Below are 56,720 nucleotides of genomic sequence, written 5' to 3' on the forward strand. Positions count from 1 at the left end.
GCAGCGCCATGATCCGCAGGTCCGTCAGGAAGTGGCACGGCTTGCGCTGTCTGCGCTCGGTTCGGTCACGCTCGATACGCTGGGCGGCGATCCTGATTTCCCGGTCTTTCTCCCGACAATCGGGCAAGTGCTTGGTGTCGGCCAGCCCAATGCCGATACGATCTATCGCGCGGCACGAATTTCCTCCGATGGAATTTACCGCCTCACTGGAACTCGAGGCTCTCTGAACCAAGCGGTGATCGGACAGGTCGTTCCGCGCAATGCGGAAACCGGCAGCGGCCGCGCGCATCTCGATATAAATGCGCTCTCGGTTGATGAGAACGACCGCTTCGAAGTCATGATCAGCCCGGACCGCCCTGCCGACTGGAGCGGCGAATGGTGGGAACTGCGCCCCGCAGCCAACCGGTTGCTGTTGCGTCTGGTAAGCTACGACTGGGCGAATGAAGTTTCGCCAACACTCGCCCTCGAGCGCCTCGATATTCCGATGCGTCGCTCACGCGTTTCCGCCGAAGTGCTGGAACAGCGCCTACGCGCCATGCCGCACGCGATGGGCATTCTCGGACCTATGTTCGTTGACCACGTGGAGGAACTACGGAGCGAAGGTTTCGTCCATCGCTTCAAGAGTTTCGACATCACTTCTGCGGGCGGGCTCGAAGGCCAGTTCTATTACGAGACGGTCTACGAGCTGGGTGATGATGAGGCGCTGATAATAGAGACCGATATCCCCGAAATCTGCCCCTATCGCTCGCTGATCCTGACCAATGAGATCTACGAGACGACAGATTGGTACAACAATCATTCCAGCCTGAATGGTCACCAGTCCGCGCCAGACAGCGACGGTCGCTGGCGCGTCGTCGTGAGTGCGCGCGATCCCGGTGTGCGCAACTGGCTCGATACGGCCGGCTATCCCACCGGGATGATCCAAGGGCGGTGGACGCACTGTAGCGATACGCCGATCCCCTCAATCACAAAGGTGGCGTTCGACGCCATCGCCGAACATCTTCCGGAAGATGTTGCCCGCGTCACTCCGGAAGAGAGGGATGATATCTTGCGCGCTCGCCGGCAAGCCATGATGCAGCGGCCGCATTGGTAATTTCTAGGAGAAGAGCGAATGAGCGCCGAACACCTTGCCCGTACCTATTATCGCAATATCAACGCCAAGGACCTCGAAGGCGTGCTGGCCCTGTTTTCGGACAACGCCACCTTCAACCTTCCCGACGGACGGGTCGTGGTCGGCAAGGATAACTTGCGCGATATGTACACCCATGTCTTTGCGCAGGGCGGCCCACAGCCCAGGCCCGTGAATATCGTGGCCACCGATACCGATGCGGCCGTGCAGGTCGAAGTGACGCTTTCCGATGGCACGACGCTTCACATGGCGAGCTTTTTCGCGATGGATTCTGCCGATACCTTTGATGCGGTTTCTGTCTACCAGCGGGGTCGCTGACCTCACTTCAACAATCGGGGACAAACGCGATGGACCAGATCGAAAGAGGATTGCGACGCGAACTGGCAGCCGCCTATCGCCTTGTCGCGCTGCTCGGCTGGGACGATCACGTTGCCACGCACCTGTCGGCCCGCCTCCAAGATGGCTCGTTCCTGATCGTGCCTTTTGGACTGATGTTCGCCGAAGTGACCGCCGGAAACCTCTTGCGCGTGGCAATGGATGGCACGGTTATTTCACCTGTTGAAGGGCCTCTCAATGCTGCAGGATTCAACATCCACGCCGGACTTTACGAAGCGCGCGCTGATGCCGCATCGATTATGCATTTGCACACGCACGACGGGGTGGCCGTCTCTGCCCTGAAGGACGGTCTGTTGCCACTGAGCCAGACTTCAATGCTGGTTCTGCCCGATGTCGCCTATCACTCCTTCGAAGGCATCGCGGACCGCGTGCAGGAGCGCGAAAGCCTTGCGCGGGATATAGGCGACAAGAACCTGCTGATCCTGCGCAACCACGGTACGCTGGCGATGGGCGCAACCATCGCCGACGCCTTCTATCGCCTCTACACGCTCGAATGGAGTTGCATCACGCAAATGCGCGCGCTTGCGGGCGGACGCGAATTGCAGATGCCCGATCCTGCTGCCGCAGCGTCAGTCGGAAATGCGCTCGACTGGACGCACCCGGATCGCTTCTCGGTGAGGGCGTTCTGGCCCGCCATGCTGCGCAAGGCCGAGCGCGCATGTCCGGACTTTGACGACCTTTCGAACTAGGAATTACCGCTCGGTCAGTTCCTGTGCCGCGCGGTCCATCCGGGCAAGCAGCACCTCGCAGGCATCCTGAAGCGCAGTCATGGCGACATCGCCGGGGTCGGCAAGCTTGGCCGAGAGGCGCACGTCCTTTTCGAGCAAATCGCGCAGGTCGCGCACGCTTTCGGGTGTCTGACCTTCGCGCAGGCCCATCATGCTCGGCACCACTTGCAACGCGAAACTTTGCGCCGACCCGCGTTGTAGTGCCTCGCGCAATTGCTCCCGGTCGAAATCGAGTTGCACGCCAAGGTCGAGGATGGAGGCCGACAACCCATAATTGGCAATACAGGCGAGGTTATTGAGCAATTTGCCGGTCAAGCCGCGCCCCACCGGACCAAGATGCGATGTCGTTCCGAGAGCATCGAGCCAGGGTTGCGCGCTCGCAACAACGTCATCGTCCCCGCCGACAAACAGCGATAGCTTGCCTTCCAGCGCATAGTGAAGCCCACCCGATACGCCCACATCGATCACGCTGACGCCGTGAGAAGCCGCTTCGTCAGCAAGCGTTACCGCCAGTTCGGGCGTGACGGTGGAAGTGATGATGAAAATCCCGCCTTCTCCCTGCGCGGCGAAGATCGTTCCATCGGCAGTAAGGTCGCGCAATTGTTCATCGGTGCGCACGCAAATGCCCACGATATCCTTGCCGCGCGCTGCCTCGACCGGATCAGGCTCGCGCTCGGCACCTTCCTCGTCGAATGTCTCGAGAGTGGGAGGATAGATATCGCAGCCGGTTACCTTGAAGCCTTGCATTGCCAGCCGGCGCGCGATCGGCATTCCCATCTGGCCGAGGCCGATAAATCCGACAGTGGTATCCGACATTTCCGGTGAACTCCCAATTGCAGATTGCAAAACACTTTAGCGGTCAAAAGTGGTGCTTCAATGCAAGGCAAACCCGCCAACGCCCGATATCGGTCCGGCGTTGTCCGTGTACAGAGACTTTATTCGCGCCTTCGCTCGGCTATGCTGGATGCTGCAAATCATCGGGCATATTCGGCAATGGACTTCACGTGGACCCCAGAGGAGGAAGCTTTTCGCGAACGCTTGCGGAGCTTTCTTGCACAGACCCTGCCCGAAGATTGGGAGCGATTTTCGCAGCATGGGCCCGCCTCGCCTGCGCTGACTGAATATGCCGCGACGTTTTGCGGAAAGCTGGCCGAAGACAATCTCCTGACACCGCATTGGCCCACCGACATCGGCGGACAGGGTCTCGACCCGTGGCACCAGACGATCCTTGCCGAGGAAATGTGGATCGCGGGCGAACCGCGCGGCGGGCAATATATGAACGTCAATTGGATCGGCCCCACGCTGATCAAATATGGCAGTCCGCAGCAGCAGGAACGCTATTTGCCACCGATCGCAGAGGGGCGGGCCCTGTGGTGCCAAGGGTTCTCCGAACCGGGTTCCGGCTCCGACCTCGCCTCTTTGCGCACCAAGGCAGAGCGCGACGGCGAAGACTATGTGGTAAATGGCCAAAAGATCTGGACCAGCTATGCCGGACTTGCCGACACCTGTTTCCTGCTCGCGCGCACCAGCGAAGACCGCAAGCGGGGCATCTCCATATTCCTCGTGCCAATGGATACGCCCGGCATCACAGTGCGCCAGATCCCTTCGATCATAGGTGAAGGTGATATTCACGAGGTCTTCTTCGACGACATGCGCATTCCCGCCAGCGCACGGCTGGGCGAGGAGGGGCAGGCCTGGGAGATCGTCGCATATTCGTTGCGTAACGAGCGGCTCGGCATTCCGCGCTATTCACTGGCACGCGCAGCCCTCGACCGGGCGGTGATGATCCTGAAGGACCAGGGCGAGTTCGGGCGCGACGCCGTACGGATCGAGGCAGCAGAGGCCGCGGCATTGTGCGAAGCGGCTCGGCTCGCCAGCTATGCCATCGTCAGTCGGCGCACGGCTGGAGAAGTGATCGGGCAGGAAAGCAGTTCGGCACGGTTCGCCACGGTCATGTGCGAACGGCGGGTAGCAGAGTTTGTCGCCGAGCATTTACCTGAAGCACTGGCCGATGCGCACCCCTATCTGAAGATGCACCACCAGCGCGCTATCGTGGCCGGTATTGCGGCGGGATCGGCAGAAATCCAGCTCAATATCATCGCCAGCGACGTGCTGGAATTGCCGCGGGAACCCAGACAATGAGCGAGGCGCGTTGATGGATCTTTCGCTTAACGAAGACCAACGTGCCATTCTCGATGCGCTCGACGGGCTTTGCCGCCCGTATCAGGATGCGCCGCTGCACGATGCTCCGTTGACAGCGATTAGCGAGAAGCTCGATGCCGAGATCGCCGAAGCAGGATTTCTCGACGTGGCAGCTGATCCTGATCTCGGAACGGTCAGCGCGGCGGTTATTGTCGAGCGACTAGCGCGCCTGCCCTATGCCACCGAAGCAGCGGCAAGCGCTTTTTTCCGGCCCTTACTCGGAGAAGTTGAAGGCCCGATCTGTATCGTCGACAGAGCGCGCACGCCGCGAATGCTGCGTTACCTCGTCCCCGGTGCCACTGTGTTGGTGGTTGAGGACTCGCGCGTATCGGTGTTCACCGCGTCGCAGGACCAGCTGCGCGCTGAGCCCGACGCGCTTCTTGGCTATCCGGTGGCAAGCTTGCTCGAAATCCCTGACGAGCGGCAGGTTTGCGATATTGCCCCGATCGAGGCGCGCACGCGCTGGCAGGCGGCGATTGCGGCAGAAACTGCGGGGCTGCTCGCGGCGGCGCTCGCCTCGACAGTCAGCCATGTCAGCGAACGCGAGCAGTTCGGGCGCAAGCTGGCGACATTCCAGGCCTTGCGGCACCGGCTGGCAGAGGCGCAGGTTCTAACCAACGGCACCTACTGGTTGTCGATGAAGGCAGCGGCCACGCTCGACCCTGCCGATGCGGCCATGGCCGCGAGCTATGCGCAGGAAGCAGCGCGCAGTTGCAGCTATGACTTTCACCAGTTTCTTGGCGCAATGGGCATGACGCTGGAGCACCCGCTCCACATGTGGACCTATCGCCTTAAAGCGCTGGTAGGCGAACTTGGCGGGCGCAAGGCCAATGCGGCGCGCGCGGCAGACGCGCTGTGGGGAGCAGCGAGCTAGCTCTTTTCGTTCCCAAAGGCAGGCCTTGGCAGCGAGCCAAGGCACAGCACGCTCACCGCCATGCAGCCGATCGAAATCCAGAAGAACTGGTCGTAATTTCCGGTTCGATCGAATGTGTTGGCGGCAAACAGTGGACCGGTTGCAGTGCCGATCGATAGCGCCACCAGCAGCCCGCCATAAAGCGCGCCAAAGGCTTTCAGCCCGAAATGGCGCGTGGCGAGATAGACGATCACGTCCACCTCCGCGCCCACGGTAAGCCCGATCAGTGCGGCAGACAGGAAGGCCGCGTCAGTGCCGAGGTAGAGAAAGCTGAAGCACGCCATGATCGGCAAGCAGAAGATTGCCGCGCCGACATAGTTGGCAGGCAGCCTGTCGAGCAGGAAGCCGGTGCCAAGGCGACCGAATATCGCAAAGATTCCGATCCAGAATGCCAGCGCGCCAGCCTGTGTCGCTTCCATCCCGCTATCTGTCTGGATGGCGATGAAGTTCACTACCAGCGCCAACGCCACGAAAGTGAACAGCACGCTGGCGATAAGCAGCCGGACATAGATCGAGCTTTTCAGCCCTTCGACAAAGCCAAGCCCCTCAGCATAGCCGGGCGCGGCAGCGGCGGCGACTTCCTCGCCCTCATGCACATGCGCCTTCACATCGCGCGCGCCGCGGAAGAACAGCATGATCACAGGCAACGCGATGGCGGCCCAGATTGCAGCCTGCAGCATCATTGCTGTCTGCCAGCCATGCGCGGCAATCAGTTCGGTACCGAGCCATGGAAACAAGGCCTGCGCCACAGATGCACCGCATAGCGTGATTGCGAAAGCGAGCCCGCGCGACGCCTCGAATCTGGTAGCTACAGCGGCGGTCCAAATTGTCGCCTGTACGGGCAAGGTGGCAAAGGCGAGCACGGTCCACAGCAGATACCAGCGCCACTCATCCGCTGTGCTGGCGAAGCCGATCAACGCGAAGGCTGCGCAAAGCAATGCTACCCCGGCAATCCCGATGGGACGCGGCCCCACCCGGTCGACCAGCATCCCGATCGGCACGGCGAATAGTCCCGAAATCAGGGTGGCTATCGTGATGCCAAAGGTGACGGTCGAGCGCTGCCAGCCAAACCCTTCGCTGACTGGCACGACATAGGGGCTGAGGCCGTAGATATGGATGACGCTGGTCGCATAGCCGAGCGCCGCCGCAATCGGCAGCGTCCAGAATTTGCGCCATTCGGTACCCGCGGTTGCTGCGGTCATTTCCTGCTCCCCTCAGTCCCGTTTCAGCTCTCTTCGGCTTCTTTCAGGATTTGTGTCGTATGCTCACCCAAATGCGGCGTCGGCCCAGCGACCTTGCCCGGCGTTTGCGAGAACCATGTCGGAACACCGGGATACCGAATTACGCCGACATCGCTATCCACCTCCTCGAAAAAGCCGATGGCATTGAGGTGCGCATCGTCGAAAAGATCATCGGTCGCTTTCACCCGCGCGCAGGGTATTTGCAATGGCGTGAGGAAATCGAGCCAATCCTGCGTGGTCCGTCCTGCGAATGTCTCTCCAAGCAGACCATAGATCCGGTCGATATGCTTCGCCCGCTTCTTGAGGGTATCGAATTCCTCGCTTTGCCATTCGGGCCGAAGCGCCCCCATGAAAGCATTCCAGTGCTTGTCGTTATAGACCAGCGCCGCGATGTACCCGTCCTTGGTCTTGTAAGGCCGACGGTTCTTCGAGACGGCGCGATGGTAGTGTGCCGGGCCGAGCGGTGGGTCGAATAATTTGCCGCTGGCGTGCTCCACCAGCATGAAGCTGCTCATCGCCTCGAACATCCCGACTTCGACTTCCTGCCCTTCTCCTGTCTGTGCACGGTGAAACAGGGCAGCGAGGGTGGCGTAGAGCGCGTGCAATCCGGCGATCTTGTCTGCCATGATTGTTGCGGCAAAGCCGGGCTCGCCATTCATCAGGCCCTGAACATGCGGTATGCCGCATTCGGCCTGGATCGTATCGTCATAGGCGGGCTTGTCGCCATCTGGTCCGCGGCGCGAATAGCCATAGCAATTTGTGTAGACGATATCGGACTTGATCGCCTTGACCGCATCATAGCTGAAGCCGAGCTTGTCCATCGCCTTTCCGCGCATCGAATGGATGAATACATCGGCGCCGGCGATCAATTTGCGCAGCGCCTTGCAATGTGCCTCGCTGCGCAAGTCCAGCTCCACGCTTTTTTTGCCGCGGTTCACATTGGTGAACACTCCGCCGAGATCTTCCGTAGGGCCAGCGTTGATAAAGCGCGTCGCATCTCCGCCGGGTTGCTCCACCTTGATCACTTCCGCGCCGAGATCGGCCATGATCTGCGTGGCGTATGGCCCGAACACCATTGCGGTCAGGTCGACCACCCGGATGCCGGCGAGCGGCCCTGTGTGCTGTTGTGCATCTGTCATTGCAATGCCGCGCTATCGCATGGCCGAGCATGTGCCAATGCATCAGCCAACTTCGCTGTGCCGATATCGCGCGGGCGGGCAATTCCCCTTTGCCGGGCGAAACCCTATGCAGTCCGACATGGACTTTGCACTTTCTCCCGACCAGCAGGAAATCCGCGACGCGGTGCTGCGGATTGCTGCCGGTTTTTCCGGCGATTACTGGCTCGAGCGTGATGAAGACGGGCAATTCCCGGTAGAATTCCATCGCGCAATGGCCGAAGCCGGGTGGCTGGGCATCGCGATGCCCGAAAGCGTTGGCGGCGCGGGGCTTGGCATTACGGAAGCCGCCTTGATGATGCAGGCGGTCGCCGAAAGCGGTGGCGGCATGGCGGCGGCGTCCAGCATTCACGGGCCGGTTTTCAGCTTGGAACCGGTTGCGCGCTTCGGCAATGAAGAACAGCAACAGCGGATGATTCCGCCGATCCTGTCCGGCGAGGAGAAGATGTGCTTCGCGGTGACGGAGCCTAATGTCGGCCTCGATACGACCAAGCTGAAAACCCGTGCTACGCGGGTCGACGGGGGATACCGTGTTGATGGCGAGAAGGTCTGGATTACCAACGCCCATGTTGCGGATCGGATCATGCTGCTGGCGCGCACGACGCCGCTGGAAGATGTCGAGAAGAAAACTCACGGCCTCTCGCTCTTCTTCACCAAGCTCGACCGTGAAAAGGTCGAAACGCGTCTGATCCCCAAGATGGGCCGCAAGGCCGTTGGCTCCAATACCTTGTTCCTCAACGATTTCTTCATCCCAGAGGAAGACCGGATCGGAGCCGAGGGCGATGGCTTCAAGATCATTCTTCAGGGCCTCAACCCCGAACGCATCCTGCTTGCCGCGGAAGCTGTCGGCATTGGCCGCGCGGCGCTGACCAAGGCGGCGACCTATGCGAAGGAGCGTGTGGTTTTCGGGCGACCTATCGGCCAGAACCAGTCGATCGCGCACCCTCTGGCCAAGTGCTGGATGGAACTGGAGGCGGCGAACCTCATGGTGATGAAGGCAGCCAGCGTTTTCGATGCTGGCGGAGATTGCGGCGCAGACGCCAATGCCGCAAAATACCTCGCCGCCGAAGCGGGCTTTTCCGCCTGCGAGGCAGCGGTGATGACGCATGGCGGAATGGGCTACGCCAAGGAATATCATGTCGAGCGCTACATGCGCGAGGTCATGATCCCGCGCATCGCCCCTGTCAGCCCGCAGATGATCCTGAATTACATCGCAGAACGCGTGCTGGAATTGCCCAAGTCCTATTAGGGAATATTGGAGGGACGCTTGTTCACCAGCGGACGGATGTAAGATACGTCCTCGCGCGAACGCGACCCCCTGCCATTATCGTCGATCCCCGGAACGTCACCGAACGGTAGCGGCAGGGCAGGGGGCATGGATGACCATTCGATGGCATTGGTCCGCATTGCGATCCTCCACGCACCGCCACGCTTCTCAAGCCGGTCGACATAACGTCCGCCCGCCAGCATCACCGTCTCGTCCGTATTGCGGGCTACAAAGAGGTAATAGGTCTCACAATGCGCGGTATGGCCGACGATTTCGCATGTGTGGTTGAGCAGGTCGTGCTGGGTTAGCACCTGCATCTGGCTGTGCATGGCGAATGACCAGTCAGCCAGCTCGGCAGGACTGCCCACGAATGGCCCTGCGGCGATTTCGGCATCTTCATGAAAAGCTGAAAGGAAGATGTCGCGATCAAGGCGATCAAGTCCGCGGCTGAAGCGGGTCAGGCAATCAAGGATGTCCTGCCGGTCGATCAGCTGCTGGATGCGCTGGTCATCCATTGGCGGACCTTTCTTCATGCGCCCACTTGAAGCTTTCTCCCAAGTGGTCGGCCATGCCGCTGGGGTAGGGTGGGAAAGTCCATTGCTCGGCAGGGTCGCGGATTTCGTCGATCCGTGCAGCGATGTCCTCTACAGACCATTCCGGCTGGAACACGCCCTTGGTTTCGGTCGTGAATGCGCGCGCCATGCGTCCGGCTGCAGCAATCAGGTGCTCGCCTGTCAGTTCACAACTTTCGTGACAAAGCCAGGCCACCATCGGAGCGACAAGTTCGGGATCCATTGGCGGGTAGGCGCTGGTATCAAGGCCATCGGCCATGCGCGTGACTGCGGCAGGGACGATAGTATTCGACCGGATGCCATGCTCGCCGCCTTCCAGCGCGATCACGTTGTTGAGCCCCATCAGCCCAGCCTTGGACATGCCATAGTTGACCGTAGTCTGGCTGCCGTAGAGGCCACTGCACGATGATGTCATGACCAAGCGGCCATATTTGGCTTCAATCATGTGCGGCATGGCGGCGCGGGCCAGGTAGAAGCCGGCGCGCAGATGGACGTCGATAACGGCGTTGAAATCCTCGTCGCTCAATTCGGCAATCGTTCCGTAGCGCACGTTGCCGGCGTTGTGGACGAGGATGTCGATCTGGCCCCATTTGTCGAGCGCGCATTGGATGATCGCTTTTGCCCCTTCGGGTGTCGCCACGCTTTCGGTGCAAGGTACCGCCTCGCCGCCCCCAGCCACGATCTCGTCCACCACTTCCTGCGCCGGATTGGAAACGATCTCGTCCCCGCGTTGCGCACTGCCATTGTCGTTGACTACGACCTTGCAACCGCGCGCGGCCAGCAGGAGGGCATAGGAGCGGCCAAGGCCCCGTCCTGCTCCGGTTATGACGGCAACACGTCCGTCGTATCTGAGTTCGCTCATGAATGTCTCCCTAGACCGGCTGCCAGATCGGCGACCCGCGCGATTCACGCAGGCTGGGGATTTCCCTGCCGTCTATATCCCTGATGTCGTAATCCTTGGCGACTTCAGCGGTGATGAAAGTACCGCCGCTGCGCTGCATGACGTCCGGATCGGCTGCCATCGCGGCGATCACCATGCCGGGAAATTCCGGAGAGCAGCCGTTTTCGGGCTTGGTCGCCGACCGACCCGAAAGGCCGGGAATCTGGGCAAGGTTGCGGTTTGCCCGTTCGGTGAAGGTCAATCCCTGCCACAGCGACATCGAAGCGACATTGTGAGGCTTCAGTTCGATGGCCATATCGCGCGCCATGCGGTCCACCGCGGTTTTCGCAGTCCCGAAAATAGTGCCGTAGGTATAGGTCACGCCAACATAACCCGATATGGCAACGATCAGGCCCGACCCTTGCGGTACCATGATCTGCGCAGCGTGCCAGGCGGCTACAAAATTGGATTTCACTCCGACGTCAACCATCTGCCAGTTCGACAGCGGTTTCTCCCAGAAGCCTCCCGCATCTGTCAGGTCGTCTGGAATGGCGAAAGCGTTGTTGACGAGCACATCGAGACGGCCCTGTTCGCGACGAACCTGATCGAACAGCGCGGCCACAGCATCATCATCATTATGATCGACTGCCACGGCAATGCCCTTGCCGCCGCGTGCATCGCACTCGGCAGCGGTCTGGCCAACAGTCCCGGGCAGGTCGTGGTCGCCTTCGTTGACCGTTCGACCGGTTACGTAAACTGTGGCACCTTCCGCCGCGAGCGCGACCGCCATGCCCTTGCCGATCCCGCGGCTGGCGCCTGTTACGACGGCAACCTTTCCGTCAAGCAATCCCATCCAAACTTCTCCGTTTCTGCCATAGAGGCTAGGCGTCGCTGTTGCGCCAAAGCAAGCATACGATGAGGCAGGGGGCATGCTTTCGCCGGGGCGATCATCTGGGCGCGCAAGCTTGAGGTCGTTGGACCTTTCCAGCACATTGCAATTCGACGCATGGCATTCCGCCAAACACGTCCGCAGGTGCGAGCGATGATCGAAATGAGCAAAACCATCGACAAGACGCAAGATCTTGAAAATCCGGTAGTAATTCCGCCGGAAGCTTATATTTCCCGCGATTATGCGGAGGCAGAGCAGGACCGGCTATTTCGCAAGGTCTGGCTGCAGGCAGGCCGGCTGGAGGATCTGCGCGAGGTCGGCGACTTCATCACCTACAATATCGGGCCAGATTCGGTCATCATCGTGAAATCGGGTGAAGGGGAGCTATCCGCCTATCACAATGTCTGCCCGCATCGTGGACGCCGGCTGGTCGATACGCCCGAAGGCAAGCGCAATGCGCGCGGAACGCGCAAGAACTTCATTTGCGGCTATCACGGCTGGACTTTCGGGCTTGATGGCGAAAACACATACATCGAGCATGAAGAAGACTGGCAAGGCTCGCTGTGCGCGGGGCGCGCCGATCTCGGCAAGGTGCACGTCGATACATGGGGCGGCTGGATCTGGATCAACCTTGATCCTGACTGCAAGCCATTGCGAGAGTATCTGGGCGTCATTCCCGAAATGCTCGACCCATACCAGCTGGAGAACATGCGGCCGCGCTGGCGGAAATGGATCATCTTCGATTGCAACTGGAAGGTGGCGATGGAAGCCTTCGCAGAAACCTACCACGTTTCCAGCACGCATCCCGAATTCAACGCCTTCGGCCAGTTCCGCGGCTGGGCGCGCAACCACGGTCTGCACACCAATATCGGCTACGAAGCGCCCAAGGGGATGGAAGAGGATTCGGGCAAGATGCGGGTCGGCTCCGGTGCAGATCCGCGCCTGACGACGGCGGAAATGCAGAACTTCACATGGGAGAATGCCAATACCAATACCACGGCCAAACTGGTCGAGGTGGCAAATCGCCTGAAGGATGAGTTGCCCGAGGGTACGCCAGCCGCCGAGGTGTCGGCCCATTGGATCAAGACCGCACGAGAAGAAGATGCGGCGCGCGGCGTGAACTGGCCGAACGTCGCGCCCGAGCACACCGCAAAAGCGGGCACTGCGTGGCAGGTCTTTCCCAACTTCCAGATCGGCCAGGCGGTGCAGAACATGCTTTGCTATCATGCGCGGCCCTTTGGAAACGACCCGGACAAGTGCTATTTCGAGGCGGCAGTCTACGAACTCTATCCCGAAGGCGAAGCGCCCGAAACAGAGTGGGAATATACCAAGCCGCACGAATGGCCGCCGGTGCTGCAGCAGGATTTTGCGAACATGGCGGCGGTTCAGCAGGGCATGAAGAACGCCGGCTTCCGTGGTGCTCAGGTCAATCCATACATGGAACGCGCCGTGGCGAGCCTGCACCTGAACCTGTCACGATACATGGGCACCGGAGCCCCGCGGCCGCGGAATTAGCTCAGTGGCCAGCGAGGAATTGCAGCAAACCATCGCTCACTTGAAGGACCGGCAGGATATTCTCGACTGCATCATGCGCGAGGCAAGGGGTCGCGACAGGCATGATCTCGAGCTGACGCGCAGTTGCTATTGGAACGAAGGTTACGACGAACACGGCCCCATTATCACCGCCGCACCCGACTATCCCGAACGCGCCAATGCCGGGCACGCGGCCCATTTTTCCGCGACCAGTCATAACATCACCAGCCACACTTGCGAGATCGATGGTAATACCGCCCATTGCGAAAGCTACGTGGTTGGCGGCCTGCTGACGAAGGACGAGCATGGCTGCGTTATCGCAATGGGGCGCTACATCGACAGGCTGGAGAAGCGGGGCGGCGAATGGCGCATCCTCCACCGCCGCTGCACCGTCGATATGGCGATGGACGGCGGTACCGAGTGGTTGCACAGCCCAGCGGTCAACGGGTTTCTCAAATCGGTCTGGGGAAAGGAAGATCGATCGTATCAACGCCCCGTCAGCGTGGGTAAGGACGGTATCCGCTGGGGCGACGCCTGACCTAACGCACTATGATTTTATAGTTCTCGCGCGGCGCGACCTTGTGCGTATCGCGCGCCGATGAGGGAATCTTGCCATTGGCATCGGTGAAACCGTAACGCGTGGCCATTTCTGCCCCGATCACCGCCTGACCGGAAAGCTGCTTTAGCTCTGGATCGTTGAACAGCGCCCAGATTGCATGGCCAGTGAAATCGGGTGTTTCCAATGCGTCTGCGAGATGACCGTATTTTACGGGATCCGCTTCGATCATGCCCAGCAGTCGCTCGGTCGCCAGCGCGCCCATCCAGATCGAGACTGCGCTGACGCCGGTTCCATCAAGATCGACCGCCATGTCGGCTGCAAGCTTGTCCAGTCCTGCCTTATGCGCGCCATAGGCCGGCCCGAGGCAGTAATGCACCGCGCCCGGCGCAGAAGTGAAGGCAATCAGCCCGCTTCCCTGCCGGACCATGATTTGCGCGGCGTGCCAGCTCGCTTCGTAGCTGCTCTTGACCCCGACATCGATCATTCGTCCGAGTGAAATCGGTTTCTCCCAGAATGTCCCCGGCTCGGTCAGCGCATCCTGGATGGCGCAGGCATTGTTGACGAGGATATCAAGCCGCCCCTCATCGTGTTCGATCTGCGCAAAGAGCGCTGCCACCGCTTCGCCATCGCCGTGATCGCACTGCACCGCAATCCCGCGCCCGCCTGCCGCGGTCACTTCGTCCGCCGTGGCCTGAATAGTCCCATTCTTCGTTTCCGAGCGGGAGATTGATCGCCCGGTCACATAGACCTTGCAGCCATGCGAGCCGAGCGCGCGAGCAATTCCGCGTCCGGCACCGCGGCTTGCGCCGGTGACCAGAGCGACAGGTGCGTCTGTGCTCACCGGACTAGCCAGCGCTTGCCCAGGGTTCCTCGCCTTCAAGCTTGGTGCGCAGCATCATGCGGCCGGAGCTAGGGTCGAATGCCTCGGCCCGGTGCATCGTTCCGGTGTTGTCCCAAATCACCAGGTCACCCGGCTCCCATTCGTGGCTGTAGGTAAACTCCGGCCCGGTCGCCCAATCGCGCAGGCCATGCAGAATGGCCGCGCTTTCCATCGGCGTCTTGCCTTTGACCGCGACCGCCGTGTTGCCGAGTACCAGTGATTTGCGGCCCGATTTGTGTTCCCACACCAGCGGCAGCTCGGCCTCGCCGATACGCTGATAATTTTCGAGCAGCGCAAGACTGGGTTCGGGCGTGTGATAGAACAGCGATGCCCACGGACCATGGATGACGGTGAGCCCGTCGATCTCCGCCTTTCGCTCGTCAGGCAGGGCATCATAAGCTGTGTAGGTATTGGAAAAGCCGGTGTTTCCCGTGCCCTTGGGCGAAGGAACTTTGCAGGTCAGCAACGAGGCAAGGATCGGGACATCGTTACGCGTCCCGTCGATATGCCAGTAGAGAGAGCCCTTGAGATATTCGGCCGAACTGGGGTTTTCTTTCACATCAAGCGTGATCTTGGTGACGCCTTCGCGATCGCCTTCCTGTGCGAACCTCCCCATGGTTTTGGTGAAGGCGACCTGTTCTTCCTCGGTGAAATTGATCTGCGGAAATACCAGCACGCCGCGCTGTTCCATCAGGTCTCGCAAGGCATCTCCCAGTTCGCCCGACAGAAGTTCGTCCTTGGTGTTCAGAACCCGGCTGCCGATCTGCGGCTTGATATCTTCGGCACGCAGTTCGATCTTTGCTGAGGTTGCCATCTTCAATTCTCCCATGCTTCTACGCCCTGCAGGATCGTGCGATGCATCATGCGACCCGAAGCAGGGTCGTATGGCGTCGCGCGATGAAGCGAGGTGCGGTTATCCCAAATGATCGTATCGCCCACCGTCCATTTGTGCACGTAGCTGAACGGTTCGCTGGTGGCGTGTTCGCGCAGCGAGTGCAGGATCCGGTGGCTTTCCTTCGGATCCAAGCCCTTGATGTAATGTGCTGTATTACCCAGCACCATCGACTTGCGGCCCGAATTGTGGGTGCAGACAAGCGGCAGTTCCGCCTCTCCGTGCGACTGCCAGTTATCGAGCTGTTCAACAGTCGGTTCAGGCGTGTGATAAAGTTGCGAGCGCCACAGCGAGTGGACCACGCGCAAATCATCGATCTCTGCCTTGGTCTTGCCGTCCAGCGCTTCGTAGGAGGTCGCAGTGTTCGCAAAAGCAGTATCGCCGCCTTCATCCGACAACTTGACCGCAGTGAGCATGGACGCGCGTATCGGCAATTGGTGCATTGTTCCGTCAATGTGCCAGTAGAGTGACCCCTTGAGATACTCCGCGACACGCGCGTTCACGCCCTCGTCCAGCGAGACCTTGAACACTTCCGATCCCTGGATTTCCGTGACGCTGCCGCCAAGCAGGTCGGTGAAACGAAGCTGTTCTTCGTCGGTGAAATTGACTTGCGGGAAAACCAGGACAGCACGCTGCTCCAGCAGGGCATTGATCTCGTCCGAAAGCTCACCCGAAAGCAGTTCGTCCTTCGTGTTCAGAATGCGGGTGCCGATCCCGGGCTTGATCGCTTCTTGTCGCAACTGGATTTTCGTTTCGACGGTCATTTTGCTGTCTTCTTCGTTACCTTGCCCTGCCGATTTCGCATTCGCGTCGCCAAGCTACAAGGCGAGGGCGCAGATATCGCTGCGGCGTATTGTCTAAGCGTAGGGGACAGCACACAGTCGCCAATTCGAATGCACAAAAGGCAGCCCGCAAGATGTCACTCAGAATTGAACCCATCTCACCCGAAATCGGTGCAAATATCTTCGTCGCGCCCGACGTCGTGCTCGACGAAGGCATACCTGAGCAACTGCTTGATGCATTGGAAAAATACAGCGTGCTGGTACTGCCCGAAAACGGCATGGACGATACGACGTTTACTGCCATGGCCAAGGCGATGGGGCCGGCACACGATCTTGGTGTGACGGCGGAAGAAGGATCGGAGGAAACGGAGGCAGGGGTCTACCGGGTCGCGCTCGACAAGGACGATCAGACACAGCTCGATTTCGTTCGCGGCAATGATTGGTGGCACATGGACGGCACTGTCTACGACACGCCGGGAAAGGCCACGCTGCTCAAGTGCGAAAGCCCGCCCAAGAGTGGCGGCGACACGGGCTTTGCCAAGCTCGATGCTGCCTGGAACGCGCTTCCGAAGGACAAGCGGGAGAAACTGGAAGGGCTGACCGTGCGCCATGCATTCCGCGCAGTTGGCAAGCTGCTTTACGGAGATGTCACCGAGGAACAGGTCGCCATGTGGGACAACTTCTTCCCTCCAACCGAACACCCACTTGTCTGGCACCGCACGAGCGGCGAGACCTCGCTCCTCATCGGCTCAACGGCCTACGACATCCCCGGAATGGCTGATGCCGAGGCGCGGGCCTTGCTTGATGAGCTGTACGACTTCGTTACGCAGGATCGCTTCACCTACAGGCACCAGTGGAAGAAGGGCGATGTGGTGATCTTTCACAATCCGGCCCTGCTCCACCGGTCGTTTCCATACGACAAGGAAGCTGGCCGGTTGATGCATCGCACCACCATCGCAGGCACGGAGGCTATCGCCTGACGTCGTGCCTAGGCTGACCCCATGTAGCGGCCGCCATTGGTGCTGATCGTCTGACCGGTGACATAGCTTGAATCGTCGCTGGCGAGAAACAGGCAAGCACCCGCTATCTCTTCCGGACGACCGATACGCTTCATCGGCAGTGTCTGAGCATAGGCCTCGATGTCAATCGGAGCGGCACGCAGCGCTGGCGTATCGACCACGCCTGGCGGCACCATGTTGAAGGTCACGCCGCTCGCCGCATATTCCAGCGCAAGTGCCTTGGTCATACCCATCACGCCGCCCTTGGATGCGACGTAATGGACCTGCGCGAAGCTGCCGCCCTGGATAGAGGACGAAGTGATATTCACCACGCGGCCCCAACCGGCTTCGAGCATGGCGGGCAGGAATTCGCGAATGCAGAAGAACTGGCCCTTGGTGTTCACATCCTGGACCTTGTCCCACTGTTCCTCGGTGATCTCGAAAAACGGCACAAAGGGTGCAATACCCGCGTTGTTGACGAGGATATGCGGCTCGCCATAGGCCTCGCGAATTTCGGCTGCCCCTTTGGCAATGGCATCGCGGCTGGACACGTCGACGATCGAGCCGAGCGCCTCACCGCCATCGGCCTTGATCATCTCGACCGTTTCGGCAACGCCATCGGCATTCAAATCCCAAACGCCGACCTTTGCGCCTTCCTTGGCGTAGCGTTGAGCGATCGAGCGTCCGATGCCCGATCCAGCTCCGGTGACGACTGCTATCTTGCCTTCGAGTTGCATGAAAATTCCTTCAATTGCCTGCACACCATCAGCCTGATGGAGCGCGAAATTCACGAATCGCCGATCATCCGAGCGGATCGCACATGACGATTGCCTTACGCAATTCGTAGCTCTGCAACATCTCCGACCAGCCAATATCGGGCGCGCGATGTAAACGGATGCCCGGCACTCTGAGCAGGGCGTCGAGGAATACGCGGGTTTCATGCAGCGCCACCTGCCAACCCGGGCAATGATGTGCGCCATCGCCAAAGCTGAGAAATTCGCCCCGTCCCTTGATCTTGCTTGTCCGGTCGGGATCGAGCGCGAAGGGGCATTCCCCCACAGCTTCGGGATCGGTGTTCACCTGGTGCGAACAGATCGCCTTGATTGGAGACGCGTCATCACCGGCGCGGCGGTAGAGGAAGGCGGCGATAGGTTCGAGCCGGAGGATTTCGAGCAGGATTGCCTCCTGTTCGCGTTCTGACGAAGCGAGGAACCGTGCCCGTAATTCATCGCTTTCGAACATGTGCCATGCAGCGATGACGATGAATTCACGCGTCGTCACCATGCCCGCCGCAGCATAGGTCATGCATTCCATCATGATCGCACGGTCGGACAGGCCCAATGCGATCAAATGCGAAATGATATCGTCTTCGGGCTTCTCTCGCCGGGCACGGATAGTTGGTCGAACGTCGTTGAAGTAGAAATCGATCTGGTTGAAAAACTTGCGTGCTTTGACGCTCAACCGGCTCAAAAGATCGAACTTGTGGTAGAAGGCGGCTGACAATGACATCGCGAGCCGTTTCGCCATCTTCTTGCGGTCGGTCACAGTCAGGCCGACAATATCGGCGGCCACGGCCACTGCGAGATCAAAGCTCATCACGTCGATCTGACCGGTGCCGGTGCGGCGTAATTCGGTGATCTGTTCATCGGTCACTCGCCGCATGATGTGGCTGTAGCGGGTCTCGATGGCCTTCGGCGTGAAGTATCGGGCGATATCGGCGCGTTTCTTCTTGTGGTCTGCGCCGTCGAGGAAGAAGACCGGCGTGCTGGCAGGGTCGCTGGTATCGAAATACTCGGCACCTCCGCCCGCCTGGACCATCGCCTTGTCGCGCAAGACTTCGCGAGCTTGGGTAAAAGTTTCGATCCGTTGCGAATTGCTCCGCGGTGTAGCGCGGGCGGCGACTACGCCAGCGGTCTTGCGATCATCGCGTTCGATTGGTGTCGTCATGCCGGCCTTTCGCATCGTGGCTCGTCCATTTGCCAACAATGGCGGGACATACGACAACGGTGCGAGATTGCCGAAAGGCCAGTACTTACTATCGCCTCGGCGATAGCCGCCGCCCCGCCTGTTGCACCGAGCGGCTTTGTCCGGTCTTGCTGGTTGTGCATTCAGGATTTCGGACAACAGGATGATGGAGCGACGCAACGCTGGAAATTGGTCGGTGCGCGATGATCGCGTGCTCGCTCAGGCTGCCCGCGATGCCGGACTGTGGAGCGACACGACGCTGGCCGATGCCTTGCGCGACGCTGCGAAATCCGAACCTGAGCGCGTCCTGCTGATCGATGGCGAGACGCGCGTAACAGCCAACCTTTTATTGCATGACGCACAGGCTTTGGCAGGCGCGATGCAGGCACGCATGGAGAAGGGCAGTGTCGTCTCCTTCATGCTGCCCAACTGGCATGAGGCGGCGGTGATCTATCTTGCCGCGACGCTGGCCGGAATGGTCGCCAATCCGATCCTTCCTTCACTGCGCGCTCACGATCTGCGTTTCATCCTTCCCGACGCCGGGACGCGGATGATCTTCGTGCCGCAAGAATTCCGCGGCTTTGAATGTGCAGAAATGGTGCGCGGCGTGGTCGCCGAAATGGAACAGCGTGCAGATGTTGTAGTCGTGCGCGGCAATGCGGGCCCGTCGCTGTCTTATCCCGCCCTATGTTCTTCACAGGATGGCCTTGCGACGGTCGCTCTTGACCCTGACGATGTGCGTATGCTCATGTACACATCGGGCACGACCGGCAGGCCCAAGGGCGTTCTTCATACGCACAATACGATCAACGCGCTGATTGCCCAGATCGGCGAGCATTGGCTGGTCGAGCCCGGTGACAGCTTCCTCGTTTCATCGCCTGTCAGCCATATCGGAGGGTCGATCTACGCCTTTGAGGCACCATTGCTGCTTGGCACGAGCGCAATCCTGATGGAGCGGTGGGAGCCTGCAGAAGCTCTCGAGCATATGCGCAATCATCGCATCACGCACATGGCGGGCGCTACGCCTTTCCTGCAGCACCTGCTCGATGCAGCGAAAGCGGCGTGCACCGACTTGCCCGATCTCAAGGTGTTCATTTGCGGCGGCGCGTCGGTTCCGCCTTTGCTGATCCGCGAGGCGAGCGATCATTTTGCCAATGCAAGAGTGACGCGGGTTTATGGCTCTACCGAGGTGCCTGTGACAACGGTGGGTTCGCTCACCAGCAAGGGTATGGACGAGGCAGCCGATACCGACGGCAAACCCGGAATTGCAGAAGTGATCCTCGGAGAAGCAAGCGAAATCCGCGCGCGTGGGCCACAGATGCTTGCGGGTTATCTCCATCCCGAAGATGAAGAGAGCGCCTTCGATGAGCAGGGCTTTTATCGTACAGGTGATCAGGGTGAACTTACCGCTTCGGGCCATCTCGTCGTAACGGGCCGGATCAAGGACCTGATTATTCGCAATGGCGAGAACATTGCCCCCAAGGAAGTCGAAGACCTCCTGCTGGGCCACCCCGATATCACCGAGATCGCGATCGTCGGCATTCCCGATCAGCGTACCGGCGAGAAGGCGTGTGCGGTAATTGTTCCGCGCGATGGCGCTACTCCGGATGTCGCGTCGCTTGGCGCATATATGGCGGGTTTCGGGGTCGCGCGCTTCAAATATCCCGAGCTTGTCGATCTGCGCGGAAACCTTCCGAAGAATGATGCCGGGAAAGTGCTGAAACATATCCTGCGCGAAGAACTTTCGTCCTGATATGCCCTTCATCGCCCGCGCGCTTTTCGCGCGAAGGGCTTTGAGCACGCGGCGGGAGAGGTTAGCCCTCTTTCCAACACAAAATTCTTGAGAGGTTCGACCGATGGCAGAGGCAGATCCCGGCAGCTTTGGGGACATTCCCTTTGAAGTGACGGATCCCGAACGGATTCCCGCCAAGCGATACTACGACCAGCAGTTCTTCGATCTTGAAGTGGAACACCTCTGGCCAAAGACATGGCAAATGGCCGCCCGATTGGAACTGCTCGAAAATGTCGGCGATTACGTCGAATATTCGATCCTCGGCAAATCGATCATCGTGGTTCGCGCAAAGGATGGCATCAAGGCCTACCACAACGCCTGCCGCCATCGCGGTGTGCCGCTTGCCAAGGAAGGCGAGGTTGGCAATTGCAAGACGCAAGGGTTCATCTGCCCGTTTCACGGCTGGCGCTTTAACGCAGAAGGCGAGAACACCTTCGTCTATGGCGAGCACATGTTCTCTGAAGACCAGCTCGACAAGGCCGAGCTGGCGCTGAGGCCGTGCCGCGTCGAAACTGCGATCGGCTGCGCCTTCATCAATTTTGACGATGATGCATTGCCGCTTCGCGAGGCTCTGGGCCCTCAGATAGAGGCGCTCGAAGCGCACGGTATCGGCAACCTGCGTTCAGAGTGGTGGTACTCGACAGTCCTCCCGGCAAACTGGAAAACCGCGATGGAGGCCTTCATGGAAGGCTACCACGTGATGCGCACGCACCCGCAATTGCAGCGCGCCGTGCCTCAGCTCTACAATTCGATGTACGGCATGGACACCGGCGGCATCGGCCTGCCGATCAATCCCAATCTCTCAGTGAAGGACAACATCGCCGCGCAGTTCAAGCATATGAAGCTGCTGAGCGCGGGGATGGCGGGAATGGTTCACGCCAAGGAAGTGGCGATTGCCGAACAATTGCTCGAAGTCGACCTGCCCGAAGATCCCGCAGAAGCGGTGCCCATGTGGTACGGTATCGTGCAGCATCAGGTGGTGGAGCAATTGCGGGCTGCGGGCGAAGACTTGCCCGATCTCAACGCTGCTGCGCAGTCGCACCCGATCCAGGCGGTTGAGTTCACCTTCCCGCATTATTTCCTACTGCCGTTCTTCAGCGGAGCCTCGTCGTATCGCATCCGCCCGCTCGGCCCGGAAAGCTGCGTGTTCGAATTATGGTCGCTTACCAATTATCCGAAGGGAAAAGAGCCAGAGCCGCCGCGTGAGCCGACGGTGCTGCCCTACGATAGCGACCAATTCCCCGAGATCCCGCGGCAGGATTACGGCAACATCCCGATCCAGCAGCGCGGACTGCATGCCGAAGGCTTCGAGTTCATGCGCCTCGCAAAGGATGTCGAAGGGATGATCAGCAATTACAACCGGATCATCGACGGCTATCTGAAGGGGGCGCCGAAAGAGAAACTGGCCGCCGCCACGCACACCTTGCTCGGCAATTTCGACGGCAAGATCATCGAATACGACCTGTAAGCCATGAAGGTTGCGATCATCACCGGCGCGGGCAGCGGTATCGGCCTGGCAACTGCTAAAATGCTGCATGAGCAGGGCCTCGCCGTGGTCGGCATCGGACGCGATGAAGCCAAGCTTGGCAGCCTGCGCGATGCGCTTGGTGGAGGAGACGACCGCCTTGCCACCCTGTCTGTCGATGTGACGGACGATGATGGCCCGGCGCGCATTGTCCAGTGCGCACTGGACAAATTCGGCGGTGTTGATTTCCTGATCAACAATGCGGGCCTTGGCAGTCCTTCACCGTTGCACGAGACCGATGACGCGAAACTCGACCTGTTTCTCGACGTCATGTTGCGCGCGCCATTCCGCCTGAGCCGAGAGGCCATCGTGCATATGAAGCCGGGCTCGGGCGTAGTGAATGTCACCAGCACTTTTGCCATGATCGGCGGCAAGCGCGGTGGCCCCTATTCGGCTGCCAAAGGCGGGCTACGCTCGCTCACAGAACACATGGCCGTGGAGTACGGTCCGCAGGGAATCCGCAGCAACAATGTCGCGCCCGGTGTGACCATGACCGACATGGTTCGCCATCGTTTTGAAGATGAGACGTTCAAGCGCGTGAATGTCGAGACCACACCCTATCCGAGGCTCGCAGAGGCAGAGGACGTCGCCAGCGTTATCGCATTCTTGTGCTCGCCCGGCGGAGAAATGATCAATGGCCAGTCGATCGTGGTCGATGGCGGCTGGACCCGGACAAAATATCTCTCTCCCAGGGCGCTGACATCGGTCTGGAGCGACGCCGAATAATTGAGGAGGACTTTGAATGTTTATCCCTCGCGCCATTATTGCGTTCGCAAGTCTGGCATATGCGCAAGCTGCAACCGCACAGGTCGAGCTTCCTCCGCCAGAGACTTCTGGCGAAATCGAGAAGGATGGAACTGTCGTCGTGGGCAGCTTCCGCCTGCCGCCGTCCGTTTATCTCAGCGAGGAAGCGGCCGCATCGCTCCCGCGTGAAGCGAGCGATCCGCAGGCGATGTTATCACTGATTCTCAATGCGCCTGACCCTGCAGCAATTCGCCCGATGGCGGGACGCAGCATGGTACCGATGCATGAAATGATGCGCCAGACTTATGGCGTAACAACCGAGGCGGGCGAGATCGCCGGTGTACCGGTGATGTGGGCTATTCCCACTGGAGAATCCGCTGGCAGCAATTCGGATAAGGTGATGATCAACTTCCCCGGTGGCGGCTTTGTCGCGGGGACAGCAGACGGCACGGGGATGACCGAGAGCATACCTGTTGCGGGTCTTGCGGGAGTGCGCGTCGTATCGATCAGCTATCGGCAAGCTCCGGAGCATCGCTTTCCGGCAGCAAGTGAAGACTCGGCAGCCGTCTATCGTGCCTTGCTCGAGTCCTATGCTCCGGAAAATATTGCGATTTTCGGCTGCTCTGCGGGAGGCGCGCTCGCAGCGCAATCGATCGCTTGGTATGTCCAGGAAGGATTGCCACTCCCCGCAGCTGTAGGCATTTTCTGCGCTTCGGCGGACCGTTTTCGCGGTGGTGACTCAATGCATTATGCACGCCCGTTTCAGGGTCTTGCCCAGCAGGATGGAGTAGCCCCCATATCCTATTTCGACGGATCGGAGCGGACCAATCCGCTTGTTTCGCCGGTCGAGGATGCGGACCTTATGGCGCAGTTTCCGCCAAGCCTGATCATTACAGCAACACGGGCCATGGAAATGAGCTCGGCGATCAATACGCATCGCGAACTGGTGAAGGCCGGTGTCGAGGCAGACCTGCATGTCTGGGACGGGTTGGGCCACGCTTTTTACTATGACCCTACGCTGCCGGAATCGCGCGAGGCCTATCAGGTGATGGCTGATTTCTTTGCCGAACATCTTGGAGTGGTCGAATGAGCAGGCTCTACGGAAACCCCATCCACCAATGCTACGTCTATTCGGATTTCGATGCGGCGATCGAGCGCTTGGCTGCGGGAGGTATAGGACCGTTCTGGACCATGCGCAGCGGCGGCATGGGCATCTATCGCGGTGAAGAGCACGCGCTCGATATGGATGTCGGATTTTGCTATTCGGGCGACACCTGCTTCGAGATCATTGCACCGCGCGGCGAACAGCAGTCAGCCTATTGGGAATTCCTGACCCGCAATCCGCAAGGCGGCTTGCACCACATGGCCTATTTCTCAGACGATTTCGAAGCGACCCTTGCCGCCAGTGCGGCTGCGGGTAAGCCGTTGGAAATCGTTCAGGAGTTTCGCTTGCCCGGTTCGGATGAGGCAGTTGAAATCTATTGCGAACCCAAGGGGGCGGACAATCCCGTCCTTTTCCAGTTCGTGCATCACGGCCCGTTCGACAATTGGTTCGATTCCATGCGCAAGATTGCAGCCGAATGGGACGGAAGCGAACCCATCCGTGATGCGCGCGCATCAATGGCAGCGGCGATGCCCACCTAGGACTGTTCAATCGAGATTTTGCCGGAAGTGCCGCACAGTTGCGGCATAAGCCTCTCGGCTTTCGGGAAGCGCGGGATTGTATTGATAGCAATGCCCCATCGCCTCACCCACGATCAGCGTTGAATTAACATTCTGCGCCAATAGTGCGCTGTTTGTGACGATTGCCGGACTGAGGTCCATCGCCCGCGTGCCGGTAGTGATCAGCGTAGGAGGGAAGCTGGCGATCACTTCGGGATGGAGTGCGGGCGAGATAATCGGATCGGCATAATCGGCACCATCGAAATATCCCAGCGTCAGATCCTGCGCGAGTTGACCATCAACGTCAGGGCCGGGAAAGCTGCCATCTATATTGGCGGCAATATAAGCGGAATCACCTGACTGGAAGCGCACACCTCCGGCACCGAATATTCCGGCTGCGCCCATTTGCGGCATGTCGTTAGTGGGCAGGTATGCAGCCAGTTGGGCGGTCAATGCGCCGCCTGCTGAACAGCCAAAGACACCGATGCTATCTGGATCATAGTCTTCTAGAAGAGATCCAAAGACTGCCGCTGCGTCTTCTACGCCAGCGGGATGCCGATGTTCGGGAGCCATCCGGTAGTTCACGCTGATCACGCGGTATCCGCCCATGACCGCAATTGGGATGGATTCGATCAGCGAGCAACTTTCCCAGCACACGTTGAACGCGCCGCCATGCAAATTGATGAGCACGCGCCCGGGATCGAATTCCCCTTCGGCAGGCGTGATAATACGCACCGGAACACCGGCGATGACGGCCTCTTCTACGCGTGCCGGATACATCTGCTGGATCAGGTCAACACGCGGTTGGAGCATTCGTGCGAGTGTTGCGCGGCGGGCACCGATCTCCGGGTCTTGCCCGGTCGTCATCGCACCAACCGGAATGCGCCCGCGCATTTCCTGTGCCTGGCGTGATTCATCGCTTGCGAGAACCGATGGCGGCAAGTCGAAGGCCGAGACGTTGACCGTGCCATCTTCCGAGAATGCGGGACCGCGGTGTTCCTGCCCCGCCAAGGGTGACGCGAAGACAGCAAAGGTTAGGGCCGATGTTCCAGAGATCAGTCTTAGAAAATTCATCACCCGTCCCCTTTGTCTTGGCTCAGACCTGCGCACCTTCCGACGGCGCTGAAGCGGGCTTGGCATTGCGAACAGCAACTTTTTCGAAATCGACTTCGTATTTCTTGCGTTTCGTGCCGCACATGTAATCCCAGATCGTCATGTAGCCGCCGAAATTGTAGTTGAAATATTTGTGGTGCTGGTCGTGGAAAGTAGCCGTGATGAACCACTTGGTTGCCCAGCTCTTGTTCCACCAGCGCGGCAGGAACTCATAACCTGAGTGGACATAAAGTCCCATGATGATGTTGGTCGGGCCAATCAGGAACATGGCCTGTTCGCTGATGGGTAGCGCCAGCAACGTAGCGCAGGTCAGGAATATCGGAACGAAGCCACCATTGATCAGGGACTCCAGCGGGTTGACTGAGATCGTCGTCAGCAGGTTGGGCGATGTGGAGAGGTGGTGCAGCTTGTGAACATAGGTGTAGATCGGTTCTTTGTGCATCCAGCGATGGAGCCAGTAGAACCAGGTATCGAACAGGAAGAAGTAGGCGATGTATTCAACCGCTACCATCCACCAGTTGACCGGCGCGGGATCGATCACGATCATGCTGTTGTCCTGCAACCAGCCGGTACTCCACGCGATGATCGTGCCCGATATGGCGACATTGATTACGCCATAAAGGCCTTCCATCCGGAAGCGGTGCCATTTGAAGCCCTTGGGCTGGATCTTGCGCGACTTGAAGAAGCCGGTGACAAGACCAGCCACAATTCCTGTCACGACGAACAGGCCGAACCATAGCTGGAGCGACCGTTCGCCGTTGAACAGGGTGTCGAGAACTGCAAATCCGTCCATCGCGCCTTACCCTCAGCCCTTGCTTGGCAGCTCGGCCACGGCGGTGCCGATGGCGCTCATTTCGCCGCGATGGGTCTCCGCACGCTGTTCGATTTCGACGAATTTCTTGCCGCCCTCCTCGAACTTGCGCGATACCTTCCCGTCGATGAAGATCACATCGCCATCAGGATTGTGGCGGCGGATCTGGCAATCCGACTTGGTCAGGAAGCCATCATCGCCGATCCAGTTGGTGATGTGGTGGGTGAGCCAGCTGCAACGCTCTGGTCCGTAGTCATAGGCACCCGGTGTACCGACTTCGCGCGCGAAGGCGTCATCCCAGTGGACCCGCTCGGGCACGTCGCGAATACCAAAGTGGTTGGGAATGCCGAGACCGGGGTGGGCGTCGATCAGCTGAAAATGAAGCTTATTGGTGCGGATGTAAAGGCCACCCCAGCCTTGAGCATAACCGATAAAGCCGGTGACGGTCATCGGGCCCTTCATCATCCGGGGCAGGGCGTCGCCTTCCGAAACATCTTCCCAGAAGCGGGGCGTACTGCCACGGATTTCTTCGTTGCGATAGAGGTCGAACCACTCTTCGAGCTGTTCTTGCGAAATGCGGTCGGTGCCGCCTTTGACACTTTCATACTTCGTCCCACGTTCACGCGCTTCGTCACGATCGGTGCGGAACACGTAGCTGTCGCATTCGGCAACGTGGTCGCCGTTTTGGTTGTAGAAATCGACGTGGTAGATCTGCTGGAAAGCGCGACCGGCAAAGCGGGTCTGGTGCTCGACGAGGTCCTTCAGATAGGCTTCGGTGCGGATCACATCATTACGCAGGACCGGCTTGTGCCAGCTCCAGTTGGCGCCGGCCCACATGGCGTGGACGCCGGGCAGCCCGCCGCAATAGCCGGACACGATGCGGCTGGTCGAGAACAGGAAGCTCGGCAACGCGACGATCGAGCCATATTTTGTCTTCGCCGCATAATCGGGATCGCACCACAGCGGATTGTCGTCTCCGATACCGTGCGCATAGTGGCGGATGCCGTCACGCGTGGCTTCATAGTTCCACGGCTCAACCGTGTTTTCGATCTTTACGCCGATGCGCTTGCGCAGGTCTTCGAGACCTTCCTCGGTTATCTTGGGGAAACGCTGTTCGGTTTTCAGGACGGTTGCCATCGGGGTGTTCTCCTTGGAATATTCAGGCGGCTTTGGCAGCGGCAGCCGCTTCGCGATCGCGGAGGATCTTGCGGTTGACCTTGCCGGCCGGTGTCTTGGGCAGTTCGTCAACGAATTCGACGAGCCGCGGAAATTCATGTTGTGCGAGGCGAGTGCGGGTGAAGTCCTGCAGTTCCTTCACGAAAGGGGCGGACGGAGCGCGTTTCGAAATCACGAAGGCCTTGACCACAAGCCCGCGCTTCTCGTCGGGAGCGCCAATTACCGCGCATTCGAGCACATCGTCATGCTTAAGCATCGTGTTTTCGATCTCGACTGCGCTCATCGTCCAGCCAGCCGAAATGATGACGTCATCAGCGCGCCCGCAGTGGTAGAAATAGCCGTCTTCGTCGATCTTCGCCTGGTCCTTGGTTGAGAGCCAGCCGGTCTTGCGCTTGAGCATCAGCTCGCCGATCTCACCGGGGTCGGTCGGGGTGCCGTCGGGGCGCTGCACCTGCAGTTCGAGTCCGGGGACCGGTTTGCCGAGCGAGCCGGGCTTCACCTTGAAGTCCTGTGCGCCGGGGTAATTCACCAGCACCACACCAATCTCGGTCGTACCGTACATGGAGCACGCATCGATTCCGAATGTTCCGTCGATCCAGTCGAGCGTAGCCTCGTCGATCGGTTCGCCAGTGAAGGACATTTTCTTGAGGCCGAAAGCGAACTCGCTTGAGCGACCGGAATTTTTCATCATCCGGTAGTGGGTGGCGGCGGCGGAGAGATTGGTGATGCCAAACTCTTCCAACGCCTGCATCATGCGTACCGGATCGAAGCGCCCGCGACCCATAGTGCCGGTCGAAACACCCATTGCCAATGGTGCCATCGTGCCATGAACGAGGCCGTGACCCCATGCGGGGCTGGAGGGGCAGAAGAAACGGTCGCCTGGACGAATACCGGTGCCGTAAAGCGCGGCATACATCAGCGTGACGACCGAGCGGTGCGTGTGCTTCACCGCCTCAGGCAGTTCCCGGGTCGTGCCGGATGTATACTGGAAGAAGGCCAGATCATCGGCTTTGCTATGGGGGATGTATCGCGCTGAGCAAGCTTCGAGTTCGGCCAGCAACTTATCATCGGCCAGAAGAACGCGCGGCCCCTCGATCGATCGCGCATCGTCAGCCTTTTCTGCGTCTGTTACGAGGATAACCGGATTGCAGTCATCAACACGCAGGCGCAAGGCATCCGGGCCGAACAGGGTGAACAGCGGGACGGCAATTGAGCCGTGCAGGATCGCCCCGAACAGGCAGGCATAATTCAGCAGCGAAGGCGGCAGCATCACAGCAATTCGATCGCCCTTTTGCACGCCTTGCTGGTCGAGCCAGTTGGCAAATTGTGAAGCAGTGGCTGCGAGGTCATCGAAGCTGACAATTTCGTTTTCGCCGTCGCCATGTGCGATGCTGACAGCCGGGCGACCCGTCCCGTCGGCATGGCGCAGGATGCACTCATGCGTGATGTTCATCGTCTCGCGATCACCGTCGAACAGCTCCCACAGCCGGTCCGAACAGGCATGCGCCTGCGCATCGGCAAAGCTGGTCATCTCGGAGAGCTTCATCATCGGTCCATCATCCAGAGACGCGAATCGCCGCGCCGTCGGCACATTAAATCGCACAAGCGCCTTGCCATTGCAAATATTGAACGCTATTCAATATATCGAATGAAGGTGACTGATCTTGATGGGGCAGTAAAGTCCAGCAAAGCGCCCGCCATTGCGCGTGCGGCCGCTATCCTTCGGCTCCTCGGCAAGGCCGATGGACCTATGGGATTGCAGCCCATCGCGCGGGAGTTGGGGTTGGTCCCCAGCACATGTCTTTACGTCCTGAGGACCTTGGTTGGGGAAGGGCTTGTCGCGTTTGACCAACCTACCAAGCGCTATCGGCTCGACGCGGGAATCCTGACGCTTGCCAGGCAATACCTGCGTAGCGATCCTTTCCCTGGCGTGGTGCAGTCCTCGCTCGACAAGATTGCCTCCGAACACGGCGTGACTGCGCTGGGCGTGCAGATATCAGGCCTCGATCACATCATCGCGCTGGCCGTTTCGGAGAGCGAGGGAAACTTCAGCCTGAGCACCCGCGTCGGTAGCCGTTTCCCTGCTCTGATCAGCGCCACAGGCCGCTGTATCGCGGCTTTCGGAGCGCATGATCCGGCACGCCTGCGCAAGCGGTTTGACCAATTGCGGTGGGATAATCCTCCTGGTTTCAATCTCTGGAAGAAGCAGGTCGAACAGGCACGCCGCGATGGCTATGCCATTGATGCGGGACATTATATCGCCGGTGTCACCGTCCTAGCAGCGCCAGTCTATACGACATCGGCTACCCCTTCTCATGCGATTGTGGCGCTGGGGCTGGAAGGAGTGATCTCCGCTGCCGGGCCTGATCGCTTGGGCGATACCTTGCGGCGCGAGGCTGCATTGGTTTCTGCCAGTCTGGGCGGGGGCCCATCCGATGGCTAACAATTGCGGGCAAGGAGGGCAGGATGGACGAATTCACAACCGCCGCCGTAGGAATTGGTCAGTTACATGCGCGCTTTGTCGATGCCGTGTTCCGGCAGGACATCCGCGAGTTCGCAGACTGCTTCGCCGAAGATGGCGTTTGGAAGATTGCCGGCCAGACGATGGCGGGGCGCGATGCGATCTTCGCATCGACCGGCCCGATGCTCGCCTATTGCGAGCGCATCCAGCTAATCGCGCAAACCCCGATCCTCGAATTGACCAATAGCGGCGCCAAAGGTCGCCAGCAGATGATCGAACTGTCGCAGATGAAAGATGGCAGCGGAGCGATCACCATTGGCGTCTATCATGATGACTATGTGGTCGAGGGCGGTCGCTGGCGCTTTGCCAAACGGCACTGGTCGTTCAAATATCGCGGTCCCACTGACCTTTGCGAAACCTTTGCGCCGACACCGGATTACGGAGCCTTTCCGGCAGGTCCTGCAGAGGACGAAGAAACCTACGTGCGCCCGAAATGAAACTGTCCGGGAAAACCGTCGTACTTACGGGTGCTGGCAGCGGTATCGGACGTGCGCTCGCCCATCAGATCGCGCGCGGGGGAGGGCGTGTATTCGGTTGCGATATCCGCTCCGAGGGTCTTGACGAAACACGTGAATTGCTTCCGCCTGAATTGCGCAACAGTTTCGTGCCGAGAATGCTCGATGTCACTGATCGCGAGGCAATAGTCACTTTGCGAGATGGGCTTGATGAGCCGGTCGATTGTCTCGTCAATTGCGCGGGCATCATCCAGCCCTTCGTACGCTTCGCCGATTTGGATGACGATGCAATGGAACGGGTCTTCAACGTCAACTGGTTCGGCACGCTTCATATGATACGCGCCTTTCTGCCGGGTTTGCTCGAGAGGTCCGAGGCGCAGCTGGTCAATGTCGGCAGCATGAGCTCGATTGCACCGCTACCGGGCCAGGCAATCTACGGCGCGTCGAAGGCAGCAATCAAATTGCTGACTGAAACGCTTTATGCCGAATATCTTGCTTCAAACCTCCAGGTCACACTTGTCTTGCCGGGCGCAGTCGCCACAAACATCAGTCAGAATTCAGGCCTCAAAATGCCCGAGAGAAAAACCGGCGACAACCGGCCGCGCGATGTAGCCGGGGCCGAGGATGCGGCGCGAACAATCTTTGCCGCTATCGAAGCGGGCGAATATCGCGTGCTGGTCGACAAGATGGTGATTGAAGTCGAAGCGCTATACCGCCGCGATCCGCAGGCCGCGATCGAGACAATGGCGCGCAATTTTGGCGGATTGCTCGGCGATTAGTGGGCTGGGCGAATGGCGAGGACGCTGCCCTCGGCATCGCCTGCGACATAGACGGTACCATCCTCTGCCACCGCTATCCCGCAGAAAGGAACCATCGGCCCGGACATATCGCCCACCGCGCCCAACAGCTTCGGCGTCATACCCGGAGGAGCCTTGACCGGCAGGCCGCTCGCCAACGTCTCACGCCCGCGGCCTGAAATATCACAGCGGATCAATTCCTTGCTTTCGACATCTACCGCATAGAGTCTGCCATCAGCGATGGCGATACCTTGCGGCTCGCCCAATCCTTCGATCACGGTTTCTGCACGCCCGCCAGCACATTTCACGATCCGCCCACCGCCACTTTCGCTGGCATAAACCGATCCGTCGCTGTCAACAGCCACGCCCATCGGCGTGTCAAGCCGTGAGGCTAACTCATCGGATTCTCCGTCCTTGGCGCGCAGAACTCGACCAGCCGCGCCATCGGCGAAAATCACTGCGCCGTCGGGTGCAGTCGCAACGCCGTAGAGAACATCGTGGCCAGCTGATATCTGCTCGCTTTCGCCGTCACTGGGACGCCAGCGCATGACTGCCCCTATAGAGTTCGTGGTTACCCATTCACCCGATCCGCTCGCAGCCACGCCGCGGGTAAAACCGGGGAACCCGGGCGCAAACAGAAAGCCGACGACGTCGAGTGCGCCGCCTGCGCCGAGCATGTAATCGAAGCCGCCATCGGCGATGAACAGTCCGCCATCTGGTGAGAGCGCAAGGCCCATCGGCCATTGTAATCCGTGTTCGACAAGTGGCCTGACGTTGCCATTGGCGAGCACCTCGACCAGATCGCCGGGGATCGAGGAAACAAACAGCCGCTCACCCACGAAGGTACAATTATCCAGTCCCGGGCCTAGCTGCGCCAGCACTTCGCTTTCGCCAGATTGCGGATCGATCCGCAGCACCTGACCACTGGCGACCTGCGTGCTGACGATCCTTCCCTTGCTGTCGAATTTGACACTGTCGGGCACGCCCAGATCGCCCGCCACAACTTCATGCGGCCCACCTGCAGGATCAATACGCCAAATCTCGTTTGTGGCCATGATCGGGATATAGAGCTTGCCGTCCGGCCCGATTTCAAAGGCGTTGGGCATCGGCACATCGTCCATCACCAAACGCCGGTCACCACCATTGCGATCGAGTTCGAAAATGCGCCCGCCCATCCGGCATTCGCCCGCGAACAGGCGATCTTCGTGGATCGTGATCGGATTGGCGACGGGCATGTCATCGTCGATGACGTGATACTTGCCCGAAGGCGTCAGCATCGAGATACGCCCGATTGTAAGCTCGGTGGTGAACATGTTTCCGGCGCTGTCGAACGCGATATCGTCAGGTGACGTGATCGGACCGTCGATTGCGATGATCGCCTGTGCTTCGCCGGTGTACGGATCAATAGCGGTTACCGCGCTTCCGGGCACCTGGGCGACATATATGCGACCGTCAGGCCCAGTTCTGATCCCGTTGGCCCCGAATAACCGGCTGGGCCGGGTCGCTCTTTCCAGCAACCAACCTTCTGCCGCTTGTGCCTTGTCTGGTCCGGCGAAGCGACTTGCCGTGCTCATCAGCCGTGGCCCACGATCGCCTTGGTTTCGAGATACTCCTCGAAGCCTTCGGCACCCCACTCACGGCCATTACCGCTGCGCTTGTAGCCACCGAACGGCGCGTTGAAGTCGAAACCTCCGTTCACGTAGATCGCTCCGGCCCGCAGCCGTTTCGCAATTGCGCGGCAGGCCTCCTGATTTTCCCCGTCGACATATCCGGCGAGGCCGAAGGGCGTATCGTTTGCGATATCTACGGCCTCGTCTATGTCATAGTAGGGGATCATAACAAGCACCGGTCCGAATATCTCTTCGCGCGCAATGGTCATGGTGTTGTCGCCAACGAACACGGTTGGCTTGACGAAGTATCCTTTGTCGAGACCTTCGGGGCGTCCGGGGCCACCGGCCACCAATTCAGCACCTTCGGCAATCCCTTTCTCGATGTAGCCTTGCACGGTCTCAAATTGGTCTGCCGAAACGACAGGCCCCATCGCGACATTGCCCGCAGGATCGCCAACCGAAGTATCGTTGGCAGCCTTCGCCGCCGCTTGCTTCGCGTCGTCAAGCCGCGCTGCGGGGACAAGCAGGCGGGTGCCCGCGCTACAGGTCTGTCCGGAATTGATCATCGTGCCGCTAACCGCGCCAGCGACCTTTTCGGTAAGCGAGCCATCATCGAGCACGATATAGGGGCTTTTCCCGCCCAGCTCGAGGCAGACGCGCTTGACCGTGTCGGCTGCATCCTTCTGGATCTGCACGCCCACAGGCTCGCTGCCGGTGAAGCTGATCATGTCGACATCGGGGTGGGTAGACAGCGCGTGGCCGATCACCGATCCCTTACCTTGCACCATGTTGAACACGCCCGCTGGAACGCCCGCGGCATCGAGTACTTCTGCAAGTATTTGCGCCGAGTAGGCGGCGAGTTGCGGCGGCTTCAACACCATGGTGCAGCCGGTTGCGAGTGCTGGGAAGACCTTCACCGTCACCTGGTTGATCGGCCAGTTCCACGGCGTGATCAGGCCGCAGACGCCGATAGGCTCCTTACGGATCAGCGTGTCGCCGTGCTTTTGTTCAAATTCGTAATTCTCGAGAGCAACGATGGCCGCATCGAGGTGCCCGATGCCGAGGAAAGTGTGGAATCCCCCTGCAAGGCTTGCTGGCGCCCCCATTTCCTCGGTGATGGCAGCGGCCAGATCGGGCTGGCGCTTCTCGAACTCTGCCTTGATCGCCTTGAGCAATTCGAGCCGGTCTTCGCGGGTGCTTTGCGACCATGCTGGAAAGGCCTTGCGCGCGGCGGCAACCGCCTTGTCTACATCGAACTTATCGCCGAGCGCGATGCGGCCCGAGACCTCCTCGTTCGCCGGATTGATCAGGTCCTGCGTGCCCGAGCCTTGTGGATCAACCCACGCGCCGTCGATGTAGAACTTCAGATATTCGCGCATTGAAATAACTCCCGGCCGCCCTTGGTCTTATTGCTGTCCTTCAGCGTACCAGGTGCGGAATTTGTCATATTTGGGCATCTCTTCCGAGTTTGCCTTGGGGTCGATCGGCACGTGTATCACGGTCACGCCGCCGCGCTCGTAGGCGCGTTCGATGGCAGGGCCGATTTCGTCTGCCTTGGTCACAAATTCGCCTGCCGCGCCGAGCCCTTCTGCGATCTTGTCCATGCGGACGGTATCGCTCCAGTGAGTGCCGGTTTCCGCCGTGCCCATGCCGAAGGTGCGTTTGTAGACACCGACTTCGAGGCCCCACTGGAAATCGACACCGACCACGCAGACGAGCGGCAGGTTCTTACGCACGGCGACTTCCAGCTCGGCAATATGGAACAGGAACGAGCTGTCCGATGTCACCAGCATTCCGGGGCGGTTCTGGCCGGTTTCGGCCTGGTCCGCCAGCATGGCTCCGGTGGCATAGGGCAGGCCCGTGCCGATGTGGCCGTAGTTTTGGTTCCAGATCACATCGTTGGGCTTGCACTGGTTGTAGGTCCAACCGAAAACAACCGTGGCTCCGCCATCGCGGATCATGATGCCATCCTTGGGGAAGGCCTTGGTCGCTTCGACAATGAAGCGGCTTGTGTGAATGGCGACGTTGCCCGTTCCGTCCGACTTGGTCAGCGTTTCCGCCGCAAGCTCTGCTAGCTCGGCGTCGGCGTCCCTCACGAACTTCTTGAGGTCGGCATCATCACCCTGCCAATCACCCAGAGAGCGCGTCAGTTGCGGAACCACGGCGCGCAGATCGCCCACCAGCGGAATGTCGATGGGGCGGTTTACGCCGATTGCTGTCGGGTCTTGCTGGACGTAGATCCACTTGCGGCCTTCCTCGCCTTCGTACCAGTGGCGCCAGCGTCCGAAGTGAAGTGGTTCGCCAAGCTCGGTACCCAGCGCCACAACACAATCGCTCGCTTCGACTGCATCGATGGAAGCATCGGCGAAGACGTACTGGAAGGTGCGGTCTTCGATGCCTTTGATGTAGCTGGTTCCACCCGAAGTCTGAATGACCGGGCAGTTCATCTTCAGCGCCAGTTCCTTGACCTTTTCGCCGCTCTTGGTGGTGTGAACCGCATGGCCAACCAGCAGGATCGGATGCTTCGCCGCCTTGATCGCTTCCGCGGCCTTTGCCAGTTGATCGATGTCTGCGCCCTGATTGGTTAGACGATAGCGGTGCGGAGGCAGCACCTCGGGTGCATCAAGTTCTTCGAGGATGATGTGGCTGGGGTATTCGACGTAGGTCGGCCCTGGCGTGCCCGACATCGCCACGCGGATAGCTTCGCGGATGACCTCGTCTGTCTGGTCGGCATATTCGATAGCTCCGGAATATTTCACCGAATCCTCGATCATTGGTTCCTGCCGCACGAACTGGATGCGACCGCGACGCACACGGCGTTCGGTGACACGGGCGCGCTGACCGCCGAGAAAAATGACCGGTGAATTCTCGACCTTGCAGCACTGTATCGCTGGCATCATGTTGGCGAGGCCCGGGCCAAGCGTACCAAAGCACAATGCAGGCTTGCCCGTAATGCGGCTGGCAGCCTCGGCCATGAACCCGGCAGACGCTTCGTGGTGGGGCGAGACGACAGTCCAGCCACGCGCTTCGGCTTCGAGACACAAATGCACGAAATTGGGATCGGGAATGCCGAACAGTGTCTTGATGCCCTCGGCCTCGAACAGGTCGAGAATGCGCTTGTACACCGGGATCCCGCCTTCCTTGACGGAAAGGTCGGACGTTGCGGTTTTCGGCTTTTCGTCGGCATAGCTCATAGGTCGATTTTCCTTACGCCACCGCGGCCCATAAAATTGGCCAGATTGCGGTGTAAATTGATGACTTTTTGTTCCTGGTGCGGATTGGGCAGCGGGCCACGAAAGCCGCTTGATTTCATGCCCTTGTGCACGAATTCCATATTGGCAAAGTCCTGCGCGAGGACCGAACCCCAGTTTTCGCCGGTCGGTTCGGCGTAGACCCACTCGGTCTCTGGTTCCTCACCTTCGGGAAAACGTTCGAGCGCATAGCTTTCGAAGATGCACTTGTCGGGATCGTCGCCATACGGACGGACCCGGTAGCACAACGCATAGGTCGCGCCGTGGAGGATGTTCTGGTTGGGAAACAGTCCCCAGGCGAGCCCGGATTCCTTCTGGATATGTGGCGGTATTTCGGGCCAGATGACACCGCGTTTCGCATCGTCTGCCTTGGCCGACGAGATCCAGTGGGTGATGACATCGCCCGGCGCGGTACCTTCGGGCAATTCGTCTTTCAGGCGGCTCGCAGCATTGACCAGAGTTTCGGTCGAGGCGGCGAAGTTGACCGTCTCGTAATTCTCGCGGATCAGCTCGTAAGTGGATACGCGCGGATCGAGACCGGCCTTGCCGGCGCGTGTGGTTCCGCCGCTGGTTTCGGTGGCAAATTCTGCCTCGCGCACGTCATAGCCGGACACGGAATGCAGCCCGAACTGTTTCGAATAGGCATAGTAATCGCCGTAAGCGAGCAACTGCGTATGCGTTCCGGCGACATGATAGGGCTCGAGGAAGGCTTCGATCGCGGTCTTCCAGTTGCAGTCGTAGATCGCCCACTGCCGCCATTTGTAGCGCATCTTCGAGAGTTCATGCGCTTCGAGCACTTCACCGGCAAATCCCATCCACTCGCTGAGCGGCATGCAGTCCGGGTCCATGTTGATGTAGACGAATCCGCCCCACGTATCGACCCGCACTTCAGACAAACAGGTCATCGCAGGCGTAAGCCTGTTGTCCCAATCCTGCGGATCGAGAATGTAGCTGTTGTTGCCATCCTGGTCGAAGGTCCAGCCATGGAAACCGCAGATGAAATTCTTGCGGTTATTGCCGCGCACATCGTGGACCTGGTCAGGCAGCATGTGTGGCACACTCACCAATTGACGGCCGCGATGCGGGCAGACATTGTGAAAGGCCTTGAGCGAGCCATCGTCCTTGCGCAGCACAATCACAGATTCATCAGCGACGTTATACGTCAGCCAGTCACCGGGATTGGGCAGGTCCTCTTCGCGCTCCACCATCTGCCAGATCTTGGGCCAAAGAAGCCTTTTCTCGTCCTCCAGATAGTCGCGCGAATGGAATGCCTCAGTCGGATAGGTAACGAGTTCTTCGTTATCCATCACCTCGGGCCTGATGTTCGGGGTTGTCGGGTTTTTCGCCTGGCTCATAGGCTACTCCACCGGTTCCGGCTGGCACAGTTCGAGCCCTTCGAGATCTCCGCTGTCGCGCCAATTCTGCAGGAAACGTACGAAATCATCCCAGCCGTTGCCCCACTGGCGAAACAGGTTCCAGGCGTGTGAATTTGCGCCTTCGTTGCTGAAGTAGCTGGGCGGGCAGATGTTAAGAAATTCGTCGGTCGTAACCTGCGTGGCGAGGAAATGCTCAGTGTAGGATTCTGCTGCCTCTTTTGTCGGCTCGACTACGGTCGCATTTCGATCCAGCGCCCGCGCGATGATATATGCCGCATGTTCACCCTGCCGCCCGAAATGCTCGGTCACGGAGGCATTGATGCCACCCTGGATGTAGCCGACGTAGAACTGATTGGGGAAACCGTGAGCCATCGCGCCGTGGAAGGTGCGCGGCCCTTCGCTCCAGAAATCGTACAGCGACACGCCGTTGCGACCTTCGATCCGATCGATACCCCAGCGGCGTTCGAGCGCGCTGGTCACTTCGAATCCGCTGGCAAAGATGATGCAGTCCGCTTCGTGTTCCTCACCATTGGCGATGAAGCCGTTTTCGGTGAGTTGCTGCAGACCGCGCGTTTCCGACACATCGACCAGCGAGACATTGTCTTGGTTGAAGCTGGGATAATAGGCATCGCTCGATAACGGGCGCTTGCACATGAAATTGTAATAGGGCTTCAGGCGCTCGGCAAGCTCAGGGTCGGAAACTAGATCATCAACGCGGCGACGCATGCGTTCCATCACCCGGTGATCCATCACCTCACGCCTCGCAAGGAACTCCTCGGGCGTGATTTCGGGCCAGCCTTCGGCTTCGAATTGGAGCTTCAAATTGCGGTTGATCTCGGTCCAGAAGTCGCAAACCAGATCATCCTCGTCCGGCTTGAAAGTTTCCATTGCGCCGCGGTGAAAATTGGCTTGCCGTTCGGCCTGCCAGCCGGGTTTCAGCGATGCGATCCAGTCCTGATCGGTTGGCGGGTTGGGGCGCGCGTCGACCGAAGACGGCGTGCGCTGAACGACGTAGAGATGCTCGCACCACTGCGCCAGGTGCGGAACAGCCTGGATGGCGGTCGCCCCGGTTCCCACCAGTGCGACCTTCTTGTCCTTGAGCTCATCCAGTTTTGGGTCCTGCCAGCTTCCTCCGGTGTAGTCGTAATCCCAGCGCGAGGAGTGGAAAAGCTTGCCCTTGAACTTCTCCATCCCCTCGATCGCGGGAAGCTTTGGCATGTTGAGCACGCCGTTCGCCATGATGACGAAGCGTGCCTTGATGTCGTCTCCGCGATTGGTTCCAATGCGCCAACGATCGGAATCTTCATCCCATACCAGCGAGGTGATTTGAGTGTGGAAGATTGCGCGGTCGGCAAAGCCGAATTTCTCGGCGATCAGGCGGGTGTAGCCCTGGATTTCCTCACCATCGGCAAACCGCTTCGACGGCATGAAGCCAGTCTCTTCGAGTAAGGGGAGGTAGCAATAGCTCTCGTTATCACACTGGATGCCGGGATAGCGGTTCCAGTACCACACGCCGCCGAAGTCGCCGGCCGTATCGATATTGCAGAAGTCTGTGATGCCCTGCTTGGCGAGGTGGTAGCCAGCCAGAACGCCGCCCCAACCGGCACCGAGAATGGCAACATCGATCTCGTCGGTAATCGGCTCACGCGGAGCCATTTCCGTATGCGGATCGATCGAATAATCTGCCACGGGGCCAACGCCTTCGGGACGAACGTAGTGTTTCTCGCCATCCTTGAACAGGCGACGCTCTCGTTCATGGGCGTAGCGCTTGCGCAGGCTTTCGATGTCGATCTCTTCCGCCGGTGGAACATCGCTTGGCTTGCAGGACATCGTTTTCCCTTATTTTCCTCTGTCGCCTTAATGCATATCCATCGAGCACCTTGATGCCAGCGCGAAACGCCGATTCCGCGGCCTTATCGCCCCCGCGGTGCGCCGACTTCGCAGGAGCGATAAGGGCCGTGTCGGCATAGCAAGCCCAACCGCGCGTGATATGGCCGGTTCGCATGAACTGGCTGGAGGACTAAGCGTGAACGCGATTACGACAGAGAGCTTGCTCGCACAGGCGAAGGAGCAGACAGGTCTCGACGATTTCGGTGAACTTCCGTTTCGCGATGCGCTGGAAAAGCTTGTCACTTCAACTACAAGCGAAGCCAATCTCCACGAACGGGGCGCAGCAACCTTCGCCGGATCACTGGTAGGCTATCTGTCCAATCGACTGAAAATCGTCGATTATCTCAAGCGAAACCCTGAACTGCTGGAGCGGCCGGTTGAAAAGTCGATGTTCGTTTTCGGGCTTCCGCGAACCGGCACCACGCTAACGATCAACCTGCTCGCATCCGATCCAGAACGACGCGCCTATACGCGTTGGGAAGCGCTTAATTCGGTCCCGCCGGCACCGGCGTCGGACTACGAGAACGATCCGCGTTTCATTGCTGAAAAACAGCGGATAGAGATGTCCATCAAGTATATGCCACATCTCTCGGCAATCCATCACGAAGACGCGGATAGTCCGTCCGAATGCCAGTTCGCGATGGCCTTATCGTTCTGCTCGCAAGTATTTGATTCAATGTTGGATATACCGAGCTATCATCAATGGTTCCTGCACGAGGCGGACTACGAACCGGCCTTCCGGTTCCAGAAGATGCAGTTCCAGGTGATGCAGGCCAATACCGGCGGGCGCTGGACCCTGAAGAACCCGTGGCACCCGCTCTATCTGGACGCATTGACGAAGGTCTATCCCGACGCCCAGCTAGTGATGACCCATCGCGATCCCCTGCAGGTGGTTGGTTCTGCCTGCAGCCTGTGCGCCACCGTGCGGCCCATCTACAGCGAGACGGTCGATGGGCGGCGGATCGCAGACACGCTGATGGATACGTTCGATGCCATGATCTCGCGGCAGGCCGAGTATCGCGCCAAGCATGGTGACGACGCGATTTTTGATATCGACTATGCCGAGCAAGTGGCTGATCCCATCGGCCAGATGAAGAAGCTCTATGCCCATTTCGATGAACCCTTCACCGAAGATACCGAAGCGGCAATGACGGCCTGCATGACGGAAAACCCCAAGGGCAAGTTCGGCAAGCATTCCTACACGCTGGAACAGTTCGGCGTGACCGAGGATGAAGTGAAAGAGCGTTACAAGGATTACCGCGAGCAATACGGTTTCGCATAGAGGCTCAATTTATGGAAATCGCGGACAAGGTTGTACTCGTCACAGGTGGCGGAAGCGGTATCGGAGCCGGTATTGCCGAAGCCTTCGTAGAAAAGGGCGCTCGGGTCGCGATCGGCGATATCGTGCCCGACCGGGCCGAAGCAGAAGCTGTACGGATCGGTCATGGCACTATCGCTTTCGGACATGATGTCGCTTCGCCCGATAGTTGGGCGGAGGTGAAACGGGCGGTCGAAGACCAGCTCGGTTCGGTCGAGATCTTGTGCAACAACGCCGGTATCGCCTTGCCCTTCAAACCAATGGAGCAGGTGTCGATCGAAGAGTTCGACCGCGTTATGGCGGTGAACGTGCGAGGCGCGTTTCTTGGCTGCCACGTATTCATTCCGGAGATGAAAGCGCGCGGGAGCGGCCACATCGTCAATACATCATCGGTCAACGAACAGATACCCCACCAGACTTTTGCCGCTTATTCCGCCAGCAAATTCGCTGTCTCGGCCATGTCCTAGGCGCTGCGCGACGAACTGGCGCCGCATGGTGTAGGCGTTTCGATCCTTTACCCGGGCCTTACGCGAAGCCGTATGTCCGAAGGCCAGCAGCCAGACCTGCCGCCCGAGATGCAAGAACGGCTGAGGGCTATGATGATGGAGCCGATCTGGCTTGGTCGCGCTGTCGTGAAGGCAGTCGAGGAGAATAAGCAACACATCATAACGCACCCCGACCACCTGCCGACACTCAAGGCACGCGTGGAAGCGCTCTACGAGGCATATGGAGAACCGGCCCAGCCGGGTTACGGCGGAGGCCGTATCTCAGACGCCTGAGCCTGCTATTCGGGCTTCTTCATCAATTCGACCTCGGCCTTGGCGGTCGCCATTGTCGTACCGAGCTGGTTTTCCATTTTACACTCTATCGACACCATATGGCGTCCCTCATCGTCGATAAACTTGTCGAGAATGGTGCCTGTCATGATGGTGATGTCGCCGGTCAAGGCCGGGCTGCGGTAATTGGCCTTGCTGTAGCGGACCATGCCCCATTCGCTGGCCCAGCCAGCGAGATAGTCCGTGACCCACGCGCCCATAGACGCACCGTAACCATAACCGCGCGGCATACCGATGAACCGCGCCCAGCGCGGAAACAGGTGGCCCCGCGAGGGGCCAATATACGCCCCGTCGGTGTTTTCGGGATTGTTCTTTTCCTCAGTCGGGTCCTGCTCAGGCCCGGCCATTGGTCCAGTGAAACCTAGCTCTGCCATGTTGAGATCAGTGCGGCGGTGCATACTGCCCCATTGGGTGAAGGTGTAGCTGCGCCATTCGGTTGTGAAGCTGACAATCGAGTGCGGCCCGACAACGCGTTCAGGCAGCGCTGAACCCTTTTCAACATCGTCCCAGTATCGCGGGCTGTGCCCGAGATCGTGGAGCATCTTGATCCAGCTATATTTGCGCTCCTCGAGCGCCTCCAGTTCATCATCGCTCCACACCGGGTCATCATGCGCGTCGCTATTGTCGACCTGGCTGGCTTCGCCGGCTTCTTGCGGATAGCGGATCGACGTGGAACGCTGCTTGGCCACAAGTTCGCCGTGCTGGTTGTAATAGAAATTGTCTCCGCGCTGGAAGCAAGTGGGACCGAAACCGGTTTCCTTGACCGTGTAATCGAACGGGATGCGCTCGTTCCAGATGCGGTCGCCCCCCTTCACGGTCGGACCATAGAACCACCATTCGTCGCCGCCGAAAAGCATGTGCGAATTGGGCACCAGGCCGATGCAGGAAGGTGCGGAGCCGTGACCGTCGTCCATGGTTACGGGGAAGCTCTGCGGCGCGATCAACTCGCCGTGCCGGCTCTGCTGCGCATACATCGTGTCGTAATGAAGGCGGTTGGGATAATGCATGGCCTGCACCCAGCGCCGGATGTCGCAATTGGCGAAGGGCTCAACCATGCGCGCCGGTTGCATCGGCTTGCCCATGTATTGGTCCAGGTCAGAGCAATCGAGCTTGGCGGTAGTCATGGATGATTTTCCTCGTAATCGGGCCCAGCAGGGCCATCGCGTTTGCGTCAGGGCATGGCCGAGATTGCTGAAGAGACCAAGGTGTTGGGGAGCGCTGATGCCGGATATCGCTCTCGCGACGCTTTGGATTTGCGTCCGATCATTCGCTAGGGCGATAGATTATCCGGGCTGGTTGCAAGGCTGGATATCCCGGTTCATTTCGATTTCAGGAAAGTGGGGTTTGTTATCCTATGGCAGAGAAGGTCAAACGCAGGGCTCGTGACCCCGAAGCGACCCGTGCGGATATTCTTGAAGCAGCGCTGACACTGCTATCGCAGGATGGACCCGACGCACTCAGCCTTTCTGCGGTAGCGGTAAAGGCGGGGGTTAACAGAGGCACGGCTTACCAGCACTTCGAAACGCGCGAGAAGCTCGTTGCCGACACGTTACAAGAAGTTTCGGACCGCATGTTCCGCGCCGTTTTCGGCGATCCGGCGACGATTGGCGAACGCGACGTCGAAAAGGTTGACATGGTTGCAACGACCGAGCGGTTGGCGCGCTTTGCCATGGACAATACCGACCTGTGCCGCATCTGGCTGCTGCAATTGCTGAATTTGCCAGATCCTTCCACCGATCCGTTCTGGCGCGAATACGTTGGCTCCATAGGTCGCTTCGCCGAAACGCCGCTCGCGGAAGACGGTATCGATGTTGAGGTGTGGTCCGTTATTTCACTGGCCGGAAACTTCCTTTGGCCGCTGTGGGCGCGCTCGCACTCACACGATGAAACAGAGCGCGGTATTCTTGCCGAACGCTTCGTGCGCGAGATGCTCCGGCTTTCGGTTCACGGGTCGCTCAACGAGGGCAAGGTGCCCGATGTCCTCAACCGCATTTCCGGCGAACCGACGCACGGCAAAGACGCCTCGCTATCGGTCGTCAGACGAGACACTTAATCGAAGGATTTTTCCCGAATGTTCAATGCAATTGTGATCAACAAGAATGACGATGTCCAGACCGTCGAACTCAAGCAGGTGGATGAAAGCGACCTGCCCGAAGGTGATGTCACAATCGACGTTGCGTATTCGACCCTCAACTTCAAGGATGGCCTGGCAATCACCGGCTCGTCGCCGGTCGTGCGCAGCTTTCCGATGGTACCCGGAATCGATCTTGCCGGCACAGTTCGTGACAGCTCGCATTCCGACTGGAAGGCCGGTGACAAAGTCGTACTCAATGGTTGGGGCGTGGGTGAAGGACATTGGGGCGGGCTGGCGCAAGTGTCCCGCCTGAAGGGAGATTGGCTGGTGCCCTTGCCCGATGCTTTCGACGAAAAGCAGGCCATGACGATTGGCACCGCCGGATACACCGCCGCCCTGTGCGTGGATGCGCTGGTCGATGCCGGCATATCTCCCGATCAGGGTCCGGTGCTGGTTACCGGGGCGACTGGCGGAGTGGGCTCCGTGGCAATCGCGCTGCTCAAGGCGGAAGGCTTCGAGGTCCACGCGCTGACCGGCAAGACGAGCGAGGCCGACTATCTCAAGAGCCTGGGCGCGGACGAGGTGATAGACCGGTCGACGATGAGCGAGAAGGGCAGGCCGCTGCAGAAGGAAATCTGGGCAGGTGTCGTCGATACTGCGGGCAGCTTCACTCTCGCCAATGCCTGTGCGCAGACCAAATATGGCGGCGCTGTGGCCGCTTGCGGACTGGCGCAGGGCTTCGATCTTCCGGCCACCGTTATGCCCTTCATCCTGCGCGGTGTACGCTTGCTGGGTGTTGACAGCGTGATGGCACCAAAGGGGCCGCGCATGAAGGCTTGGGAGCGTCTCGCGCGCGATCTCGATCCGGCGAAACTTGCCTCCATCGGCCACCAGATTGGCCTGGGCGACGCAGTCGACGCGGCGCAAAAGTTCATGAGCGGAGAGGTAAAAGGCCGCTACATCGTCGACGTAAACGCCTGATAATACTGGAAAGGGATACAGCAATGGGAGAGCGTCCGCTTTCGCTTCTGAAAGCTCCTCCGCTAGAGGATGAAGATGGATTGGGGGCGCTCACCCTTGGTGGCTGGCTGCAAGAGCTTTGCCAGCAATTTGCCGATCGCGAGGCACTGGTCTTCCACGAAGACGGCGCTCGCACATCCTGGACCTATGCCGAACTGTGGGAGCGCGCGAACGAGGTTGCACGCTCCCTGCATGCTCTGGGCATCGGTAAGGGTGAGCGCGTCGGGGTCCTGATGACCAACCGGCCGGAATTTATTTCGACTGTTTTCGGCACCGCGCTGGCAGGCGGCGTTGCCTGCACTTTCAGTACCTTCTCAACCGAGGCAGAGCTTGAATATTTGCTCGAGCTTTCGGGCTGCACATTCATGCTGCTCGAACGGCGAGTGCTCAAAAAGGACTTCAGCGGGGTGCTGACCGGCATCGAGCCTCTGCTGGCCAATTGCCAACCCGGCCAAATCGAGTCCGCCAAGCTGCCATTCCTGCGTCATGTCGTTGCTGTCGGTGGCGGGGACGCCAAGGCAATCGAAGAATGGGACGCATTCCTGCGCCACGGTGACAATGTCGCCCAAACGCTGGTCGATGCGCGGGCCGCTACTGTCACGCCCGCCGATCCGGGCGCGCTGTTCTTCTCCTCCGGGACAACTGCCAAGCCCAAGGGCATCATAAATTCGCATCGCGGCATGGCCTTGCAATTGTGGCGCTACCGCAAATTCGTGCGAACCGAAGCAGATTGCCGCGCATGGTCGGCCAATGGCTTCTTCTGGTCGGGCAGTTTCGTGCAGGGGCTGGGTTCGGCGATGACGCCGGGCGGAGCGTTAGTCTTGCAGAAGACTTTCGACCCCGGAGAGGCACTCGAATTGATGGACCGCGAACAGGCGACTATGGCAATCGCGTGGCCGCATCAATGGCCGCAGTTGGTGGCCGCGCCCAATTGGGCCGATGTCGATCTCTCCGCGCTGAAATACGTCGACCCCAAGTTTCCAATCGGCGAGCATCCCACTGCGACTTTCAGTTGGCAGGAACCATCGGCCACCTACGGGGCAACTGAAACTTTCACCGTCAGCACGACATTTCCTTCTGGCACGCCTGAGGACGAGATTGCCGGGAGCAGCGGAAAACCCCAGCCCGGCGGCTTCGTCAAAATCATCGATCCCCTGTCGGGCGAGACCGTCCCGCTGGGCGAGCGCGGCGAAATCGCAGTAAAGGGACCAACCTTGATGTTGGGATATGTCGGCATCCCCTTGTCCGACACGCTGGATGATGAGGGCTATTTCCGCTCAGGTGATGGTGGCTATGTCGATGCCGAGGGACGCTTGTTCTGGGAAGGTAGGCTGAATGACATCATCAAGACGGGCGGGGCGAATGTATCCCCGCTGGAAATCGATGAGACGATCCGCAAGTGCCCCGGCGTAAAGTTGTGTCAAACCGTCGGGATCCCGCATGACACACTAGGCGAATTAGTAGTGACGGCCGTGGTGACGCATTCCGGCGAAACCCTCACGGAGGAAAGCGTGCGCGCTTTCACAAAGCAGACACTCGCCAGCTACAAGGTGCCGCGGAGGGTCCTGTTCTTCACCGAGGATGAGCTCGAACTCACGGGTTCAAACAAGCTCAAGACGTCCGATATCAAGGAACGGGCGATCAAGCGGCTGGAGCTGGAGCCAGCATGACCGAGGACGCACTCGAAATCGCCAACCTCAAGGCAACTTATTGCCTGGCTGCAGATTCCTCGACCAGTGATGCTGACGCGGCTCGAGCGAAGTTTGCCGATTTGTTTGTAGACGATTTCGTCGGTGACTACGGTTTCAGGATGCTCAACGGACCGCAGGAAATCACCGATTTCATGATCGAAGCGATCGGTGGCGGAAGCGAGTGGATGATCCATGCGCTCGGTTCGCCACTTATCAAGGTTGATGGAGACACTGCGACCGGCGACTGGACAATCCAGGTCGAATCCCGTCGACGCGAAGGACAGGGCCTGATGACAGTGGTTGGCCGCTATTCCGACACCTTCCGCAAGACTTCGGATGGATGGCGCTTCGCCAGCATCAAGTTCGATCGTTATGAATAGGGTGTTCTGCCCAAGTTTCGCCATTTGTGACTGAGTGGAGCACCAAGATATGACAGGTAAATTCTCTGGCAAGACCATCCTTGTTACAGGCAGTGCCGCCGGATTGGGGCGCGCTTACGCCCAGAGTTTCGCAGGCGAGGGCGCGCATATAATCCTCGCAGATATCAATGCCGATGGCATGGACGAGACCAAAGCCTTGGTCGAAGGCGAGGGCGGCTCGGCTGAGTGCCATGTTTGTGACATGAGCAAGGAAACCGATATTCAGGCCTTGGGCGGTTCGGTCGTCGCCAACCACCCGAAGCTTGATGTGCTTATCAATAATGCCGGCCTGCACATGGGCGAGATCGCGCGTGGCTTTTTCGATCTTGGAATGGACAAGTGGCAGTTCTTCTACGCCGTCAATGTCTTCGGCCCACTGTTGTTGGCTGAAGCTGTGCGTCCTGCGCTGAAGGCTGCTAAGGGGCTGATTATAAACAAGAGTTCCATGGCAAGCTATGAACCGCAGACCGCCTATGGCATCACGAAGGCGAGCCTTAACGTTTTCACCCACGCCATGGCGAACCAGTTTGGCAATGATGAAATCCGCTGCGTTGCGATTGCGCCCGGCTTGATGGAAACACCGGCTTCAAAAGTCGGCGTGGAAGCAGCCAATTGGGATCGCTTGAAGGCAATGCAGAAGGTAAAACGGCAAGGCACTGCAGAGGACATCGCCAATCTCGGCATGTTTCTCGCCAGCGACGAGGGCAGCTTCATCAACAACCAGGTCATCCTGTGCGACGGCGGCAATCAACTCCGCGGCTTCCGCATATGAAGGCTTTGCTCGCCAGACTGACTCTCGGCCTGGCGACGCTGGGGCTTGCCGCCTGCGCGGCAACTGATGCACTTGGGCCAACCTCTGCCACGCAGCAGTCGAACGCCCCGCTACGCATCGCGGTAATCGGCGACCGGACGGGTGGCCATCGTCCGCACGTGTTCGAGCGGGCGATGGAGCATATTGAACAATTGCAGCCCGACCTTGTGCTTTCCGTTGGCGATCTGGTGGAAGGCTATGTCGAAGACGAAGACGAACTCGCGCGCCAGTGGGACGAAATCGAAGCGTTGATCGCACCTTTCGGGTCGCGCTTTCTGTCGGTCCCGGGAAATCACGATTACGCCAACGCAACCATGGCGCGGATTTGGACAGAGCGGCGCGGCACGCCATACTGGAGCGAAGTTCGCGATGGTGTCCTGATACTCGGTCTCTCGACCGAAGACCCCCCTGTCCCGCTGCCCGAAAGCGCGGTCGAGGGACACTTGCGATTGCAAGCCGCTATCGCCAGCGATCCCGAGGGAACACAGGCTCGAATACTCGAAGCCTATCGCGACCGCGAGAATGTCGAAAAGCCGGGGGAAGTTGCCATCAGCGACGCGCAGGTCGAGCATTTCCGCCAGGTGCTGGGCGCCAATCCTGCGCCGCGCTGGACAATCGTACTGATGCACAAACCAGCATGGATTTATGACAGCGCGAATTTCGAACGTATCGAGGCGATGCTCGGCGACAGGCCGTACACAATGATCGCGGGCCACGAGCATTATTATGCGCACGAAGAACGCTTTGGTCGCGACTACATCACGACGGGAACGACCGGAGGCATCTGGCTTCAGGACGGCCCAGGCCGCGTCGACCACCTGTTGTGGGTAGCACTTGGCGAGGGTGAGCCTACGTTTACCAATATCGGGATCGATGGAATGTTCGGCGTTACCGGGCGCTAGACTGGATTTTCGGGAAGATTTGCATGGCACAGTACACAACACTCCATCTCCACAATGTTCCGGATGACAAGACGGTTGCCTATGCCGCTTGGTTTGATGGCAAGCACAAGGAGGATCTCGGTCGGCTTCGCGGGTTTCGCAGCGCCGACCGCTTCGAAGTCACGCCCGAGCAGATCATGCCCGATATCGCCCAGCCATGGCGCTTCATGAGCGTCTACGAATTCGACTATGAAGCCCCGCGGATCGATTTGCCCGCACTTGCGCCGCTGCTCGCAGAGGCGCGCGATTCCGGCCTGATCGATGACGAGAACGAGAGCGAGAGGATTTATTCCTATCGGATGTATTCGGACTGGCAATTCAGCCTTAATCACCAGCCGGATCACCCATTCTCCGGTGTCTCGATAATCCTCGCCAATTTCGTAGCCGGGATGGAGGAGGAATATCACCACTGGTACGAGAACACTCACATTCCGGAGGTCTCTTGCGTGCCCGGCAAGGTGGGCATGAAGCGTGGTCGGTTGGCGGATGTGCAGGTTGAACCACGCCGCTATTGCCCCGGCGGCGAGCTCGTCTTCTGCGCTCAGCAGACCGATGATCTGCTGTTCACGGTCAAGGATTTCAGCGCGCGGGCGCGCGGGGTCAGCCCATCCGGCATTGCCTTTGCTGATCGTAGCAAGGCCGGGTCCTTTGCTCGGACGGTGCACTATTTCCGAAAGATCAGCGGCGACGAGAAATGGCCGGGCGGCATAGCCTATGACGGAGACTTGAGCGTCTATCCGGATGACTTCGCGCGACCAGCACCGGGCTAGGGCGCGTCATCGCCGCTGCGATCAAGCGCATCAAAGGCTGACTTGCCGCGTCGATTGAACCAATTTGTGCGACAAGAGATGACTATGACAAAAACGATTATAATCACGGGTGCCGGGGATGGCTTGGGACGCACGGTCGCACGGCGCTTTGCCGCCGACGGCGACCGCATTGTATTGCTCGGCCGGACCCTTTCAAAGGTGCAGGCCGTGGCGGATGAGCTGGGCGGACCCAGCTTCGCGGTGGAATGCGACGTCAGCCAGCCGGAATCGGTGCGCGCGGCATTTTCCGAGATCGCCAAGCGCTGCGACCATGTCGATGCCCTGATCAACAACGCGGCCTCCTATGAGCCATTTTCGCTTGCCGAAGCCACAGACGAGCAGGTGATGGGCATGGTCGGCATCAACCTTGCCGGGCCGGTGCTGTGCTCCCGCGAGGCGCTGCCGTTGCTACGCGGTGGTGGCAAGATCATCAATGTCAGCAGCGAAAGTGTTGGCCTCAAATTCGCGATGCAATGGCTCTATACCGGCACCAAGGTGGGGCTCGAATATATTTCGAACATGCTCGATCGCGAACTGGCACCCGAAGGGATCCGCGTCACGTCGATCCGCTGCGGCCAGATGTATGACGAGACCAAGACCGGCTCGAGCTGGCCGATCGACTTGATGACCCGCTTCGCAACCGAGAACGCTAAGGTTGGCATCGATTTCCGCAACCGTCCGTTGACCCATTACAGGTCCGTCGCCGAGGCATTTCACCATGTGGTGAACTCGCCGGCCGATATGCACATTGGCCATATCGAGCTGAACGGCGACCGACCCTACTCAGACCATTCAAGCGAGAAAGACCCGGCATGACCACTCTGCCCGATGCCAAGCTCTATATTGACGGAAAGCTCCGCGATGCCGAAGGTAGCAAGACCTTCGACGTGATCGGCCCATGGACCGGCGAGGTTGTTGGCAAGGCGGCCGACGCGTCTTCCGCCGATGTCGATGAAGCTATCGCGGCAGCCCGCCGGGCTTTTGACGATACCGGTTGGGCAGATCCTGAAAATCGCGGCGAACGGCTGCGACTGGTCAAGAAGCTGCGCGAGCTGTTCGAGGAGAACAAAGGCCGATTGGCTGAGCTGTCGCGTGTCGAGGCAGGCGCAGCGCTCGGTGCGGTGGCCATGGCGCATGTCGACAACGCCAATCTGGGCTGGGACGATTATATCAAGGTCTTCGAAGAAGTGACCTGGGAGGAAGACCTTGGCCAACGCGATTTTCGCAACATGCCCTCACACCGCAAGATTGTTTACGAGCCGGTGGGCGTGGTTGCGGCGATAACCCCGTGGAACGTCCCGCATTACGTCAATGTCGGCAAGGTAGTCGCCGCGCTGCTCGCCGGTTGCACCGTCATTCTCAAGCCCGCACCCGATACACCGGGACTGGGCGCAATCTGGGGTGAACTGGCGGAGCAGGCCGGATTGCCTGCAGGCGTGCTGAACGTTGTCTTCGGCTCCGATCCTGCCGCAGCTGGGGAACAGCTTGTGGCCGATCCCCGCGTCGATCTGATCAGCTTCACCGGTTCCACCGGTGTGGGTAAACGCATCATGGAAGCGGGCGCGCAAACCCTGAAGCGCGTTTTTCTCGAACTTGGCGGGAAGAGTGCCAAGATCGTACTCGACGACGCTCCGAACTTCGCCCGCGAATGTGCCCAGTCGCTTCTGGTGTTCCACGCCGGGCAGGGCTGTGCCGTTCAAAGTCGCCTTTTGGTGCCCCGCGCCCGTTATGATGAAGCGAAGGCCGCGCTGAAGGCGGGTTATGAAGGTTTCGGCGACAATTGGGGTCGCTTTGACGAACCTACGCACATCATGGGTCCGGTGGTCTCGAAAAGGCAGCAAGAACGGGTGATGAGCTATATCGAACTCGGCAAAGAGGAGGGCGCAACCTTGCTCGCAGGCGGGAATGCCCGTCAGGACAAGGGGGGCGGCTACTTCATCGAACCGACCTGCTTCATCGATGTCGATAATTCGATGCGTATTGCGCAGGAAGAAATCTTCGGCCCGGTTCTGGTCGTCATCCCGTTCGAGGATGATGAGGATGCCATTCGTATCGCCAATGAAACGCCTTACGGTCTTTCCGGCGGTGTCGTTTCCGCCGATCCGGTGCGGGCCGAGAATGTAGCGCGTCGCCTTCGCAGCGGCTCAGTCAGCGTGAACGGTGGAATGTGTATAGCCGGCGACTTGCCATTTGGAGGTTTCAAGGGCAGCGGCATGGGCCGCGAATGGGGAATTGCGGGCATCGAGGAATTTCTCGATAGCAAGGTCATAGCTGTCGGGCAGGCCGCCTGACGCTCAGGAGATTGAATTCACGTGGGTGCCGATCCGGGAGTCGATACCAATCTGCAAGGCCAGAAGCTCGGCCGCAAAGGTCGGATTACGCGGCAGCGTATCCTGACCGCCGCGCGTGAACTGATTGAAGATCCGGAAACGGAAGATTTCTCCATCAGCGCCGTTGCACGCCGCGCCGAGTTGCGTGTTTCTTCAATCTACAACTACTTCCCTGACTTGCCCGATTTGTTTCTGACCGTGCTCGAACCGATCATTGCGGAAACGCAAGTCGAACATCTCGCGATTCTCGAACGATTTTGGCCAGACGACACGCTCGGGGAAGATTGCCGAGCTTTCGTGCAGGCGTTTCACAGCTTCTGGAAGCGCAACGTTCGCCTGCTCCACATGCGCAACGCGATGGCCGACAAGCATGAGCAGCGGGTGCTGTCGCAACGGATCCTTTCTGCCCGACAGGTCGTCAACCTGCTGGGACAGCAGATGGGTGGGCCGAAAGAGGGCTATGAAGGGCCAGAATACGACCTAGCAAGCGTGCTATACACCGGGTTGGAGCGGGTCGTCACGATTGCCACCGATGAGCTGCTCAAGGCGCATTATCCGCCGCACGTCCAGCGCCGGTTTGGCGGGGCGACACTGGTCCAGCAGGGCCGCTTGCTTGAACTCGCCATCCGTGACGAGCGAGCGCGCATTGCTACCGAGGGCTAGGCCCTACTTCTTCCCGATCTTGGCGATGTAGTCTTCGATCCGACGCTTGTAGCCCGGGTTGAGCATCAGCCCGCTATTCGCCATTCGCTCGACGTGACGCGCTGAATCGCGGCCCAGCTCGGCAACCAGATCTATGGCGATCTTGGCCGCCCCCATCTGCTCAGGATCGTTCTTGGTCAGGTGGCGACAGAAATCGAGCGCGGCATCGTGGAATCCATCGTCGGGCAGGATGTCGTGCACCAATCCCATTACTAGCGCGCGTTCGGCATCGGCCTTGCGGTTCGCCATGACCAGCCAGCGCGCCCAGTGCGGGCCGCACAGGCGGGTGAGGCGGCTGACACCGTTGGATGCGGGCAACACGCCGAACAGCCCCTCTGGGAAGGAGAATTCTGCCGATTTGGCAGCAAGGCGGAAGTCGCAAGACAACGCCATTTCCAGCCCGCCGCCGACGCAAGTGGCGTGGACGGCGCAGACGATAGGCTTCTCGATATGCTCCATCTCGTCATAAATGGACTGCATCCCGAACAGGCCGATGCGATGATTTTCGCGGATCTCGGTGGCCGTCTCAGGCGGTTTGCGGCCGGCATCGCCCTTCATGTCGGCGCCCGAACAGAAGAACCGTCCCGATGAGCGGATCAGCATGGCGCGCAATTCGGGATCGTCGCGGAAGCGCAGGACTGCTTCGCCGAATAATTCCATCGTCTCGCGCGACAAGGCGTTGAGTTTTTCCGGTCGGTTCAGCGTAGCGATCAGTACGCCATCGACGGTTTCTGTCAGCAGGTGCGGTTGTTCACTCATGGACAAACCCTAGGCGCGAGTGCGCGGCAGGCCAAGCGCGCGTTCGGCGATCATCGAACGGTGGACCTGGCTGGTGCCTCCGTAGATGCGTGTGCCATGCGCATGGCGGTATGATTGGTTGAGCAATGCCGCCGCGCCTTCTCGCTTGGTAAGTGAAAGCGGCGCGGTAAGGTCGAGCATGTCACGGGCGTCTTCGAGAAAGCGCTCGGAGGAGAACATTTTTGCCATCGGGCCATAGGCCATGTTTGGCTTCTTCTCGGCGCTCGCCCAAGTTGCGCGATATTCGAGCAGCAGGCTGGCCTCGGCATCGATTCGCGCGCGCATGAGGCGGCGGCGCGCGTGAGTGGCTTCGATCAGCTTGCCACCGGCTGGGCCTTCGAGTTGGGCGCATAACTCCTCTGCTGACTCAACGGTTGCAAACATCGGATTGGCGAAACTTCCGCCATGTTCGAGTTCGAGCGCCAGCGACATCGTCTTCACACCGCCATCGACCTCACCGAGGCGATAGCTGTCGGGAATGTGCACATTGTCGTAAAAAGTGACGTTGGTCCGCTCGTCCTGGAAAGTGTGCACTGGCTGTACTGTGACACCTTTGGTCTTGAGCGGCACGATGAACATAGTGAGCCCCTTGTGCTTGGGAACTTCGGTATTCGTGCGCGTCAACATCAGCACATAGTCGGACAGATTGGCCCCGCTGGTCCACATCTTGGTACCCTCGATGCGCCAGCCATTGCCATCGGGTATCGCCCGCGTTTGCGCCGCGAAGACATCCGAGCCCGAGCCCGGCTCCGAGTAACCAAGGCTGGCAATCGCGTCGCCCGAGGTGATGCGCGAGAGGACCTCGTCCTTGAGCTCGTCCGAGCCAGCGCGCGAAATCATCAGGCCGACCATTTCGGCAACGCCAGCAGCCGGATTGCTGTAGCCATGCTTTTCAAAGGCGCGGCGGGCTGCCGACTTGGCGTATGGACCGACACCGCGTCCGCCCAGTTCCGGGCTGGACAGGAACAGCAACTTGGCATCGATCAGCTTCTTGTGCAGTTCGGGAACCCAGCCTTCCCAGCTGTAGTGGAATTTTTCGCGCATTTCCGAGGTGACATTGGCTTCCATGAAGCTGTCAATCTCGTCCATCATGGCGCGCGCTTCCTCGCCAATGTCAAATTCGATGGGAAGCTCGCCCACATCGGGCAGCGCGGTAGCCTCGTCACCATATTGGCGATCGCCCGCTTCAGTCAGCCATTGCTCCGGATCACCGGCAACCAGCGGCCATGACCGTGCGCGCAGCGAGTAGAGATAGATATCGTATTCGGTGGTCAGACCGTATCCGCCAAAGGTCTGGATGGCCTGGCTGGTCGTCCCGACTGCAGCCTTGGCGCTCCACCATAATGCGGCAGATACCTGCGCTCCGGCGTCGTCCGCACCATCGGCAATTGAGCGGATCGCTTTCCACGTCAGCAACTTACCGCAATCGACTTCGCAAAGCTGGTCGGCGAGCGGATGGCTGATCGCCTGGAACTTGCCGATCTCCTGTCCGAATTGCTTGCGCTCGCACGCATATTCGGCGGCCAGCTTGAGCGCTTGCCTGCCAAGCCCGACCAGCGCCATCGAGGTCAGGATTTTCCACTCTTCAAGCGTGGCGGTGAACAGATCGGTCGCGCTGTCACCTGTAGCCAGCACAGCAATATCGGCGGCAGCCAGGTCAATCTCGGTCAGACCGTCCGAGGCGAGGTTGGGTTCGGGCCTCCTTGCGTTCTCGGGCACTGTGCAAAGGACCACCTCATCCCCGCGTCGTGCAACTACCAGATCGGCATTGGCACCACCGGCGATGAATTGCTTAGGGTTGGTGGCGATGTCGTGGAAGGCAAGCGACGCGACGCTCTCTCCGCCAACGACAGCGGAAAATTGATCCGCAAAGGCTTCTCCGCCGAGCATGGCCAGAACGCGCGCCGCCAGCACCGTTTCGGCAATCGGACCGAATGGAAGTTTGCGGCCAACTTCTTCCATCAGCACGCAGGCGTCGAACGTGCCGAGGCCGAGGCCGTCAGCATCCTCGGGCACGCGGAGCATGAAGGCGCCGAGCTCGGCCAGCCCAGCCCATGTTTCGCGGTCAATTCCGCTCTCTTCTGCCTTGCGAAGACGTTCCGGCGTACAGCTATCATCGAGCAATCGCGCGAAGCTTTCGCGCATCATCTCCTGCTCTTCGGTCAGGTCGAAATTCACGCGTCGTCTCCTGCGAAATCGGGGATGTGAATTGTTATTTCTTGCCCATCAGCTTGGACATGTCGATCTGGCCCGTAGCGAGCGCGCCCATGAAGCCTCCGTCGACCGGCAATACCACGCCGTTGACGACGCTGGCGAGATCGGAGCCGAGCAGCACGAGGCCGCCGGCCTGTTCGGCAGGCGTCTGGTAGCGACCGATGGGGCCGACCGCGGCATCGACCGTTTCCTTGCCGGCAGCTTCATGGAAGGTCTTCATCATCGGGGATTCGGTCGGGCCGGGCAGGGTGCAATTCACACGGATACCCTGCTTGATCAGCTGGGCACCGGCGAACTGGGTCCACACGATGACGTTTTCCTTGGAGAAGGCATAACCTTCAGAAACGGTCTCAGCATTGGCATCACACCAGGCGATCGCTTCATCCCAGTCTTGCGTCGTGACAATTTCCATGTTGGCAGGCACGCGGCGGCTCCAACCAAGGCCGCCGGTGGAGGCAATGCTGACGACCGCGCCGCCATCGCTCATTAGCGGAACGACTTGCTGGGTCAGGTGACGCAGGCCAATGAAGTTCACCTTCATGACGTCCATCGCCGGGAAGGAGGTGGGCAGGCCCGCGCAGTTGAACAATGCGTGCACCTTGCCGCCGATGCCGGCGACGCCTGCCTCGATGCTGTCGCGATCGCGCAGGTCAACGGTGGTGAATGACGCGAGCGGCAGGTCGCACTCCTTGAAATCCATGCCGTGAACTTCGGCCCCGAGATCGATCAGGAGTTTGGCTGTGGCGCGACCCATGCCTGAAAAACAGCCGGAGACGATAACGCGCTTGCCGGAATACCCCAGAACATCAGACATGATTTTTCCTTGTAGGTTTCACGCCCCGGCCAAGGCCAAAGCACACTTGGAACTGAAAGTGTGTTCGCAGCCGCGCGCGCGGCGATCAATCACCCTGCGCGCAAATCGCCGCTGCGATACGAAAAAGGCGCTCAGGTTTCCCAGACCAGCGGAAGTGTCTCCGGGCCGATGACCCCGCCTGGCCGGTACTGGATTTGCGTGCCCGGCTTCACCTTGAAT

General features: G+C 59.5%; 55 protein-coding genes (2 of these 55 cut by a window edge). 30 read left to right on the top strand and 25 right to left on the bottom strand.

The features are described from left to right. The 3 genes in view from AAC850_RS12065 to AAC850_RS12075 are tightly spaced (at most 18 nt apart) and all read left to right on the top strand, a layout consistent with a single transcriptional unit that may run on beyond the window. A protein-coding gene (locus tag AAC850_RS12065; protein ID WP_340589013.1) for a hypothetical protein crosses the window boundary here: on the top strand, window positions 1-1,093 show its 3' portion. 116 nt of this gene lie to the left of the window's left edge; 1,093 of the gene's 1,209 nt are visible here — the last part of the coding sequence; its start codon lies off the left edge, out of view; the stop codon is at window positions 1,091-1,093. An 18-nt stretch (window positions 1,094-1,111) separates the two neighbouring features. Then, window positions 1,112-1,447: a nuclear transport factor 2 family protein gene (locus AAC850_RS12070; protein WP_340589014.1), complete on the top strand. Its 336-nt coding sequence runs from the start codon at window positions 1,112-1,114 to the stop codon at window positions 1,445-1,447. Continuing rightward, the gene (locus AAC850_RS12075; RefSeq protein ID WP_340589138.1) at window positions 1,444-2,214 is read left to right on the top strand and encodes a class II aldolase/adducin family protein; all 771 of its coding nucleotides are present in this window, start codon (window positions 1,444-1,446) and stop codon (window positions 2,212-2,214) included. The genes AAC850_RS12070 and AAC850_RS12075 overlap by 4 nt, the downstream gene beginning before the upstream one ends. A 3-nt stretch (window positions 2,215-2,217) precedes the next feature. On the opposite strand, the gene AAC850_RS12080 is transcribed toward AAC850_RS12075, so the two are convergent. Next, the gene (locus tag AAC850_RS12080) at window positions 2,218-3,069 is read right to left on the bottom strand and encodes an NAD(P)-dependent oxidoreductase (protein ID WP_340589015.1); all 852 of its coding nucleotides are present in this window, start codon (window positions 3,067-3,069) and stop codon (window positions 2,218-2,220) included. A 177-nt stretch (window positions 3,070-3,246) separates the two neighbouring features. Here AAC850_RS12080 and AAC850_RS12085 point away from each other — a divergent pair, with 177 nt between their 5' ends. After that, window positions 3,247-4,395, top strand: a complete 1,149-nt coding sequence (locus AAC850_RS12085; RefSeq protein ID WP_340589016.1) for an acyl-CoA dehydrogenase family protein — start codon at window positions 3,247-3,249, stop codon at window positions 4,393-4,395. 13 nt (window positions 4,396-4,408) lie between these two features. Continuing rightward, window positions 4,409-5,329 carry an acyl-CoA dehydrogenase family protein gene (locus AAC850_RS12090; RefSeq protein WP_340589018.1) on the top strand — a complete coding sequence of 307 codons (921 nt, stop codon included), beginning with the start codon at window positions 4,409-4,411 and terminating at the stop codon, window positions 5,327-5,329. On the opposite strand, the gene AAC850_RS12095 is transcribed toward AAC850_RS12090, so the two are convergent. Together AAC850_RS12095 and AAC850_RS12100 are read right to left on the bottom strand one after the other, a co-directional pair. Further along, a complete protein-coding gene (locus tag AAC850_RS12095; RefSeq protein WP_340589019.1) occupies window positions 5,326-6,570 on the bottom strand; it encodes an MFS transporter in 1,245 nt (414 codons plus the stop codon). The genes AAC850_RS12090 and AAC850_RS12095 overlap by 4 nt on opposite strands. Before the next feature lie 23 nt (window positions 6,571-6,593). Then, on the bottom strand, window positions 6,594-7,748 hold the full coding sequence (locus AAC850_RS12100; RefSeq protein ID WP_340589020.1) for a CaiB/BaiF CoA transferase family protein: 1,155 nt from the start codon (window positions 7,746-7,748) through the stop codon (window positions 6,594-6,596). Window positions 7,749-7,785: 37 nt separating this feature from the next. Here AAC850_RS12100 and AAC850_RS12105 point away from each other — a divergent pair, with 37 nt between their 5' ends. Then, window positions 7,786-9,033 (top strand): acyl-CoA dehydrogenase family protein, encoded by a 1,248-nt coding sequence (locus AAC850_RS12105; protein WP_340589021.1) that lies wholly within the window; start codon window positions 7,786-7,788, stop codon window positions 9,031-9,033. Here AAC850_RS12105 and AAC850_RS12110 read toward each other — a convergent pair. From AAC850_RS12110 to AAC850_RS12120, 3 genes are read right to left on the bottom strand one after another with little or no spacing between them, the layout of a single operon-like run. Further along, complete coding sequence (locus tag AAC850_RS12110) at window positions 9,030-9,584, bottom strand: nuclear transport factor 2 family protein (protein ID WP_340589022.1); 555 nt, start codon at window positions 9,582-9,584, stop codon at window positions 9,030-9,032. The two genes, AAC850_RS12105 and AAC850_RS12110, sit on opposite strands and share 4 nt — an antisense overlap. After that, entirely contained in the window at window positions 9,559-10,485 is a 927-nt protein-coding gene (locus AAC850_RS12115; RefSeq protein ID WP_340589023.1) for an SDR family NAD(P)-dependent oxidoreductase, read from the bottom strand. The genes AAC850_RS12110 and AAC850_RS12115 overlap by 26 nt, the downstream gene beginning before the upstream one ends. A 10-nt stretch (window positions 10,486-10,495) precedes the next feature. Then, window positions 10,496-11,356, bottom strand: coding sequence for an SDR family NAD(P)-dependent oxidoreductase (locus AAC850_RS12120; protein ID WP_340589024.1), 861 nt, complete (start codon window positions 11,354-11,356; stop codon window positions 10,496-10,498). Between the two features lie 189 nt (window positions 11,357-11,545). Between AAC850_RS12120 and AAC850_RS12125 the strand changes: the two genes are divergently transcribed. Both AAC850_RS12125 and AAC850_RS12130 read left to right on the top strand, forming a co-directional pair. Beyond that, window positions 11,546-12,907, top strand: a complete 1,362-nt coding sequence (locus AAC850_RS12125; RefSeq protein ID WP_340589140.1) for an aromatic ring-hydroxylating oxygenase subunit alpha — start codon at window positions 11,546-11,548, stop codon at window positions 12,905-12,907. 4 nt (window positions 12,908-12,911) lie between these two features. Beyond that, on the top strand, window positions 12,912-13,463 hold the full coding sequence (locus AAC850_RS12130) for a nuclear transport factor 2 family protein (RefSeq protein WP_340589025.1): 552 nt from the start codon (window positions 12,912-12,914) through the stop codon (window positions 13,461-13,463). A gap of 1 nt (window position 13,464) precedes the next feature. Here AAC850_RS12130 and AAC850_RS12135 read toward each other — a convergent pair whose 3' ends face one another. Genes AAC850_RS12135 through AAC850_RS12145 form a run of 3 tightly spaced genes read right to left on the bottom strand, consistent with a single transcriptional unit; the run spans window position 13,465 to window position 16,020 of the window. Next, the gene (locus tag AAC850_RS12135) at window positions 13,465-14,325 is read right to left on the bottom strand and encodes an SDR family NAD(P)-dependent oxidoreductase (protein WP_340589027.1); all 861 of its coding nucleotides are present in this window, start codon (window positions 14,323-14,325) and stop codon (window positions 13,465-13,467) included. A 4-nt stretch (window positions 14,326-14,329) separates the two neighbouring features. Next, on the bottom strand, window positions 14,330-15,178 hold the full coding sequence (locus tag AAC850_RS12140) for a TauD/TfdA dioxygenase family protein (RefSeq protein WP_340589028.1): 849 nt from the start codon (window positions 15,176-15,178) through the stop codon (window positions 14,330-14,332). A gap of 2 nt (window positions 15,179-15,180) precedes the next feature. Next, on the bottom strand, window positions 15,181-16,020 hold the full coding sequence (locus tag AAC850_RS12145) for a TauD/TfdA dioxygenase family protein (RefSeq protein WP_340589029.1): 840 nt from the start codon (window positions 16,018-16,020) through the stop codon (window positions 15,181-15,183). A gap of 152 nt (window positions 16,021-16,172) precedes the next feature. On the opposite strand from AAC850_RS12145, the gene AAC850_RS12150 reads away from it, so the two are divergent. Then, window positions 16,173-17,018 carry a TauD/TfdA dioxygenase family protein gene (locus AAC850_RS12150; RefSeq protein WP_340589030.1) on the top strand — a complete coding sequence of 282 codons (846 nt, stop codon included), beginning with the start codon at window positions 16,173-16,175 and terminating at the stop codon, window positions 17,016-17,018. Between the two features lie 8 nt (window positions 17,019-17,026). On the opposite strand, the gene AAC850_RS12155 is transcribed toward AAC850_RS12150, so the two are convergent. Beyond that, window positions 17,027-17,773, bottom strand: coding sequence for an SDR family NAD(P)-dependent oxidoreductase (locus tag AAC850_RS12155; RefSeq protein WP_340589031.1), 747 nt, complete (start codon window positions 17,771-17,773; stop codon window positions 17,027-17,029). 64 nt (window positions 17,774-17,837) lie between these two features. Further along, window positions 17,838-18,983, bottom strand: coding sequence for a cytochrome P450 (locus AAC850_RS12160; RefSeq protein ID WP_340589032.1), 1,146 nt, complete (start codon window positions 18,981-18,983; stop codon window positions 17,838-17,840). A 184-nt stretch (window positions 18,984-19,167) separates the two neighbouring features. Between AAC850_RS12160 and AAC850_RS12165 the strand changes: the two genes are divergently transcribed. The 5 genes from AAC850_RS12165 to AAC850_RS12185 all read left to right on the top strand — a co-directional run bounded on the left by AAC850_RS12165 (window position 19,168) and on the right by AAC850_RS12185 (window position 24,706). Further along, window positions 19,168-20,754 carry an AMP-binding protein gene (locus tag AAC850_RS12165; protein ID WP_340589034.1) on the top strand — a complete coding sequence of 529 codons (1,587 nt, stop codon included), beginning with the start codon at window positions 19,168-19,170 and terminating at the stop codon, window positions 20,752-20,754. A gap of 103 nt (window positions 20,755-20,857) precedes the next feature. Continuing rightward, window positions 20,858-22,261: an aromatic ring-hydroxylating oxygenase subunit alpha gene (locus AAC850_RS12170; RefSeq protein ID WP_340589035.1), complete on the top strand. Its 1,404-nt coding sequence runs from the start codon at window positions 20,858-20,860 to the stop codon at window positions 22,259-22,261. A 3-nt stretch (window positions 22,262-22,264) separates the two neighbouring features. Then, window positions 22,265-23,044, top strand: coding sequence for an SDR family NAD(P)-dependent oxidoreductase (locus tag AAC850_RS12175; protein WP_340589037.1), 780 nt, complete (start codon window positions 22,265-22,267; stop codon window positions 23,042-23,044). Between the two features lie 16 nt (window positions 23,045-23,060). Continuing rightward, window positions 23,061-24,152, top strand: a complete 1,092-nt coding sequence (locus tag AAC850_RS12180) for an alpha/beta hydrolase fold domain-containing protein (RefSeq protein WP_340589039.1) — start codon at window positions 23,061-23,063, stop codon at window positions 24,150-24,152. Further along, window positions 24,149-24,706 (top strand): VOC family protein, encoded by a 558-nt coding sequence (locus tag AAC850_RS12185; protein WP_340589041.1) that lies wholly within the window; start codon window positions 24,149-24,151, stop codon window positions 24,704-24,706. The genes AAC850_RS12180 and AAC850_RS12185 overlap by 4 nt, the downstream gene beginning before the upstream one ends. Window positions 24,707-24,712: 6 nt before the next feature. Here AAC850_RS12185 and AAC850_RS12190 read toward each other — a convergent pair whose 3' ends face one another. Genes AAC850_RS12190 through AAC850_RS12205 form a run of 4 tightly spaced genes read right to left on the bottom strand, consistent with a single transcriptional unit; the run spans window position 24,713 to window position 29,373 of the window. After that, a complete protein-coding gene (locus tag AAC850_RS12190; RefSeq protein ID WP_340589043.1) occupies window positions 24,713-25,798 on the bottom strand; it encodes an alpha/beta hydrolase in 1,086 nt (361 codons plus the stop codon). Between the two features lie 22 nt (window positions 25,799-25,820). Then, the gene (locus AAC850_RS12195; protein WP_340589044.1) at window positions 25,821-26,630 is read right to left on the bottom strand and encodes a sterol desaturase family protein; all 810 of its coding nucleotides are present in this window, start codon (window positions 26,628-26,630) and stop codon (window positions 25,821-25,823) included. A gap of 12 nt (window positions 26,631-26,642) precedes the next feature. Then, on the bottom strand, window positions 26,643-27,785 hold the full coding sequence (locus AAC850_RS12200) for an FAS1-like dehydratase domain-containing protein (RefSeq protein ID WP_340589046.1): 1,143 nt from the start codon (window positions 27,783-27,785) through the stop codon (window positions 26,643-26,645). Window positions 27,786-27,807: 22 nt separating this feature from the next. Beyond that, window positions 27,808-29,373 (bottom strand): acetate--CoA ligase, encoded by a 1,566-nt coding sequence (locus tag AAC850_RS12205; protein ID WP_340589048.1) that lies wholly within the window; start codon window positions 29,371-29,373, stop codon window positions 27,808-27,810. A 99-nt stretch (window positions 29,374-29,472) separates the two neighbouring features. On the opposite strand from AAC850_RS12205, the gene AAC850_RS12210 reads away from it, so the two are divergent. Genes AAC850_RS12210 through AAC850_RS12220 form a run of 3 tightly spaced genes read left to right on the top strand, consistent with a single transcriptional unit; the run spans window position 29,473 to window position 31,579 of the window. Next, a complete protein-coding gene (locus AAC850_RS12210; protein WP_340589050.1) occupies window positions 29,473-30,267 on the top strand; it encodes an IclR family transcriptional regulator in 795 nt (264 codons plus the stop codon). Between the two features lie 23 nt (window positions 30,268-30,290). Further along, window positions 30,291-30,782 (top strand): nuclear transport factor 2 family protein, encoded by a 492-nt coding sequence (locus tag AAC850_RS12215; RefSeq protein WP_340589051.1) that lies wholly within the window; start codon window positions 30,291-30,293, stop codon window positions 30,780-30,782. Continuing rightward, window positions 30,779-31,579, top strand: a complete 801-nt coding sequence (locus AAC850_RS12220; RefSeq protein WP_340589053.1) for an SDR family NAD(P)-dependent oxidoreductase — start codon at window positions 30,779-30,781, stop codon at window positions 31,577-31,579. The genes AAC850_RS12215 and AAC850_RS12220 overlap by 4 nt, the downstream gene beginning before the upstream one ends. Here AAC850_RS12220 and AAC850_RS12225 read toward each other — a convergent pair. Genes AAC850_RS12225 through AAC850_RS12245 form a run of 5 tightly spaced genes read right to left on the bottom strand, consistent with a single transcriptional unit; the run spans window position 31,576 to window position 39,664 of the window. Further along, a complete protein-coding gene (locus AAC850_RS12225; protein ID WP_340589054.1) occupies window positions 31,576-33,171 on the bottom strand; it encodes a Vgb family protein in 1,596 nt (531 codons plus the stop codon). The genes AAC850_RS12220 and AAC850_RS12225 overlap by 4 nt on opposite strands. Then, a complete protein-coding gene (locus tag AAC850_RS12230; protein WP_340589056.1) occupies window positions 33,171-34,586 on the bottom strand; it encodes an aldehyde dehydrogenase family protein in 1,416 nt (471 codons plus the stop codon). Before AAC850_RS12230 ends, AAC850_RS12225 begins: the two co-directional genes overlap by 1 nt. A gap of 27 nt (window positions 34,587-34,613) precedes the next feature. Beyond that, complete coding sequence (locus tag AAC850_RS12235) at window positions 34,614-36,401, bottom strand: thiamine pyrophosphate-binding protein (protein ID WP_340589058.1); 1,788 nt, start codon at window positions 36,399-36,401, stop codon at window positions 34,614-34,616. After that, a complete protein-coding gene (locus AAC850_RS12240) occupies window positions 36,398-37,813 on the bottom strand; it encodes an aromatic ring-hydroxylating oxygenase subunit alpha (protein ID WP_340589059.1) in 1,416 nt (471 codons plus the stop codon). The genes AAC850_RS12235 and AAC850_RS12240 overlap by 4 nt, the downstream gene beginning before the upstream one ends. Before the next feature lie 3 nt (window positions 37,814-37,816). Then, on the bottom strand, window positions 37,817-39,664 hold the full coding sequence (locus AAC850_RS12245) for a flavin-containing monooxygenase (protein ID WP_340589061.1): 1,848 nt from the start codon (window positions 39,662-39,664) through the stop codon (window positions 37,817-37,819). Between the two features lie 160 nt (window positions 39,665-39,824). On the opposite strand from AAC850_RS12245, the gene AAC850_RS12250 reads away from it, so the two are divergent. From AAC850_RS12250 to AAC850_RS12260, 3 genes are all read left to right on the top strand, one after another. Beyond that, window positions 39,825-41,006 carry a sulfotransferase family protein gene (locus tag AAC850_RS12250; protein WP_340589063.1) on the top strand — a complete coding sequence of 394 codons (1,182 nt, stop codon included), beginning with the start codon at window positions 39,825-39,827 and terminating at the stop codon, window positions 41,004-41,006. Window positions 41,007-41,017: 11 nt separating this feature from the next. Next, a complete protein-coding gene (locus AAC850_RS12255) occupies window positions 41,018-41,509 on the top strand; it encodes an SDR family oxidoreductase (RefSeq protein WP_340589064.1) in 492 nt (163 codons plus the stop codon). Window positions 41,510-41,581: 72 nt separating this feature from the next. Continuing rightward, window positions 41,582-41,821 (top strand): hypothetical protein, encoded by a 240-nt coding sequence (locus AAC850_RS12260; protein ID WP_340589065.1) that lies wholly within the window; start codon window positions 41,582-41,584, stop codon window positions 41,819-41,821. Window positions 41,822-41,826: 5 nt separating this feature from the next. Here AAC850_RS12260 and AAC850_RS12265 read toward each other — a convergent pair whose 3' ends face one another. Continuing rightward, entirely contained in the window at window positions 41,827-43,002 is a 1,176-nt protein-coding gene (locus tag AAC850_RS12265) for an FAS1-like dehydratase domain-containing protein (RefSeq protein ID WP_340589066.1), read from the bottom strand. 230 nt (window positions 43,003-43,232) lie between these two features. Between AAC850_RS12265 and AAC850_RS12270 the strand changes: the two genes are divergently transcribed. The 10 genes from AAC850_RS12270 (at window position 43,233) to AAC850_RS12315 (ending at window position 52,636) form a co-directional block, all read left to right on the top strand. After that, the gene (locus AAC850_RS12270; RefSeq protein WP_340589067.1) at window positions 43,233-43,931 is read left to right on the top strand and encodes a TetR/AcrR family transcriptional regulator; all 699 of its coding nucleotides are present in this window, start codon (window positions 43,233-43,235) and stop codon (window positions 43,929-43,931) included. Between the two features lie 18 nt (window positions 43,932-43,949). Further along, window positions 43,950-44,933, top strand: a complete 984-nt coding sequence (gene acuI / locus AAC850_RS12275) for an acrylyl-CoA reductase (NADPH) (protein WP_340589068.1) — start codon at window positions 43,950-43,952, stop codon at window positions 44,931-44,933. Between the two features lie 23 nt (window positions 44,934-44,956). After that, entirely contained in the window at window positions 44,957-46,642 is a 1,686-nt protein-coding gene (locus AAC850_RS12280; protein WP_340589069.1) for a class I adenylate-forming enzyme family protein, read from the top strand. Next, window positions 46,639-47,043, top strand: coding sequence for a nuclear transport factor 2 family protein (locus AAC850_RS12285; RefSeq protein WP_340589070.1), 405 nt, complete (start codon window positions 46,639-46,641; stop codon window positions 47,041-47,043). Before AAC850_RS12280 ends, AAC850_RS12285 begins: the two co-directional genes overlap by 4 nt. Before the next feature lie 49 nt (window positions 47,044-47,092). Then, window positions 47,093-47,854 (top strand): SDR family NAD(P)-dependent oxidoreductase, encoded by a 762-nt coding sequence (locus AAC850_RS12290; protein ID WP_340589072.1) that lies wholly within the window; start codon window positions 47,093-47,095, stop codon window positions 47,852-47,854. Next, window positions 47,851-48,795, top strand: coding sequence for a metallophosphoesterase family protein (locus tag AAC850_RS12295; protein WP_340589074.1), 945 nt, complete (start codon window positions 47,851-47,853; stop codon window positions 48,793-48,795). The genes AAC850_RS12290 and AAC850_RS12295 overlap by 4 nt, the downstream gene beginning before the upstream one ends. 23 nt (window positions 48,796-48,818) lie before the next feature. Then, on the top strand, window positions 48,819-49,604 hold the full coding sequence (locus AAC850_RS12300) for a hypothetical protein (protein ID WP_340589075.1): 786 nt from the start codon (window positions 48,819-48,821) through the stop codon (window positions 49,602-49,604). A gap of 78 nt (window positions 49,605-49,682) precedes the next feature. Continuing rightward, entirely contained in the window at window positions 49,683-50,459 is a 777-nt protein-coding gene (locus AAC850_RS12305; RefSeq protein WP_340589076.1) for an SDR family oxidoreductase, read from the top strand. Then, complete coding sequence (locus tag AAC850_RS12310; RefSeq protein WP_340589077.1) at window positions 50,456-51,934, top strand: aldehyde dehydrogenase family protein; 1,479 nt, start codon at window positions 50,456-50,458, stop codon at window positions 51,932-51,934. The genes AAC850_RS12305 and AAC850_RS12310 overlap by 4 nt, the downstream gene beginning before the upstream one ends. A gap of 21 nt (window positions 51,935-51,955) precedes the next feature. After that, entirely contained in the window at window positions 51,956-52,636 is a 681-nt protein-coding gene (locus AAC850_RS12315) for a TetR/AcrR family transcriptional regulator (RefSeq protein ID WP_340589078.1), read from the top strand. Window positions 52,637-52,639: 3 nt separating this feature from the next. Here AAC850_RS12315 and AAC850_RS12320 read toward each other — a convergent pair whose 3' ends face one another. The 4 genes from AAC850_RS12320 to AAC850_RS12335 all read right to left on the bottom strand — a co-directional run. Further along, window positions 52,640-53,434 (bottom strand): enoyl-CoA hydratase/isomerase family protein, encoded by a 795-nt coding sequence (locus AAC850_RS12320; RefSeq protein ID WP_340589079.1) that lies wholly within the window; start codon window positions 53,432-53,434, stop codon window positions 52,640-52,642. A gap of 9 nt (window positions 53,435-53,443) precedes the next feature. Then, the gene (locus tag AAC850_RS12325; RefSeq protein WP_340589081.1) at window positions 53,444-55,651 is read right to left on the bottom strand and encodes an acyl-CoA dehydrogenase family protein; all 2,208 of its coding nucleotides are present in this window, start codon (window positions 55,649-55,651) and stop codon (window positions 53,444-53,446) included. 34 nt (window positions 55,652-55,685) lie between these two features. Then, complete coding sequence (locus tag AAC850_RS12330) at window positions 55,686-56,501, bottom strand: coniferyl-alcohol dehydrogenase (RefSeq protein WP_340589082.1); 816 nt, start codon at window positions 56,499-56,501, stop codon at window positions 55,686-55,688. Between the two features lie 131 nt (window positions 56,502-56,632). Next, window positions 56,633-56,720, bottom strand: the final stretch of a protein-coding gene (locus AAC850_RS12335; protein ID WP_340589084.1) for a cytochrome P450. Its footprint extends 1,166 nt past the window's final position; 88 of the gene's 1,254 nt are visible here — the last part of the coding sequence; the start codon falls outside the window, past its right edge; the stop codon is at window positions 56,633-56,635.

The sequence above is a fragment of the Erythrobacter alti genome (assembly GCF_037996805.1).
Classification (GTDB): domain Bacteria; phylum Pseudomonadota; class Alphaproteobacteria; order Sphingomonadales; family Sphingomonadaceae; genus Alteraurantiacibacter; species Alteraurantiacibacter alti.

Coding starts and splice junctions, on each gene's coding strand:
- AAC850_RS12070 (WP_340589014.1), top strand. CDS start 1,112: ATGAGCGCCGAACACCTTGCCCGTACCTATTATCGCAATATCAACGCC.
- AAC850_RS12080 (WP_340589015.1), bottom strand. CDS start 3,069: ATGTCGGATACCACTGTCGGATTTATCGGCCTCGGCCAGATGGGAATG.
- AAC850_RS12085 (WP_340589016.1), top strand. CDS start 3,247: ATGGACTTCACGTGGACCCCAGAGGAGGAAGCTTTTCGCGAACGCTTG.
- AAC850_RS12090 (WP_340589018.1), top strand. CDS start 4,409: ATGGATCTTTCGCTTAACGAAGACCAACGTGCCATTCTCGATGCGCTC.
- AAC850_RS12095 (WP_340589019.1), bottom strand. CDS start 6,570: ATGACCGCAGCAACCGCGGGTACCGAATGGCGCAAATTCTGGACGCTG.
- AAC850_RS12100 (WP_340589020.1), bottom strand. CDS start 7,748: ATGACAGATGCACAACAGCACACAGGGCCGCTCGCCGGCATCCGGGTG.
- AAC850_RS12105 (WP_340589021.1), top strand. CDS start 7,786: ATGCATCAGCCAACTTCGCTGTGCCGATATCGCGCGGGCGGGCAATTC.
- AAC850_RS12110 (WP_340589022.1), bottom strand. CDS start 9,584: ATGAAGAAAGGTCCGCCAATGGATGACCAGCGCATCCAGCAGCTGATC.
- AAC850_RS12115 (WP_340589023.1), bottom strand. CDS start 10,485: ATGAGCGAACTCAGATACGACGGACGTGTTGCCGTCATAACCGGAGCA.
- AAC850_RS12120 (WP_340589024.1), bottom strand. CDS start 11,356: ATGGGATTGCTTGACGGAAAGGTTGCCGTCGTAACAGGCGCCAGCCGC.
- AAC850_RS12125 (WP_340589140.1), top strand. CDS start 11,546: ATGATCGAAATGAGCAAAACCATCGACAAGACGCAAGATCTTGAAAAT.
- AAC850_RS12140 (WP_340589028.1), bottom strand. CDS start 15,178: ATGGCAACCTCAGCAAAGATCGAACTGCGTGCCGAAGATATCAAGCCG.
- AAC850_RS12145 (WP_340589029.1), bottom strand. CDS start 16,020: ATGACCGTCGAAACGAAAATCCAGTTGCGACAAGAAGCGATCAAGCCC.
- AAC850_RS12150 (WP_340589030.1), top strand. CDS start 16,173: ATGTCACTCAGAATTGAACCCATCTCACCCGAAATCGGTGCAAATATC.
- AAC850_RS12155 (WP_340589031.1), bottom strand. CDS start 17,773: ATGCAACTCGAAGGCAAGATAGCAGTCGTCACCGGAGCTGGATCGGGC.
- AAC850_RS12160 (WP_340589032.1), bottom strand. CDS start 18,983: ATGACGACACCAATCGAACGCGATGATCGCAAGACCGCTGGCGTAGTC.
- AAC850_RS12165 (WP_340589034.1), top strand. CDS start 19,168: ATGGAGCGACGCAACGCTGGAAATTGGTCGGTGCGCGATGATCGCGTG.
- AAC850_RS12170 (WP_340589035.1), top strand. CDS start 20,858: ATGGCAGAGGCAGATCCCGGCAGCTTTGGGGACATTCCCTTTGAAGTG.
- AAC850_RS12175 (WP_340589037.1), top strand. CDS start 22,265: ATGAAGGTTGCGATCATCACCGGCGCGGGCAGCGGTATCGGCCTGGCA.
- AAC850_RS12180 (WP_340589039.1), top strand. CDS start 23,061: ATGTTTATCCCTCGCGCCATTATTGCGTTCGCAAGTCTGGCATATGCG.
- AAC850_RS12185 (WP_340589041.1), top strand. CDS start 24,149: ATGAGCAGGCTCTACGGAAACCCCATCCACCAATGCTACGTCTATTCG.
- AAC850_RS12190 (WP_340589043.1), bottom strand. CDS start 25,798: ATGAATTTTCTAAGACTGATCTCTGGAACATCGGCCCTAACCTTTGCT.
- AAC850_RS12195 (WP_340589044.1), bottom strand. CDS start 26,630: ATGGACGGATTTGCAGTTCTCGACACCCTGTTCAACGGCGAACGGTCG.
- AAC850_RS12200 (WP_340589046.1), bottom strand. CDS start 27,785: ATGGCAACCGTCCTGAAAACCGAACAGCGTTTCCCCAAGATAACCGAG.
- AAC850_RS12205 (WP_340589048.1), bottom strand. CDS start 29,373: ATGATGAAGCTCTCCGAGATGACCAGCTTTGCCGATGCGCAGGCGCAT.
- AAC850_RS12210 (WP_340589050.1), top strand. CDS start 29,473: ATGAAGGTGACTGATCTTGATGGGGCAGTAAAGTCCAGCAAAGCGCCC.
- AAC850_RS12215 (WP_340589051.1), top strand. CDS start 30,291: ATGGACGAATTCACAACCGCCGCCGTAGGAATTGGTCAGTTACATGCG.
- AAC850_RS12220 (WP_340589053.1), top strand. CDS start 30,779: ATGAAACTGTCCGGGAAAACCGTCGTACTTACGGGTGCTGGCAGCGGT.
- AAC850_RS12225 (WP_340589054.1), bottom strand. CDS start 33,171: ATGAGCACGGCAAGTCGCTTCGCCGGACCAGACAAGGCACAAGCGGCA.
- AAC850_RS12230 (WP_340589056.1), bottom strand. CDS start 34,586: ATGCGCGAATATCTGAAGTTCTACATCGACGGCGCGTGGGTTGATCCA.
- AAC850_RS12235 (WP_340589058.1), bottom strand. CDS start 36,401: ATGAGCTATGCCGACGAAAAGCCGAAAACCGCAACGTCCGACCTTTCC.
- AAC850_RS12240 (WP_340589059.1), bottom strand. CDS start 37,813: ATGAGCCAGGCGAAAAACCCGACAACCCCGAACATCAGGCCCGAGGTG.
- AAC850_RS12245 (WP_340589061.1), bottom strand. CDS start 39,664: ATGTCCTGCAAGCCAAGCGATGTTCCACCGGCGGAAGAGATCGACATC.
- AAC850_RS12250 (WP_340589063.1), top strand. CDS start 39,825: ATGGCCGGTTCGCATGAACTGGCTGGAGGACTAAGCGTGAACGCGATT.
- AAC850_RS12255 (WP_340589064.1), top strand. CDS start 41,018: ATGGAAATCGCGGACAAGGTTGTACTCGTCACAGGTGGCGGAAGCGGT.
- AAC850_RS12260 (WP_340589065.1), top strand. CDS start 41,582: ATGTCCGAAGGCCAGCAGCCAGACCTGCCGCCCGAGATGCAAGAACGG.
- AAC850_RS12265 (WP_340589066.1), bottom strand. CDS start 43,002: ATGACTACCGCCAAGCTCGATTGCTCTGACCTGGACCAATACATGGGC.
- AAC850_RS12270 (WP_340589067.1), top strand. CDS start 43,233: ATGGCAGAGAAGGTCAAACGCAGGGCTCGTGACCCCGAAGCGACCCGT.
- acuI (WP_340589068.1), top strand. CDS start 43,950: ATGTTCAATGCAATTGTGATCAACAAGAATGACGATGTCCAGACCGTC.
- AAC850_RS12280 (WP_340589069.1), top strand. CDS start 44,957: ATGGGAGAGCGTCCGCTTTCGCTTCTGAAAGCTCCTCCGCTAGAGGAT.
- AAC850_RS12285 (WP_340589070.1), top strand. CDS start 46,639: ATGACCGAGGACGCACTCGAAATCGCCAACCTCAAGGCAACTTATTGC.
- AAC850_RS12290 (WP_340589072.1), top strand. CDS start 47,093: ATGACAGGTAAATTCTCTGGCAAGACCATCCTTGTTACAGGCAGTGCC.
- AAC850_RS12295 (WP_340589074.1), top strand. CDS start 47,851: ATGAAGGCTTTGCTCGCCAGACTGACTCTCGGCCTGGCGACGCTGGGG.
- AAC850_RS12300 (WP_340589075.1), top strand. CDS start 48,819: ATGGCACAGTACACAACACTCCATCTCCACAATGTTCCGGATGACAAG.
- AAC850_RS12305 (WP_340589076.1), top strand. CDS start 49,683: ATGACTATGACAAAAACGATTATAATCACGGGTGCCGGGGATGGCTTG.
- AAC850_RS12310 (WP_340589077.1), top strand. CDS start 50,456: ATGACCACTCTGCCCGATGCCAAGCTCTATATTGACGGAAAGCTCCGC.
- AAC850_RS12320 (WP_340589079.1), bottom strand. CDS start 53,434: ATGAGTGAACAACCGCACCTGCTGACAGAAACCGTCGATGGCGTACTG.
- AAC850_RS12330 (WP_340589082.1), bottom strand. CDS start 56,501: ATGTCTGATGTTCTGGGGTATTCCGGCAAGCGCGTTATCGTCTCCGGC.